The 57,298-nt window shown below is 73.1% G+C and carries 46 protein-coding genes, 6 tRNA genes, 1 pseudogene and 1 riboswitch (2 of these 54 cut by a window edge); of the genes and pseudogenes, 31 read left to right on the forward strand and 22 right to left on the reverse strand.

Annotated elements, in window-relative coordinates:
* Positions 1-753, forward strand: the 3' portion of a protein-coding gene (locus ACFXMG_RS35310; RefSeq protein ID WP_383813996.1) for a sterol carrier family protein. 36 nt of this gene lie to the left of the window's left edge; the window shows 753 of its 789 coding nt (coding positions 37-789); its start codon lies off the left edge, out of view; it ends in the stop codon at positions 751-753.
* Between the two features lie 63 nt (positions 754-816).
* Complete coding sequence (locus tag ACFXMG_RS35315) at positions 817-1,647, forward strand: META domain-containing protein (protein WP_383813995.1); 831 nt, start codon at positions 817-819, stop codon at positions 1,645-1,647.
* Here the strand turns inward: ACFXMG_RS35315 and ACFXMG_RS35320 are convergent.
* Both ACFXMG_RS35320 and ACFXMG_RS35325 read right to left on the reverse strand, forming a co-directional pair.
* Entirely contained in the window at positions 1,641-3,026 is a 1,386-nt protein-coding gene (locus ACFXMG_RS35320) for a sulfatase (protein WP_383813993.1), read from the reverse strand. The two genes, ACFXMG_RS35315 and ACFXMG_RS35320, sit on opposite strands and share 7 nt — an antisense overlap.
* Positions 3,027-3,096: 70 nt before the next feature.
* A complete protein-coding gene (locus ACFXMG_RS35325; protein WP_321193170.1) occupies positions 3,097-3,189 on the reverse strand; it encodes a putative leader peptide in 93 nt (30 codons plus the stop codon).
* Positions 3,190-3,494: 305 nt separating this feature from the next.
* Between ACFXMG_RS35325 and purF the strand changes: the two genes are divergently transcribed.
* On the forward strand, positions 3,495-5,021 hold the full coding sequence (gene purF, locus ACFXMG_RS35330; RefSeq protein ID WP_383813991.1) for an amidophosphoribosyltransferase: 1,527 nt from the start codon (positions 3,495-3,497) through the stop codon (positions 5,019-5,021).
* A gap of 45 nt (positions 5,022-5,066) precedes the next feature.
* Positions 5,067-6,161 carry a phosphoribosylformylglycinamidine cyclo-ligase gene (purM, locus tag ACFXMG_RS35335; protein ID WP_383813989.1) on the forward strand — a complete coding sequence of 365 codons (1,095 nt, stop codon included), beginning with the start codon at positions 5,067-5,069 and terminating at the stop codon, positions 6,159-6,161.
* 155 nt (positions 6,162-6,316) lie between these two features.
* On the opposite strand, the gene ACFXMG_RS35340 is transcribed toward purM, so the two are convergent.
* Complete coding sequence (locus ACFXMG_RS35340; RefSeq protein WP_043224752.1) at positions 6,317-6,571, reverse strand: DUF3073 domain-containing protein; 255 nt, start codon at positions 6,569-6,571, stop codon at positions 6,317-6,319.
* Positions 6,572-6,859: 288 nt separating this feature from the next.
* The gene (locus ACFXMG_RS35345) at positions 6,860-7,963 is read right to left on the reverse strand and encodes a Leu/Phe/Val dehydrogenase (protein ID WP_383813987.1); all 1,104 of its coding nucleotides are present in this window, start codon (positions 7,961-7,963) and stop codon (positions 6,860-6,862) included.
* Positions 7,964-8,100: 137 nt separating this feature from the next.
* On the opposite strand from ACFXMG_RS35345, the gene ACFXMG_RS35350 reads away from it, so the two are divergent.
* A complete protein-coding gene (locus ACFXMG_RS35350) occupies positions 8,101-8,955 on the forward strand; it encodes a hypothetical protein (RefSeq protein WP_383813985.1) in 855 nt (284 codons plus the stop codon).
* 546 nt (positions 8,956-9,501) lie between these two features.
* The gene (gene bldC / locus ACFXMG_RS35355; protein WP_003949541.1) at positions 9,502-9,708 is read left to right on the forward strand and encodes a developmental transcriptional regulator BldC; all 207 of its coding nucleotides are present in this window, start codon (positions 9,502-9,504) and stop codon (positions 9,706-9,708) included.
* Positions 9,709-10,195: 487 nt separating this feature from the next.
* Here bldC and ACFXMG_RS35360 read toward each other — a convergent pair.
* Positions 10,196-10,269 (reverse strand) — tRNA-Asp (locus tag ACFXMG_RS35360).
* Positions 10,270-10,354: 85 nt separating this feature from the next.
* Positions 10,355-14,341 carry an ATP-dependent RNA helicase HrpA gene (hrpA, locus tag ACFXMG_RS35365; protein WP_383813983.1) on the reverse strand — a complete coding sequence of 1,329 codons (3,987 nt, stop codon included), beginning with the start codon at positions 14,339-14,341 and terminating at the stop codon, positions 10,355-10,357.
* Between the two features lie 148 nt (positions 14,342-14,489).
* On the opposite strand from hrpA, the gene ACFXMG_RS35370 reads away from it, so the two are divergent.
* Positions 14,490-15,260, forward strand: a complete 771-nt coding sequence (locus tag ACFXMG_RS35370) for a DsbA family protein (RefSeq protein ID WP_383813982.1) — start codon at positions 14,490-14,492, stop codon at positions 15,258-15,260.
* Positions 15,257-16,102, forward strand: coding sequence for a cytochrome c biogenesis CcdA family protein (locus ACFXMG_RS35375; protein ID WP_383813980.1), 846 nt, complete (start codon positions 15,257-15,259; stop codon positions 16,100-16,102). The genes ACFXMG_RS35370 and ACFXMG_RS35375 overlap by 4 nt, the downstream gene beginning before the upstream one ends.
* A 41-nt stretch (positions 16,103-16,143) precedes the next feature.
* Here the strand turns inward: ACFXMG_RS35375 and ACFXMG_RS35380 are convergent.
* The 3 genes from ACFXMG_RS35380 to ACFXMG_RS35390 form a co-directional block, all read right to left on the reverse strand.
* A tRNA-Phe gene (locus ACFXMG_RS35380) sits at positions 16,144-16,217 on the reverse strand.
* Between the two features lie 22 nt (positions 16,218-16,239).
* A tRNA-Asp gene (locus ACFXMG_RS35385) sits at positions 16,240-16,313 on the reverse strand.
* Positions 16,314-16,353: 40 nt separating this feature from the next.
* Positions 16,354-16,426: transfer RNA gene (locus ACFXMG_RS35390), tRNA-Glu, on the reverse strand.
* Between the two features lie 105 nt (positions 16,427-16,531).
* On the opposite strand from ACFXMG_RS35390, the gene ACFXMG_RS35395 reads away from it, so the two are divergent.
* The 5 genes from ACFXMG_RS35395 to ACFXMG_RS35415 all read left to right on the forward strand — a co-directional run bounded on the left by ACFXMG_RS35395 (position 16,532) and on the right by ACFXMG_RS35415 (position 23,945).
* On the forward strand, positions 16,532-16,882 hold the full coding sequence (locus ACFXMG_RS35395; protein ID WP_383813978.1) for a metallopeptidase family protein: 351 nt from the start codon (positions 16,532-16,534) through the stop codon (positions 16,880-16,882).
* 153 nt (positions 16,883-17,035) lie between these two features.
* Entirely contained in the window at positions 17,036-17,809 is a 774-nt protein-coding gene (locus tag ACFXMG_RS35400) for a hypothetical protein (RefSeq protein WP_384119624.1), read from the forward strand.
* 233 nt (positions 17,810-18,042) lie between these two features.
* On the forward strand, positions 18,043-20,427 hold the full coding sequence (locus ACFXMG_RS35405; protein WP_384338768.1) for a DEAD/DEAH box helicase: 2,385 nt from the start codon (positions 18,043-18,045) through the stop codon (positions 20,425-20,427).
* Between the two features lie 199 nt (positions 20,428-20,626).
* Positions 20,627-23,791 (forward strand): FG-GAP-like repeat-containing protein, encoded by a 3,165-nt coding sequence (locus ACFXMG_RS35410; protein ID WP_383826325.1) that lies wholly within the window; start codon positions 20,627-20,629, stop codon positions 23,789-23,791.
* 81 nt (positions 23,792-23,872) lie between these two features.
* Positions 23,873-23,945, forward strand: a tRNA-Lys gene (locus ACFXMG_RS35415).
* Positions 23,946-24,031: 86 nt separating this feature from the next.
* Here ACFXMG_RS35415 and ACFXMG_RS35420 read toward each other — a convergent pair.
* The 8 genes and pseudogenes from ACFXMG_RS35420 to ACFXMG_RS35455 form a co-directional block, all read right to left on the reverse strand.
* A pseudogene (locus tag ACFXMG_RS35420) lies at positions 24,032-24,701 on the reverse strand (site-specific integrase); the annotation flags it as partial.
* Positions 24,668-24,925: a helix-turn-helix domain-containing protein gene (locus ACFXMG_RS35425; RefSeq protein WP_383826327.1), complete on the reverse strand. Its 258-nt coding sequence runs from the start codon at positions 24,923-24,925 to the stop codon at positions 24,668-24,670. The pseudogene ACFXMG_RS35420 and the gene ACFXMG_RS35425, both read right to left, overlap by 34 nt.
* A 71-nt stretch (positions 24,926-24,996) precedes the next feature.
* Complete coding sequence (locus ACFXMG_RS35430) at positions 24,997-25,614, reverse strand: HAD-IA family hydrolase (protein ID WP_383826408.1); 618 nt, start codon at positions 25,612-25,614, stop codon at positions 24,997-24,999.
* Positions 25,615-26,247: 633 nt separating this feature from the next.
* On the reverse strand, positions 26,248-26,859 hold the full coding sequence (locus ACFXMG_RS35435) for a hypothetical protein (RefSeq protein ID WP_383826330.1): 612 nt from the start codon (positions 26,857-26,859) through the stop codon (positions 26,248-26,250).
* Positions 26,856-28,154 carry a hypothetical protein gene (locus ACFXMG_RS35440; RefSeq protein ID WP_383826332.1) on the reverse strand — a complete coding sequence of 433 codons (1,299 nt, stop codon included), beginning with the start codon at positions 28,152-28,154 and terminating at the stop codon, positions 26,856-26,858. The genes ACFXMG_RS35435 and ACFXMG_RS35440 overlap by 4 nt, the downstream gene beginning before the upstream one ends.
* Positions 28,151-28,948: an ATP-binding cassette domain-containing protein gene (locus ACFXMG_RS35445; protein WP_384338766.1), complete on the reverse strand. Its 798-nt coding sequence runs from the start codon at positions 28,946-28,948 to the stop codon at positions 28,151-28,153. The genes ACFXMG_RS35440 and ACFXMG_RS35445 overlap by 4 nt, the downstream gene beginning before the upstream one ends.
* A 10-nt stretch (positions 28,949-28,958) precedes the next feature.
* Positions 28,959-29,456, reverse strand: a complete 498-nt coding sequence (locus tag ACFXMG_RS35450) for a hypothetical protein (protein WP_383826337.1) — start codon at positions 29,454-29,456, stop codon at positions 28,959-28,961.
* A gap of 141 nt (positions 29,457-29,597) precedes the next feature.
* Positions 29,598-29,885, reverse strand: coding sequence for a hypothetical protein (locus tag ACFXMG_RS35455; protein WP_383826339.1), 288 nt, complete (start codon positions 29,883-29,885; stop codon positions 29,598-29,600).
* Between the two features lie 1,248 nt (positions 29,886-31,133).
* On the opposite strand from ACFXMG_RS35455, the gene ACFXMG_RS35460 reads away from it, so the two are divergent.
* The 6 genes from ACFXMG_RS35460 (at position 31,134) to ACFXMG_RS35485 (ending at position 37,411) form a co-directional block, all read left to right on the forward strand.
* Positions 31,134-31,598: a hypothetical protein gene (locus tag ACFXMG_RS35460; protein WP_383826342.1), complete on the forward strand. Its 465-nt coding sequence runs from the start codon at positions 31,134-31,136 to the stop codon at positions 31,596-31,598.
* Between the two features lie 208 nt (positions 31,599-31,806).
* A complete protein-coding gene (locus ACFXMG_RS35465) occupies positions 31,807-33,219 on the forward strand; it encodes a hypothetical protein (RefSeq protein WP_383826345.1) in 1,413 nt (470 codons plus the stop codon).
* 101 nt (positions 33,220-33,320) lie between these two features.
* The gene (locus ACFXMG_RS35470) at positions 33,321-34,004 is read left to right on the forward strand and encodes an ABC transporter ATP-binding protein (protein WP_383826348.1); all 684 of its coding nucleotides are present in this window, start codon (positions 33,321-33,323) and stop codon (positions 34,002-34,004) included.
* Positions 34,001-35,197 carry an FtsX-like permease family protein gene (locus tag ACFXMG_RS35475; protein ID WP_383826351.1) on the forward strand — a complete coding sequence of 399 codons (1,197 nt, stop codon included), beginning with the start codon at positions 34,001-34,003 and terminating at the stop codon, positions 35,195-35,197. Before ACFXMG_RS35470 ends, ACFXMG_RS35475 begins: the two co-directional genes overlap by 4 nt.
* Positions 35,198-35,298: 101 nt before the next feature.
* Positions 35,299-36,726, forward strand: a complete 1,428-nt coding sequence (locus tag ACFXMG_RS35480) for a diacylglycerol/lipid kinase family protein (RefSeq protein ID WP_383826353.1) — start codon at positions 35,299-35,301, stop codon at positions 36,724-36,726.
* Positions 36,719-37,411: a phosphatase PAP2 family protein gene (locus tag ACFXMG_RS35485; RefSeq protein WP_383826355.1), complete on the forward strand. Its 693-nt coding sequence runs from the start codon at positions 36,719-36,721 to the stop codon at positions 37,409-37,411. The genes ACFXMG_RS35480 and ACFXMG_RS35485 overlap by 8 nt, the downstream gene beginning before the upstream one ends.
* A 71-nt stretch (positions 37,412-37,482) precedes the next feature.
* Here the strand turns inward: ACFXMG_RS35485 and ACFXMG_RS35490 are convergent, their stop codons facing one another.
* Entirely contained in the window at positions 37,483-38,421 is a 939-nt protein-coding gene (locus tag ACFXMG_RS35490; protein ID WP_383826358.1) for a sigma-70 family RNA polymerase sigma factor, read from the reverse strand.
* A gap of 192 nt (positions 38,422-38,613) precedes the next feature.
* On the opposite strand from ACFXMG_RS35490, the gene ACFXMG_RS35495 reads away from it, so the two are divergent.
* The 9 genes from ACFXMG_RS35495 to ACFXMG_RS35535 all read left to right on the forward strand — a co-directional run bounded on the left by ACFXMG_RS35495 (position 38,614) and on the right by ACFXMG_RS35535 (position 47,484).
* Positions 38,614-39,108: a rhodanese-like domain-containing protein gene (locus ACFXMG_RS35495; protein ID WP_383826360.1), complete on the forward strand. Its 495-nt coding sequence runs from the start codon at positions 38,614-38,616 to the stop codon at positions 39,106-39,108.
* A gap of 51 nt (positions 39,109-39,159) precedes the next feature.
* Positions 39,160-39,233: transfer RNA gene (locus tag ACFXMG_RS35500), tRNA-Met, on the forward strand.
* Between the two features lie 146 nt (positions 39,234-39,379).
* Positions 39,380-40,120 (forward strand): MerR family transcriptional regulator, encoded by a 741-nt coding sequence (locus tag ACFXMG_RS35505; RefSeq protein ID WP_383826363.1) that lies wholly within the window; start codon positions 39,380-39,382, stop codon positions 40,118-40,120.
* A 161-nt stretch (positions 40,121-40,281) separates the two neighbouring features.
* Positions 40,282-40,704 carry a hypothetical protein gene (locus ACFXMG_RS35510; protein ID WP_383826365.1) on the forward strand — a complete coding sequence of 141 codons (423 nt, stop codon included), beginning with the start codon at positions 40,282-40,284 and terminating at the stop codon, positions 40,702-40,704.
* Positions 40,705-40,793: 89 nt separating this feature from the next.
* Entirely contained in the window at positions 40,794-41,858 is a 1,065-nt protein-coding gene (locus ACFXMG_RS35515) for a PLP-dependent cysteine synthase family protein (RefSeq protein WP_383826367.1), read from the forward strand.
* Positions 41,859-41,869: 11 nt separating this feature from the next.
* Positions 41,870-43,087, forward strand: coding sequence for an MFS transporter (locus ACFXMG_RS35520; protein ID WP_383826410.1), 1,218 nt, complete (start codon positions 41,870-41,872; stop codon positions 43,085-43,087).
* A gap of 345 nt (positions 43,088-43,432) precedes the next feature.
* Entirely contained in the window at positions 43,433-44,764 is a 1,332-nt protein-coding gene (locus tag ACFXMG_RS35525) for a PP2C family protein-serine/threonine phosphatase (protein WP_383826370.1), read from the forward strand.
* Positions 44,765-45,018: 254 nt separating this feature from the next.
* Positions 45,019-45,170, forward strand: a riboswitch (cyclic di-AMP (ydaO/yuaA leader).
* 11 nt (positions 45,171-45,181) lie between these two features.
* Positions 45,182-46,435, forward strand: a complete 1,254-nt coding sequence (locus tag ACFXMG_RS35530) for a M23 family metallopeptidase (protein WP_383826373.1) — start codon at positions 45,182-45,184, stop codon at positions 46,433-46,435.
* An 80-nt stretch (positions 46,436-46,515) separates the two neighbouring features.
* Entirely contained in the window at positions 46,516-47,484 is a 969-nt protein-coding gene (locus tag ACFXMG_RS35535; RefSeq protein WP_383826375.1) for an aldo/keto reductase, read from the forward strand.
* Here ACFXMG_RS35535 and ACFXMG_RS35540 read toward each other — a convergent pair.
* From ACFXMG_RS35540 to ACFXMG_RS35555, 4 genes are all read right to left on the reverse strand, one after another.
* The gene (locus ACFXMG_RS35540; protein WP_383826413.1) at positions 47,481-48,737 is read right to left on the reverse strand and encodes a PrsW family intramembrane metalloprotease; all 1,257 of its coding nucleotides are present in this window, start codon (positions 48,735-48,737) and stop codon (positions 47,481-47,483) included. The genes ACFXMG_RS35535 and ACFXMG_RS35540 overlap by 4 nt on opposite strands.
* A 223-nt stretch (positions 48,738-48,960) precedes the next feature.
* Positions 48,961-49,680: a tRNA (guanosine(46)-N7)-methyltransferase TrmB gene (gene trmB / locus ACFXMG_RS35545; RefSeq protein ID WP_383826416.1), complete on the reverse strand. Its 720-nt coding sequence runs from the start codon at positions 49,678-49,680 to the stop codon at positions 48,961-48,963.
* Positions 49,681-50,139: 459 nt separating this feature from the next.
* On the reverse strand, positions 50,140-51,324 hold the full coding sequence (lhgO, locus tag ACFXMG_RS35550; protein WP_383826378.1) for an L-2-hydroxyglutarate oxidase: 1,185 nt from the start codon (positions 51,322-51,324) through the stop codon (positions 50,140-50,142).
* A gap of 96 nt (positions 51,325-51,420) precedes the next feature.
* Complete coding sequence (locus tag ACFXMG_RS35555) at positions 51,421-52,872, reverse strand: MFS transporter (protein ID WP_383826381.1); 1,452 nt, start codon at positions 52,870-52,872, stop codon at positions 51,421-51,423.
* Positions 52,873-53,591: 719 nt separating this feature from the next.
* Between ACFXMG_RS35555 and ACFXMG_RS35560 the strand changes: the two genes are divergently transcribed.
* From ACFXMG_RS35560 to ACFXMG_RS35570, 3 genes are all read left to right on the forward strand, one after another.
* The gene (locus ACFXMG_RS35560; RefSeq protein WP_383826384.1) at positions 53,592-55,787 is read left to right on the forward strand and encodes an asparagine synthase-related protein; all 2,196 of its coding nucleotides are present in this window, start codon (positions 53,592-53,594) and stop codon (positions 55,785-55,787) included.
* A gap of 78 nt (positions 55,788-55,865) precedes the next feature.
* Positions 55,866-56,288 (forward strand): Uma2 family endonuclease, encoded by a 423-nt coding sequence (locus ACFXMG_RS35565; RefSeq protein ID WP_383826387.1) that lies wholly within the window; start codon positions 55,866-55,868, stop codon positions 56,286-56,288.
* A gap of 73 nt (positions 56,289-56,361) precedes the next feature.
* Positions 56,362-57,298 carry the beginning of an ATP-binding protein gene (locus tag ACFXMG_RS35570; RefSeq protein ID WP_383826389.1) on the forward strand. The gene runs 2,387 nt beyond the window's last position, so 937 of the gene's 3,324 nt are visible here — the first part of the coding sequence; its start codon is at positions 56,362-56,364; the stop codon falls past the right edge of the window.

Consider the following 57,298-nt stretch of genomic DNA (forward strand, 5'->3'; position numbering starts at 1 on the left):
CCCGCCAAGACCCGCACCGCCGTCTCCGCCCAGTTCGGGCACGTACGGGACGCGGTGCTCGCCCTGCCGCCGGAGGCGCTCGACCGGCCCACCCGGCTCGGCACATGGACGGTGCGGGAGCTGGCCGCGCACCTGACGATGGCGCTCGGCGCGGTCGTGCGCGGGCTCGAAGCGCCCGAGCCCGCCCGCCGCGAACTCGCCCTGCTGGACTGGCCGTCCGCCACCGCGAGCGGCGCCGGGCGGATCGACGAGGACGTCCGGGCGCTCGACGCCGCCGACCTGCCCGGTCTGTACGCGCGCACGGAGCGCCGGTACGAGGAGCTGGTCGCCGTCGCGGACGGGGAGCGGCTCGTGCCGACCCGTTTCGGCGCCATGACGCTGGCCGAATACCTCGTCACCCGCACCGTCGAACTGGTCGTCCACACCGACGACCTCGCCGCCGCGACCGGCACGGAGATCCCGTACGACCGGCAGGCGCTCGCCGCCTGCACCCGGCTGCTCGCCGACGCCCTCGCCGCGAAGGCCCCCGGCGGCGCGGTGGAGCTCAGGATCCCGCCGTACGCGGTCGTGCAGTGCGTGGAGGGCCCCCGGCACACCCGCGGCACCCCGCCGAACGTCGTCGAGACGGACCCGCTCACCTGGATCCGCCTGGCCACCGGGCGTACCCGCTGGGCGGACGAGCTCGACGCGGCCCGGATCGCCGCCAGCGGCGAGCGCGCCGACCTGACCGGGCTGCTCCCCCTGATGGGCTGAGCTCCGGGAACCCCAACGGCTTGAGCCCGGGAACCCGTCGCGGCCCGGCCGCGTCCCATCGCCATGCCGAAGCCGCGCAGCACCCTCGCCGCCGCCGTCCTGCTCGCCGCCCTCGCCTCCCTCACCGCCTGTGGACAGGGCGGGTCCGGGGCCGGTTCCGGGGGCGGCGGCGCGGGCGATCCCGACCTCCCCCTCTCCGGCACCCACTGGACGGTCGGCGCGGTCACCGTCGACGGCAGCCGCTCGGCGGCCCCGGCCGGAGCCCGCGTCGACTTCACCGGCGAGGGGCGCGCCCAGGGCAGTACCGGCTGCAACCGCTTCGGCGCGACCGCCGAGGTGGCGGCCACCACCGTCACGGTCACGCGGAACGAGGTGACCGAGATGGCCTGCCCCGGCGACCGGCAGCGCTTCGAGACCGCCTTCCTCGCCGCCTTCACCGGCCCCCTGAAGGGCACGCTGGACGGCGGGGCGCTCACGCTCGCCTCCTCCGACGGCACCAAGAAGGTGGAGCTGACCGCCGAACCGTCCGTCCCGTTGCGCGGCACCACCTGGAAGGTCGACGGCCTGGTCTCCGGCGACACCGCCGCCTCCCTCCCGGCCGGCGCGGAGGGCAAGGCCCGGCTGGTGATCGGCGCCGACGGGCGGGTCAGCGGCAACCTCGGCTGCAACGACTTCTCCGCGACGGCGAAGGTCGACGAGGGGGCCCGCACCCTCACCGTCGAGGGCCCGGCCGCCACCACGCGGATGATGTGCTCCGGGCCGCAGATGACCCTGGAGACCCGGCTCTACGACCTCCTCGACGGGCCCCTCACCTTCCGCCTCGACCACCGGACCCTCACCCTCACCGACGGCTCGGGCCAGGGCCTGACGGCGGTCGCCGCCGAGGCTCAGTAGCGCAGCAGCCCCGCGTCCACGCGCTCCCAGGCCGCCCGCAGCTCGGCCAGCCGCGCCTGCTCGAAGGGCGCCCGGTCGGCCTGCTCGCGGGCGTCCTCGGTGAGGTGGAAGAGCTGGTCGCGGCCGTTCCTGCCCCGGTAGTACTTCCACGCGCCGCGCCGCAGCGCCCGCTCGCCGCGGACCCGCCAGAAGAGGTCCCGCTCGGGCACGTCCTCGCCGCGCAGCAGGTGCCCGGCGAGGCTGGTGCCGTCGAGGGGGTACGCGGGGTGAGGGCGGGCCCCCGCCAGTTCGAGGAGGGTCGCCGTCCAGTCGGGCGTGAACACGGGCACGTCGCTGACCTGGCCGCCGTCGATCCGGGCGGGCCAGCGCAGGACGGAGGGGACGCGGATGCCGCCCTCCTGGAGGGAGCCCTTGTTGCCGGCGAGGGGCCAGTTGTAGGAGAAGCGCTCGCCGCCGTTGTCGCTGGCGAAGAAGACGAGGGTGTCCTGCTCCTGGCCGGAGCGCCGCAGCGCCTTCAGGACCTGCCCGATCGAGCGGTCGAGGTCCTCGACCATCTCCTTGTACTTCCCGATCGAGCCGCCGTCCTGGTGCCAGAGGGCGGAGCGGTCGCCGGCCTCGATCCGGCGGACGATCTCGGCGCTCGCCTCCTCGTCGCCGTCGGCTATCCACGGCCAGTGCGGGGTGGTGAAGTTCAGGTTCAGCAGCCAGGGCTTCTCGTGCTCGCGGCTCACGTACTCGCTCGCCCGCTCGGTGAGGATCCGCGTGTAGTAGCGCAGGTCCTTGTACGCGGCGTCGCCCTCGTAGAGGTCGTACTCGCCGCCGAGCCCGAGCTTGGAGTAGTACTCCAAAGCGCCGCCGAAGTTGCCGAAGAACTCGTCCCAGCCGGACTTGGTGGGGGAGTAGTCGGGGAGGTAGCCGCAGTGCCACTTGCCGATCAGGGCGGTGGCGTAGCCGGACTCCCGGAGCCGCGAGGCGAGCGTGGGGTGGGTGGGGTCCAGGCCGACGGACTTGTCGGCGATCGGCTCGGCGAGCCCGCCCCTCGTACGCCCCGGGTAGCGGCCGGTGTAGAGGCTGAAGCGGGTCGGGGAGCAGGTGGCGGAGCCCGAGTAGGCGTCGGTGAAGCGGACCCCCTCGCGCGCGAGCCGGTCGAGGTGCGGGGTCCGGATGTGCGGGGAGCCGTACGAGGAGAGGTCGGCCCAGCCGAGGTCGTCGCCCAGGATGAAGAGGATGTTCGGCCGCCGGGAGTGACGGCGCGGCCGCGCGGCGCGGAACGGCCGCTCCTCGGCGGCGGCCGCGGCGGGCGCGGTTCCCAGGGCGGCCGCAGCGGCGGCACCGGCGGCGGCCCCGCCGAGAGCACGACGGGACAGGGGCGTGGGCATACGGAACTCCAGCGGGAGCGAAGAAGAAAAGGGGAGGGAGAAGAGAAAGAAAAGAAAGAAGGTGCGGCGCTCAGGCGCGGCGACAGCCGGCGCTCGCGACACGGACGAGGTCCACGTGTCGGCGCTGGACGAGGGTGACCGAGCGGTCACGCGAGGGCTGCATGAGCCAGGAGCCTCGTCGAGAGGCGGGGGTGCGTCAACGCCCCGAAGCCCGGTCCACGCGCGTAGTTCGCGTGATCGAAACGCTGCGGAAATCCCCGGGGACTGCGTTCTGCGTCACATCGCGGGGCGGATCGGGGGGTGGTACGAGCGTCCGCCCGAAGGGGCCGGGCCGGGCGGAACCCTTCCGGCGCCTGCCTTGTAGGGCCCTCCAAGTACATGACGATCTTTTGGTGTGATCGTACGAGTGCCGTCCGGGCCGCATTCCCCAATTCGGACCAGTGGTCGAGGTCCCCTAGACTCGAAGACGTGCCACGTGGTGACGGTCGACTCAATCACGACCTGCTTCCCGGTGAGAAGGGCCCCCAGGACGCTTGTGGCGTCTTCGGTGTCTGGGCTCCGGGTGAAGAGGTCGCAAAGCTCACGTACTTCGGGCTCTACGCCCTCCAGCATCGGGGCCAGGAATCCGCGGGAATCGCGGTCAGCAACGGCTCCCAGATCCTCGTCTTCAAGGACATGGGCCTCGTGTCCCAGGTCTTCGACGAGACCTCTCTCGGTTCCCTCCAGGGTCATATCGCGGTCGGTCACGCCCGCTACTCGACCACCGGTGCCTCCGTGTGGGAGAACGCCCAGCCGACCTTCCGGGCCACCGCCCACGGGTCGCTGGCGCTCGGTCACAACGGCAATCTGGTGAACACGGCGCAGCTGGCCGAGATGGTCGCCGACCTTCCCAAGAAGGACGGGCGCGCCACCCAGGTCGCCGCCACCAACGACACCGACCTGGTCACGGCGCTCCTCGCCGGCCAGGTGGACGAGGACGGCAAGCCGCTCACCGTCGAGCAGGCCGCCGCGAAGGTCCTCCCCGAGGTCCGGGGCGCCTTCTCCCTCGTCTTCATGGACGAGCACACGCTCTACGCGGCCCGTGACCCGCAGGGCATCCGCCCGCTGGTCCTCGGCCGTCTGGAGCGCGGCTGGGTAGTCGCCTCGGAGTCCGCCGCCCTCGACATCTGCGGCGCCAGCTTCGTCCGCGAGGTCGAGCCGGGCGAGCTGATCGCGATCGACGAGAACGGCATCCGTACCTCGCACTTCGCGGAAGCGAAGCCGAAGGGCTGTGTCTTCGAGTACGTGTACCTGGCCCGTCCCGACACGGACATCGCCGGCCGGAACGTGTACCTCTCCCGCGTCGAGATGGGCCGCCGCCTCGCCAAGGAGGCCCCCGTCGAGGCCGACCTGGTCATAGCGACGCCCGAGTCCGGCACCCCCGCCGCCATCGGCTACGCGGAGGCGTCCGGCATCCCCTTCGGCGCCGGTCTGGTGAAGAACGCCTACGTCGGGCGCACCTTCATCCAGCCCTCGCAGACCATCCGCCAGCTCGGCATCCGGCTCAAGCTCAACCCCCTCAAGGAAGTCATCAAGGGGAAGCGGCTGGTCGTCGTCGACGACTCGATCGTCCGCGGCAACACCCAGCGGGCCCTGGTCCGGATGCTCCGCGAGGCCGGCGCGGCCGAGATCCACATCCGGATCTCCTCCCCGCCGGTGAAGTGGCCGTGCTTCTTCGGCATCGACTTCGCCACCCGCGCGGAGCTGATCGCCAACGGCATGTCGATCGACGAGATCGGCAAGTCGCTCGGCGCGGACTCGCTCTCGTACATCTCCCTCGACGGGATGATCGAGGCGACCACCATCGACAAGCCGAACCTCTGCCGTGCCTGCTTCGACGGCGAGTACCCGATGGAGCTGCCGGACCCCGAGCTGCTCGGCAAGCAGCTCCTGGAGACGGAGCTGGCCGCCGGCCCCGCCGCCACCGCGGCCGCCGACGCCCTGCGCCGTCCGTGAGACCCCGCTGCACACCCGCAGTACACGACACGAAAGTTCTCCAGCATGCCTGCTGAATCTTCTGAGCGTGCTCCGCACGCGGGCACCGGTGCCAGCTACGCCTCTGCGGGCGTCGACATCGAGGCGGGCGACCGCGCCGTCGAGCTGATGAAGGAGTGGGTGAAGAAGACGCAGCGCCCCGAGGTCCTCGGTGGCCTGGGCGGCTTCGCCGGCCTCTTCGACGCCTCCGCCCTCAAGCGCTACGAGCGTCCGCTGCTCGCCTCGGCCACCGACGGCGTCGGCACGAAGGTCGACATCGCCCGCCAGATGGGCGTGTACGACACGATCGGCCACGACCTGGTCGCCATGGTCATGGACGACATCGTCGTCTGCGGCGCCGAGCCGCTCTTCATGACCGACTACATCTGCGTGGGCAAGGTCCACCCCGAGCGGGTCGCCGCCATCGTGAAGGGCATCGCCGAGGGCTGTGTCCTCGCCGGCTGCGCCCTGGTCGGCGGCGAGACGGCGGAGCACCCGGGCCTCCTCGGCCCGGACGACTTCGACGTGGCCGGCGCGGGCACGGGCGTCGTCGAGCACGACCGCCTGCTCGGCGCCGATCGCATCCGTACGGGGGACGCGGTCATCGCCATGGCCTCCTCCGGGCTTCACTCCAACGGGTACTCGCTCGTCCGCCACGTGGTCTTCGACCGCGCCGGCATGCGTCTCGACCAGCGGGTCGAGGAGCTGGGCCGGACGCTGGGCGAGGAGCTCCTGGAGCCCACCCGGATCTACTCGCTGGACTGCCTGGCACTCACCCGGACCACCGAGGTGCACGCCTTCAGCCACATCACCGGCGGCGGTCTCGCGGCCAACCTCGCCCGGGTGATCCCGGACGGCCTGCACGCCACCGTGGACCGCTCCACGTGGGCCCCGGGCGCGATCTTCGACCTCGTCGGCACCGCCGGCCAGGTGGAGCGCCTGGAGCTGGAGAAGACCCTCAACATGGGCGTCGGCATGATGGCCGTCGTCCCCGCCGAGTCGGTCGACGCCGCCCTCACCACGCTGGCCGACCGCGGGCTCGACGCCTGGGTCGCCGGCGAGATCACCGAGCGCGGCGCCAAGGACTCCGGCGCGGAGCTGGTCGGCGACTACGCGAAGTAGTCACCGGAGAGACGAAGAAAGGGGCACTCCGCCGGGCGGGGTGCCCCTTCCTCGTGTCCGTGACCCTGAACCGTCCCTGAACCGCCCAGACGGCCCCTGAGCAGCACGAAAACTCGGTCCGGGTTGTCCTGGACCGAGTTCCGGCTTTCAGAAGGTCAAGCGCGACGCTGCGACGACTGCGGACCGGACTCGTCGTCCTCGTCCTCGTCGTCCGTGTTGTAGAGATCCGCGTACTGCGCGTACGGGTCGTCTTCCTCGTCGTCGTCCTCGAACGGCTCGCCATTCGGCGGCTGGCTCGAAGTCGAAGCGCCCAGCTCATTGGCCAGACGCGACAGGTCAGTCCCGCCGCTGCTGTACTTCAGCTGGCGGGCGACCTTGGTCTGCTTGGCCTTTGCCCGGCCGCGCCCCATGGCTCGACCCCCTCGGTGACGGGGCTCGCTGGCCCCAGAGTCTTGACACGCGTTCATGATGCGAAACGGGCTCTCGGTGGAGAGACCGGTCCGTAGGGCTTCAACGGTACCTGTTTCCTCGGGTCTACGGTACGCCGCGCGCATCACATACCCCGGTACAGAACCATCGAGGTGCCCTTTCCTCGCTGGTCAATCGCGATTTTAACCTCTTCTTGAGGGCCGACCCGCCGACCGGCGTGAGCGAAGTCTCGCGGACGGCGGGCCGGTCACTCCCCGTGAGCGGCCTGCTCAGCCGCGCCGGGCCTCCGCCATCCGCTGCTCGGCGATGCGGTCGGCGGCCGCGGCCGGCGGAATGCCGTCCGCCTTCGCACGTGCGAAGATCTCCAGGGTGGTGTCGAAGATCTTCGTGGCCTTCGCCTTGCAGCGGTCGAAGTCGAAGCCGTGCAGCTCGTCGGCGACCTGGATCACGCCACCGGCGTTCACCACGTAGTCGGGCGCGTAGAGGATGCCGCGCTCCACGAGGTCCTTCTCGATGCCCGGGTGCGCGAGCTGGTTGTTGGCCGCGCCGCACACGATGCCCGCCGTGAGGAACGGGACCGTCTCCTCGCTGAGCGCGCCGCCCAGCGCACACGGCGCGTAGATGTCCAGGCCCTCGACGCGGATCATCGCCTCGGTGTCCGCGACCACGGTCACCTGGGGGAACTTCTCGGTGATCCGGCGGACCGACTCCTCGCGGACGTCGGTGATGACGACCTCGGCGCCGTCCTCCAGGAGGTGCTCGACGAGGTAGTGGCCGACCTTGCCGACGCCGGCGACGCCGACCTTCCGGCCGCGCAGGGTGGGGTCGCCCCACAGGTGCTGGGCGGAGGCGCGCATGCCCTGGAAGACGCCGAAGGCGGTCAGGACGGAGGAGTCGCCGGCGCCGCCGTTCTCGGGGGAGCGGCCGGTGGTCCACCGGTTCGTGCGCGCCACGACGTCCATGTCGGCGACGTAGGTGCCGACGTCGCAGGCGGTGACGTAGCGCCCGCCGAGGGAGGCGACGAAGCGGCCGTACGCGAGGAGGAGCTCCTCGCTCTTGATCTGCTCGGGGTCGCCGATGATCACGGCCTTGCCGCCGCCGTGGTCGAGCCCGGCCATGGCGTTCTTGTAGGACATGCCGCGCGCGAGGTTGAGGGCGTCGGCGACGGCCTCGGCCTCGGTGGCGTACGGGTAGAAGCGGGTGCCGCCGAGGGCGGGCCCGAGGGCGGTGTTGTGGAGGGCGATGACGGCCTTGAGGCCGGTGGCGCGGTCCTGGCAGAGCACGACTTGCTCGTGGCCGCCCTGCTCGGAGTGGAACAGGGTGTGCAGAACGTCAACGGGGGCGCCAGTTGCGGTCACTGTGGTGACTCCCAAATCGGTGCGGCGGAGAGGCCCCCCTGCGGGTGGGGGAGGACTCATTGCGCCATGAGATTAAGTCCTACCTGGGCGTAGGTAGGGCGGAGTGGGCCGGATCACCCCCTCGCGGAGTACCCGCGTGGAAGGATCGCGACATGTCGGTCGACTCCACCGTGCTCGTCCCGTACGCCTCGTACCTGCGGGTGTACGAGCCGCTGGCCGCGTTCCCCGAGCCGGAGCGGACCCACTGGTCGCGGTACGCCCGCCGGCCGCGCACTCCGGGGGCCCAGGACGAGCTGCGGCGCTCGCTGGCGGACCTGGTGCCGGTGCCGCCGGTCCCGGTGCCGGTGCACGAGAGCGGCGAGGCGTTCGTGGCGCACCTGGACGGGGTCGTGGTCGTCTGCCCGTGGCGGACCCGGCTGCGGGGCTGGCTGGCGCTGCGGGACCTGGTGGCGGGCGGGGGGCTGCCGGGGCCGGTCCTGGACGCGATGCTGCCGCCGGTGGTGCGGGAGCAGGTGGAGGCGGACCACGAGCGGTGGCGGGAGCGGAACCCGGACGCGCGGCCGTGGATCCGGACGGCGGTGTGGCAGGTCCCGCTGCGCTGGTTCGCGCTCTTCGGGGACGAGGAGCGGGTGTACGAGCCGGGGGACCGGGCGGCGGGGCGGGCGCCGGTGCTGCGCTACCGGACGACGATGGCGCAGGCGCGGCGGCGGCTGGCGCGGGCGCTGCGCGCGCTGCGGGACTCGGTGGACGAGGGGTCGATGACGCAGGGGCTCACGGACGTGGGCCGCTGGCTGGAGGAGTTCCATCCGCGGGCGCTGGTGGAGCTGGACTACGGCGGGCTCGTGCACGCGGTGGCGGAGGAGCGGCTGGCGGCGGACCGGTCGGCGGCGGACGTGGCGGAGGGGCTCGCGGCGCTGCGCTCGGGGGACGACGAGACGGCCGGTGAGGTGTACGCCCGGCTGGCGGAGCGCTGGCGGGCCGTCAGGGACCTGCGCCACGCGAATTGACATAGGTCGGGCAACTTCGTCAGGTCTGCATGGACAAGTCAGGTCCCGGCGGGGTAAATGATCTTCATGGTGTCTGGCCGGATCGGTCTGGCCGGATCCGTCGGGACGTTGGTCCTGAACCGGGCCTTTGGCTCAAGGGTGACGGACAGCACTAAACGCACCCTTGCGTCGATCGCCCACCCTCGTGCCAAAATAGGACAAGGAGTCCGGGGAGGGTTCCTTCCGTCCAACTTTGGGCGGAACGCTCAGCATTGCACTCTATGGGGGGTCTGAGGACTCCTGATCGCTCTGTGACTGATCGTCACAGCGGCGTGACTGTCCGTTATGGCATGGTCAGTCGACTTCCGCCACTGATGAACACCTGCGAGGGCAATTCCATCGGTTTGGCCGACGTGGCTGGACGGATGGTGTAGTTGTAGTGCCGAGGACAAGCCGTTCGTCCTATAACCGACTCGACCCGCTTCTGCCATTTCGGGCAAGGCGGGTCAAGGTGCAGAATTTAGAGGAAAGAACCGAGAAGGTTCGGTTCTCCCGAGGAGGCCGCTCATGACCGCTCGCACCCCTGATGCCGAGCCGCTGCTGACCCCTGCCGAGGTCGCCACGATGTTCCGCGTGGACCCGAAGACGGTGACCCGCTGGGCCAAGGCCGGCAAGCTCACGTCCATCCGCACCCTGGGTGGGCACCGCCGGTACCGCGAGGCCGAGGTTCGCGCTCTGCTGGCGGGCATTCCGCAGCAGCGCAGCGAAGCCTGAGGCTTCGGAGACGCACGCAACACCCGCAACACCCCGCAACACCGGGCCCGTCCGGATCCCCCAATCCGGTCGCCCATCCCACAGCTCTGCCGGCGGTTCCTGCCCCAACAGGCCACCGTCACCGATCGCGCTGGACTCCGCCGGGTCCGGCGCGTTCGGCGTTTCCGGACACCCCGGCCGCCGCTCCCGCCCCCGGTGGCACCCCGGGCGGTGGTGCAATTGCACATATTAAATTGAGCCGTTGTAGGAGTGGTGTAAACGAGGGGGTTTCTGAAGGACTTTCAGTGACTCCCGTCACACTGCCGAAGGCTTGCCACTGAACAGCCTGCCACTCCGGGATCGTCCCCCAACCCGCCGTTGGTCACCGGACCGTGGGACTAAGGTCCCCCGTTCGAGTGGAACTGAACCCGCGCCGGCGCACGACGAACCCGTGCCCAGGCATGACGAAGAAGGCCCGCATCGAGACGATGCGGGCCTTCTTTCAAAGCGACTCTGACGGGACTTGAACCCGCGACCTCCACCTTGACAGGGTGGCGAGCTAACCAACTGCTCCACAGAGCCCTCGCAGCCGGTCTTCCGTGGCTGCGAGAAGAACTGTACAGCAGGTCAGCGGTCTGGTCGAACCCACCGCCCGCTCGCCTCCGGCCTACCGCGCCGGCCCCGGAACCGCCGCGTCGATGGCCTTCACGATCCGCTTGTCCGACACCGGATGGGCCGTGCCCAGCGCGTGCGCGAAGTAGCTCACCCGCAGCTCCTCGATCATCCAGCGGATGTCCGTGACCTCGGACGGCACCGGCCGCCCCTTCGGCAGCTGCTCCAGGAGCCACGCGTACTCGTCGAGCATCTCGTGGACCTTCTCCATGCGGGTGGTGTCCCGCTGGACCCCGGTCGGCATCTGCTGGAGCCGCCGGTCCACGGCCACCAGATAGCGCATCAGGTCCGGCAGCCGCTTCAGGCCTGTACGGGTCACGAAACCGGCCGGCATGAGCCACGAGAGCTGCGTCCGCACGTCCTGGAGGTTCGGCAGCAGCGCGGGGCTCGTGGTGGCCTTCAGGCGCCGCTCGCACGCCTGCCAGGCCGCCAGGACCTGCTGGACCTGGCCCACCGTGCGGATGGTCAGCTCCACCAGGTCGGCGCGGACCTTGTCGTACAGCTTCCGGAAGGACTCCTCGTCCCACACCGGGCCGCCGTGGTCGGCGATCAGCCGGTCGGCGGCGGCGGTGGCGCAGTCGTCGAAGAGCGCCTGGATCGAGCCGTGCGGGTTGGCCGACAGGGCCAGCTTCTGCTGGTTGGTGAGCTTGTCGGAGGCGAACTTCGCCGGGTTCACCGGGATGTTCAGCATGATCAGCTTCCGGGTGCCCCGCCACATCGCCCGCGCCTGCTCGGCCTCCGAGTCGAAGAGCCGTACGGCGACGGTGTCGCCCTCGTCGACCAGCGCCGGATACGCCTTCACCGGCTGGCCGCCCCGCTTGGTCTCGAAGACCCTCGTGAGCGTCCCGATCGTCCAGTCCTTCAGCCCCGAGCGCTCCAGGGAGGGACCGGAGCCGTCCGGGCCCGCCGTCGCCGCCTGGGCGGCCTTGGAGAGCGCCTGACGGGCCTTGGGGCGCAGCGTGAGGCGCAGCGTCTCCAGGTCCTTGTCCTCGGCCAGCTTCCGGCGCCGCTCGTCGACGATCCGGAAGGTGATCTTGAGGTGCTCGGGGACCTTCGCCCAGTCGAAGTCCTCGGGGGTCAGCGGGACGCCGACCATCCGCTGGAGCTCGCGCGCCAGCGCCGTCGTCAGCGGCTCCTGGACCGGCACGACCGCGTCCAGGAACCGGCCGGCGTAGTTCGGCGCGGGCACGTAGTGGCGGCGGATCGGCTTGGGGAGGGACCGGATCAGCTCGGTGACGACCTCTTCCCGCAGACCCGGGATCTGCCAGTCGAAGCCCTCGTCCGTCACCTGGTTCAGCACCTGGAGCGGCACGTGGACGGTCACGCCGTCCGCGTCCGCGCCCGGCTCGAACTGGTACGTCACCCGGAACTTGAGCGCGCCCTGCCGCCACGAGTCCGGGTAGTCGTCCTTGGTGACGGCCCCGGCCTTCTCGTTGATGAGCATCTCGCGCTCGAAGTCGAGGAACTCCGGTTCCTCGTGCCGCTTGTGCTTCCACCACGAGTCGAAGTGGGCGCCGGACACGACGTGTTCGGGGACCCGCTTGTCGTAGAAGTCGAAGAGCGTCTCGTCGTCGACGAGGATGTCCCGGCGGCGGGCCCGGTGCTCCAGCTCCTCGACCTCGGTGAGCAGCTTGCGGTTGTCGGCGAAGAACTTGTGGTGGGTGCGCCAGTCGCCCTCCACCAGGGCGTTGCGGATGAACAGCTCGCGGGAGACCTCGGGGTCGATCCGCCCGTAGTTCACCTTGCGGTCGGCGACGATCGGGACGCCGTACAGCGTCACCTTCTCGTACGCCATGACCGCCGCCTGGTCCTTCTCCCAGTGCGGCTCGCTGTACGTCTTCTTCACCAGGTGCTGGGCGAGCGGCTCGACCCACTCGGGCTCGATCCGGGCGTTCACCCGGGCCCAGAGGCGGGAGGTCTCCACCAGCTCGGCGGACATCACCATCCGCGGGGCCTTCTTGAAGAGCGCCGAGCCGGGGAAGATCGCGAACTTGGCGTTCCGCGCGCCCAGGTACTCGTTCCGGGTGCCCTCGCGCTTGCCGTCCTTCGCGCCGCCGTCCTTGTTCTCCTTCACGTCCTTCAGGCCGATGTGGCTGAGGAGACCGGAGAGGAGGGAGACGTGGACCGAGTGCTCAGGGGCGTCCTCCTCGTTGAGGTGGATCCCCATCTGCTTGGCGACCGTACGCAGCTGGGCGTAGATGTCCTGCCACTCGCGGATGCGCAGGAAGTTCAGGTACTCCTGCTTGCACATCCGGCGGAAGGACGAGGAGCCGCGCTCCTTCTGCTGCTCGCGGACGTACCGCCACAGGTTGAGGAAGGCGAGGAAGTCGCTGGTCTCGTCCTTGAAGCGGGCGTGCTGCTGGTCGGCCTGCGCCTGCTTCTCGGAGGGCCGCTCGCGCGGGTCCTGGATGGAGAGCGCGGCCGCGATCACCATGACCTCGCGGACGCAGCCGTTCTTGTCGGCCTCCAGGACCATCCGGGCGAGCCGGGGGTCGACGGGCAGCTGGGAGAGCTTCCGGCCCTGCTCGGTGAGGCGCTTCTTCGGATCCTTCTCGGCCGGGTTCAGCGCGCCGAGCTCCTGGAGGAGCTGCACGCCGTCCCGGATGTTGCGGTGGTCCGGCGGGTCGATGAAGGGGAACTTCTCGATGTCGCCGAGGCCGGCCGCGGTCATCTGGAGGATGACGGAGGCCAGGTTCGTACGGAGGATCTCGGCGTCCGTGAACTCCGGACGGGTCAGGAAGTCGTCCTCCGAGTACAGCCGGATGCAGATGCCGTCGCTCGTACGGCCGCAGCGGCCCTTGCGCTGGTTGGCGCTGGCCTGCGAGACCGCCTCGATCGGCAGCCGCTGCACCTTGGTGCGGTGCGAGTAGCGCGAGATGCGGGCGGTGCCCGGGTCGATCACGTACTTGATGCCGGGGACGGTCAGCGAGGTCTCGGCGACGTTCGTCGCGAGGACGATCCGGCGGCCCGAGTGCGCCTGGAAGACCCGGTGCTGCTCGGCGTGCGAGAGCCGGGCGTAGAGCGGCAGGATCTCCGTGTTGCGCAGGTTCCGCTTGAGGAGCGCGTCCGCCGTGTCGCGGATCTCGCGCTCACCGGAGAGGAAGACCAGGACGTCACCGGGGCCCTCCGCCTGGAGCTCGTCCACGGCGTCGCAGATCGCGGTGATCTGGTCCCGGTCGGACTCCTCGGAGTCCTCCTCCAGGAGGGGCCGGTAGCGGACCTCGACCGGATACGTACGGCCCGAGACCTCGACGATCGGGGCGTCGCCGAAGTGGCGGGAGAAGCGCTCCGGGTCGATGGTCGCGGAGGTGATCACGACCTTGAGGTCGGGGCGCCGGGGGAGCAGCTGGGCCAGATAGCCGAGCAGGAAGTCGATGTTGAGGGACCGCTCGTGGGCCTCGTCGATGATGATCGTGTCGTACGCGCGCAGCTCGCGGTCCGTCTGGATCTCGGCGAGCAGGATGCCGTCGGTCATCAGCTTCACGAAGGTCGCGTCGGGGTTCACCTGGTCCGTGAACCGGACCTTCCAGCCGACGGCCTCCCCGAGCGGGGTCCTCAGCTCCTCGGCCACGCGCTCGGCGACCGTGCGGGCGGCGATCCGGCGGGGCTGGGTGTGCCCGATCATGCCCCGGACGCCCCGGCCCAGCTCCAGACAGATCTTCGGGATCTGGGTGGTCTTTCCGGAGCCGGTCTCACCGGCGACGATCACGACCTGGTGGTCGCGTATCGCCTCCAGGATCTCGTCCTTCTTCTGGGAGACCGGGAGCTGTTCGGGATAGGTGACGGCGGGCACGCGGGCGGCGCGCCCGTCGACGCGCTCCTTGGCCTTGGCCGCCTCTGCGGCGATCTCGTCCAGGACGGCCTCGCGGGCCTCGGGCTTGCGGATGCGGCGGGCGCCTTCGAGACGACGACCGAGCCGGTGGGAGTCCCGCAGCGAGACCCCGGCCAGGACGGACTGGAGGGCGGCGAAGGAAGTAGACATACGGAATCCAGGATCGCACCTGCGGCCGAGAAGCGGCGAACCGATTTACGGGCCTTCCGGCGCCTTGCGGCCCTCGCGGCGGCCGGATTGTGACGGCTTGAACCCCTTGCTCACGGAGTGTTCCGGGTCCGTGTCTAGAGTGCACCTCATGTCCAGCCCCCAGTCCTCCTCCAAGACCCGTCCCGTGCTGATCGTCGCCGGCGTGGCCGTCGCCGCCGCGCTGCTCGGCCTCGTCTCCTACACCGCGACCAAGCCGGCCGCGCCCTCCGCCTCCGATTCCTCCGCCTCCTCGTCCGTGGCCGACGTCACCGCCGATCCGGCCGCCGGGGTCTACCCGGAGCTGGAGAAGTACGCCCGCAGGGACGCGTCCGACCGGCTCGCCCTGGGCCGCGCCGACGCGCCCGTCGTACTGATCGAGTACGCCGACTTCAAGTGCGGCTACTGCGGGAAGTTCGCCCGGGACACCGAGCCCCTCCTGGTGAAGAAGTACGTCGAGAACGGCACCCTGCGCATCGAGTGGCGGAACTTCCCGATCTTCGGCGAGGAGTCCGAGGCCGTGGCCCGCGCCTCCTGGGCCGCCGGGCAGCAGGGCCGCTTCTGGCAGTTCCACAAGGCGGCGTACGCGGACGGGGCCAAGGAGAAGGGCTTCGGCGAGGCGCGGCTGCGCGCCCTCGCGGCGGAGGCCGGCGTGCCCGACCTCGCCCGCTTCGCCAAGGACAGCGACGGCGAGGCGGCCCGCGAGGCCGTACGGAAGGACCAGGAGCAGGGGTACGAGCTCGGCGCCTCCTCCACCCCGTCCTTCCTGGTCAACGGCCGTCCGATCGCCGGCGCCCAGTCCCTGGAGACCTTCACGGAGGCGATCGAGGCGGCGGCCGAGAGGGCGAAGACGACGTCCGGGCAGGCGGGGGCCTCGCGGTGACGGCCGGGATCGGCTACTTCGCCGCCTTCCTCGGCGGTCTCCTCGCCCTGCTCAGCCCGTGCAGCGCCCTGCTGCTGCCGGCCTTCTTCGCGTACTCGATCGAGAACCGGGCGAAGCTGGTGGCGCGGACCGCGATCCTCTACGCGGGCCTCGCCACCACCCTCGTACCGCTGGGCGCGGCGGGTTCGCTGGCGGGCCGCTTCTTCTACGGCCACCGGGACCTGCTGGTGGCCGCCGGCGGCTGGCTGATCATCGGGCTCGGCGTCCTCCAGATCCTGGGCCTGGGCTTCGCGTCCCGCCGGATGTCGGAGGCGAGCGGCCGCATCCGGCCCACCTCGGCGCTCTCGGTCTACGCCCTCGGCCTGGTCTACGGCCTGGCCGGCTTCTGCGCGGGCCCGATCCTCGGCAGCGTCCTGACGGTGGCGGCGCTGAGCGGCAGCCCGGCGTACGGCGGCCTGCTCCTCGCGGTGTACGCGCTCGGCATGGCGGTGCCGCTGTTCGCGCTCGCGCTGCTGTGGGAGCGGTACGACCTGGGGCGGCGGCGCTGGCTGCGCGGCCGGCCGCTGCGGATCGGGCGGTTCGAGGTCCACTCGACCTCGCTGGCCTCGGGCCTCTTCTTCGTGGCGCTCGGGACGCTGTTCCTGGTCTTCGACGGGACGACGGCGCTGCCGGGGCTGCTCTCGGTGGACGACTCCTTCGCCGTGGAGCAGCGGGTGGCGGAGTGGGGCCGCGCGGTGCCGGACTGGGCGCTGCTCGTCGGGGTCGTGGCGGTGGTGGGTCTGGTGCTCGCGCTGCGGGGCCGGGGCCGGAGCCGTACGCGGGGGGCGGAGCAGCCGGAATAGAGGAAGGGCCCCGTTCTCACGAACGGGGCCCTTCTCATTTGTGGCTGGGGCCGGGGTCGAACCGGCGACCTATCGCTTTTCAGGCGATCGCTCGTACCAACTGAGCTACCCAGCCACGAAGCTGTCTCCAGCTTCAGCGACTCTGACGGGACTTGAACCCGCGACCTCCACCTTGACAGGGTGGCGAGCTAACCAACTGCTCCACAGAGCCTTGTTTGTGTACGAGCACTAGTCTCGCACACGGTTGTGCGTGCCCCCAACGGGATTCGAACCCGTGCTACCGCCTTGAAAGGGCGGCGTCCTGGGCCACTAGACGATGAGGGCTAACGGCCCCACCTGGGCGCTTGTCGGCGCCTCGGGGACGTGAGAAGCATATGGGATCCCGGGCGGTATCGCCAAAACGGTTTCCGGGAGGGGGAGAATGGGCCTGTGCTGGAGATGACGCGCGAGGAGTTCGAGGAGCTTGTCGCCGAGGCCCTGGACCGGATCCCGCCGGAGCTGACGCGGCTGATGGACAACGTGGCGGTGTTCGTGGAGGACGAGCCCTCTCCGGACGATCCCGAGCTGCTCGGGCTCTACGAGGGGACGCCGCTGACCGAGCGGGGCGAGTGGTACGCGGGCGTGCTGCCCGACCGGATCACGATCTACCGGGGGCCGACGCTGCGGATGTGCGAGGACCGCGAGGACGTCGTGGCCGAGACCGAGATCACCGTGGTCCACGAGATCGCCCACCACTTCGGCATCGACGACGAGCGGCTGCACGCGCTCGGCTACGGCTGAGCCGGCCGGCCCGCCGGTCGGAGGGCCGGGGGTCGGAGGGCGGCGGGGGCGAAGTCGAACAGGGGGGCGCCGCGCCGTGTCCCTTGTGGCGCCTGGGGAGTTGGGCAGGGGGACGCGTTCCTTCCCCGCCCTTTGTGTCCTGGAGGTGCCTCCGTGCGCCATTTCCCCACCCGCGTTCGATGGGCCGCCGCCGCCGCCCTCGCGGTCGCCGCGTGTGCCGGTCTGAGCGGCTGTATGAGTGTGAGCGACGAGAGCGCGCGGCCCGCGCCGGGCGCGACCGGGGGGAAGCCGGGCGCGTCGGCGGAGCCCGACGGCGGCTCCGGAGCGCCGGACGGCGGCGGGGGCGCGTACGGCGGCGGGGGCGGTGACCGGCCCGGCGGCCCCGACGTGGCCGGCGAGGGCGGGAAGTCGCCCGTGCCGAGCGGTTCGCCCTCCGCCTCCGCCTCGGCCTCCCCGGGCGGGCAGACCCCGGGCCCGGGGAAGCCCGGCAGCTCCCCGCCCGCGAAGACGGACCCCACGGGCGGCGGTGCCACGGGCGGCCACGGCGCGACGGGCGGCGCGTCCGGGAGCGCCGGGGGCGGCGGGGACGCGGGCGGTGACAGCGGCGGCGGCGCGGCGAGCGGCGGCACCGCAGGCGGTGGCGGGGACGGCGGCGCCACGGGCGGGACCGGCGGCGAGGCCGGAGGCGCGCCGGGCGGCGGCGGGGGCACCCCCTCGCCGGAGCCCACCCCGGAGCCGACCCCCACGCCCGAGCCGACCCCGGAGCCGACGCCGGAGCCCACGCCCGAGCCGACCTCCCACCCGACCGATCCGCCGAGCGAGGGCCCCTCGACCCAGCTGGGCGGCCTGCGGGCCGCGGGGACGGTCGATCCGGCCACCGGTCCTGCCACGGAGCCGGTGGCATCGCCGCAGGTGAGCCCGGTGTGAGCCCTGGCCGCGCCCCGGAGTGAGACGGGTGTCACTTCGATCCGTTTGCCATCGGTGGGGGGGAGTGCGTATGGTGGTAGATCGTTTGATCCCATTTGCCCGGCGCCGAACCGAAGAGCGCCGTGACTGGCGCGTACTCTCCCTTGCCGTGGCTGACCGCATTGAGGCGGTCGTTTGCGAAATCACGGAGTTGACGGGCGCGTGCCGAGACTCCGGAAGGTTTCGCATTTCGCATGTCCATTTTCAGTTCTGACCACACCGTCATGCCCGAGAACGACGAGATCGTCGAGGCCGTAGAGGCCACCGAGATCGCCGCCTTCGAGGCCGACATCGAGGCCGACACCACCGACGCCGACACCGAGGCGGCCGACGAGCTCCTCGACGCGGACGCCGACGCCTCCGACGCCTCCGACGCTGCTGACGACTCCGACGAGGAGTCGGACGACGAGTCCGACGAGCCCACCATCACCTTCGGCGACCTCGGTCTGCCCGAGGGCGTCGTGCGCAAGCTCGCCCAGAACGGCGTCACCACCCCCTTCCCGATCCAGGCCGCGACCATCCCGGACGCCCTGGCCGGCAAGGACATCCTCGGCCGTGGCCGCACCGGCTCCGGCAAGACCCTCTCCTTCGGTCTGCCGCTGCTCGCCACCCTGGCCGGCGGCCACACCGACAAGAAGAAGCCCCGCGGGGTCATCCTCACCCCGACCCGTGAGCTCGCGATGCAGGTCGCGGACGCCCTCCAGCCGTACGGCGACGTGCTCGGCCTCAAGATGAAGGTCGTCTGCGGCGGTACGTCGATGGGCAACCAGATCTACGCCCTGGAGCGCGGCGTCGACATCCTCGTCGCCACCCCGGGCCGCCTCCGCGACATCATCAACCGCGGCGCCTGCTCCCTGGAGAACGTCCAGATCGCCGTCCTCGACGAGGCCGACCAGATGGCCGACCTGGGCTTCCTGCCCGAGGTCACCGAGCTGCTCGACCAGGTTCCGGTCGGCGGCCAGCGCCTCCTCTTCTCCGCCACCCTGGAGAACGAGATCGACAGCCTGGTCAAGCGCTACCTGGTGGGCCCGATCACGCACGAGGTCGACCCGTCCGCCGGTGCCGTCACGACCATGACCCACCACGTCCTCGTCGTGAAGCCGAAGGACAAGGCCCCGGTGACCGCCGCGATCGCCGCCCGCAAGGGCCGCACGATCATCTTCGTCCGCACCCAGCTCGGTGCCGACCGCATCGCCGAGCAGCTCCGCGACGCCGGTGTGAAGGCCGACGCCCTGCACGGCGGCATGACCCAGGGCGCCCGTACGCGCACCCTGGCCGACTTCAAGGACGGCTACGTCAACGCGCTCGTCGCGACCGACGTCGCCGCCCGAGGCATCCACGTCGACGGCATCGACCTGGTCCTCAACGTGGACCCGGCCGGCGACCACAAGGACTACCTGCACCGCTCGGGCCGCACCGCCCGCGCCGGCCGCTCCGGTGTCGTGGTCTCCCTGGCCCTGCCGCACCAGCGCCGCCAGATCTTCCGCCTCATGGAGGACGCGGGCGTCGACGCCTCGCGCCACATCGTCGGCGGCGCCGGCGCCTTCGACCCCGAGGTCGCCGAGATCACCGGCGCCCGTTCGCTGACCGAGGTCCAGGCCGACTCCGCGAACAACTCGGCCAAGCAGGCCGAGCGCGAGGTCGTCGACCTGACCAAGCAGCTGGAGCGCCTCCAGCGCCGCGCCGTCGAGCTCCGCGAGGAGGCCGACCGCCTCGTCGCGCAGGCCGCCCGCGAGCGCGGCGAGGACCCGGAGACGGCGATCGCCGAGGTCACCGAGGCCGCCGAGGCCGAGGTCGCCGCGGCCGCCGCCGAGGCCGAGCGCGCCGCCCGCGAGGAGCAGCGCCGCGAGGAGCGCCCGGCCCGCGACGAGCGGGGCAACTACGAGCGCCGTGACCGCGGTGGCTTCAACCGCGACCGTGACGACCGCGGTGACCGCGGCGGCTTCCGCGGTGGCGACCGCGGCGGCGACCGCGGTGGCTTCCGTCGGGACAACGACCGTCCGTCCGGTGGCTTCCGCCGCGACGACCGTCCGTCGGGCGGCTTCAACCGCGACGACCGCGGTGGCCGTTCCTTCGACCGTCGCGACAACGACCGTCCGTCCGGCGGCTTCCGCCGCGACAACGACCGTCCGTCCGGTGGCTTCCGTGACCGTGACGACCGTGGCGGCGACCGTGGCGGCTTCCGTCGCGACGACCGTCCGTCCGGTGGTTTCCGCCGCGACAACGACCGCCCGTCCGGTGGCTTCCGTGACCGTGACGACCGTGGCGGCGACCGCGGTGGCGACCGTGGCGGCTTCCGTCGGGACAACGACCGTCCGTCCGGTGGTTTCCGCCGCGACAACGACCGTCCGTCGGGCGGCTTCCGCCGCGACGACCGTCCCTCCGGTGGCTTCCGCCGCGACAACGACCGTCCGTTCAACCGCGACCGTCGTGACGACCGTCCGTCGGGCGGCTTCCGCCGCGACGACCGCCCGTCCGGTGGCTTCCGCCGCGACGACCACCGTCCGTCCGGTTCCTCTTCCTCCTCCTTCGGAGGCGGCCGCCGCGACGACAAGCCCCGCTGGAAGCGCAACGGCTGATCCCGCGTGATCCTCTGAAGGCTTCCGCGCAGGCCCGCCCCCGGACGTACAACCGTCACGGGGGCGGGCCTGTCTCCGTATCCGGACGCGGGATACGCTCGCGCGTCCGGTGCCCGTGTTCTGTCGTACAGCCGTATCGCCGTACCGTCGCGTCGCCGTGTCGCCGTACCGCGGGATCATCCCGGGGAGGGGCCTCCTCTTGCTGTCGTCTCGCACCGCATCCGCGCGGCGCTCCCGTGCGCGCGTCGTCCTGCTCGCCGCCGTGCTGGTGGCCACCGGCGCCGGTCTCGCGCCCGTCACCGCGCCCACCGCCGTCGCCGCTCCCGGCGCGCCGGTGGTCGGGATCGACCAGCTGGACATCGACCCGGACTGGCGGGCCCTGCCCCGGGGAGAGGTCGTCACCTCCGTGTCGGCGTCCGGGTACGCGCACGCGACCGAGGACGGCGACGCCCTCACCGGCGACCCGCTGGTGTGGACGGACCTCGCGAGCGGCACGAGCACGCCGCTCGGGTACGGGGCGCGGGGCCGGTTCGGCGAGGCGGGGATCGGGGGCCGGTACGCGTACCTGGAGCCGGCCCCGGGCACGTACGCCGTCCGCGATCTCACCACGGGCGCCCAGCGCGCCCTCACGCTTCCGGCGGGCACGGCGTACGAGGGTCTCCTCGGCGAGACCGTGATCCTCCGGAAGGGCGCGGGCTACCGGCTGGTGCCCGCCGCCGCGCCGTCCGGCGCCGGGACCGCCGTCACCGGCTGGCCCGTCGACGCGGACCTGTCCACCGCGCGGCTCGTCGCGGGCGACGAGACCACCGCCGTGATCCGGTTCGCGCGCGTCGGGGAGCCGGGCACCTTCACCCGCCTGGGCCTCGTCGACCTGCGGACCGGGCAGGTCGGAGTCGTACCGGCGACCACACCCACCGGCAGCGACGGCGGCGGTGGCGGTGAGGGTGGCGGTGATGGTGACGGCCTCGCGCCCGTCGTCCTCGGCGCGGACCGGCTCGCCTGGGTGGATGCCGCCCGCACCGTGCACGTCCTCCCGCGCGCCGACCTGGCGGGCACCGAGCGGACCTTCCCACTGCCGGACGGCCTCGACGGCGAGGGCGGGATCGGGCTCGTGGGCGAATGGGTGCTCGCCACCGGCCAGGCCCAGGGCGCGGACGCGGCCCTGCGGCGGCGGGTCGTCGCCCTCCACCCCGACCGGCCCGAGGTGACCCTGCTCCAGCGGGCCCAGGCCGAGATCAACCAGTTCGGCGCGGACGGCGCCGCGATCGTCGGCGGCACCGGCGCGACCGACTGGTCGCTGCTCAAGGCGGTGCCCGGCAAGGACGGCACCCCCGTCCTGGAGAAGCTCGCCGCGCCCGTGCCGCCCGTGCCCGCCGCCGTGGAGTCGCTCGCGGTCGGCGCCGGCCGGCTCTCCACCCTGGAGAGCGGCGGGACGGCCGGCCGCGGCTTCAGCGCGCGGACCCTGCCCGTCGGGCCGCTGCACACCGGCCAGTCGAAGCCGGTCCCGCTCGGCGCCGGGGCGGAGGGCGTGGACCCGGACGCCCCGCCCCCGCTGCACGACAGCGGCGACGGCCGGACCGTGCACCTCGCGCGGGACGCCGGTACGTGGGAGGTCGTCGCGCGGACGGCCTCGGGCCAGGTGACCCGCGTGCCGACCGGCGAGCCCCGCGGGCAGATCGCCGACGCCTTCGGGCGGTGGGTGGTCTTCCAGGGCGACACCCGGACCCTCGTCGTCGACCTCGACGCGCCGGCCGGCGCCCCGCGGATCACGCCCCGCCCGACGCGTACGGCCGCCGCCGTCTGGGGCGACACCCTCTACACTCCGGCGCCGGTGACCGGCGAGCTCGCCCGCACCGACCTCGCCACCGGCAGGGACCTCGGGAAGCTCACCGGCGTCACGCCGTGCCGGGCGGCCGAGGTGACCGAGTATCAGGTGGCGGCCGGACGCTGGCTGTACTGGGCGTGCGCGGACGGCCGGCAGGGCGTCCGCGAGCTGCGGACCGGGGCGAAGACCGCCCTCGGGGCCAAGGCGCCGAGCGGGGTCCTGCTCGGGGACGGCTACTTCGTGGACCGCGAGCCCGGCGGGACCCGGCTCCGCGTCACCGCCTTCCACACCGGCCAGGCCCGTACCGGCTTCCTCGACGCCACGGCGTCCGTCACCGGCGAACGCCGCGTCACCTGGGCCGTCGACCGCTTCGGCGGGGCCGTGGCCTATCGCGGGGCGGACCGGCGGGTGCACGTCGTCTGGACCGACGTGCCGACCTCCGACCTGACCGTCGCGTCCTCCTCCACCCCGGCCGGCCTCAGGCTGGGGGGCCTCTGGAAGGCGTCCTGGACGCTGTCCAAGCCCGCCGCCTTCTACGAGGTGCGCGTGGCCGACGCGTACGGCTGGAAGGCCGTACGCACCTTCCGGGGGAAGGAGACGCGCGGCCGGATCGACGTCACCTGGGACGGCCGGAACGCGGCGGGCGTGCCCGCGCCGAACGGGCCGTACGTGTGGGAGCTGCGCGCCGACACCGCCGACGGCAGGGGCCGCGACCTGATCGCCTCCGGCGGGTTCACCGTCTCCGGCAGCCGACCGGCCTTCCGGGACCTCGCCGGGAACGACGCCCTGGGCGACCTGCTCGCCATGGACACCGCCGGAGCCGTCTCCCTCTACCGCGGCAACGGCTGGGGCGGCCTCTCGGCCCGTATCGCGGGCTCCGGCGCCGCCTTCCCCGCCGGCACCCTCCTCGTGCCCTTCGGCGATGTCGACGCCAACAGCTGCGCCGACGTCCTCGGCCGCGTCGGGAGCCAGCTGCGCGCCTACCGCCCCGGCTGCGGCAAGGTCGTCACGGCCTCCTCGCCGTACACCGTCATCGGTTCCGGCTGGAGCCAGTACGACGTCCTGACCTCGCCAGGTGACATCAACGGCGACGGCCACGCCGACCTGATCGCGCGCCAGACCACGACCGGCGACATGTACTTCTACGCCGGCACCGCCGACCACCGCCTGAAGGCCCGGGTCCGGATCGGCACCAACTGGAAGCTCTACCACCGGATCACCGGCGCCGGCGACCTCGACGGCGACGGCCGCGGCGACCTCCTCGCCGTCGACGCCTCCGGCACCCTCTGGGTCTACTTCGGCACCCCGCCCGGCGGCGTCACCGCGCGCGTGCGCGTAGGCGGCGGCTGGCAGATCTACACCGCCCTCCAAGGCACCGGCGACCTCAACGCCGACGGCGAGAGCGACCTCGTCGCCCGCGACACGAACGGCCGCCTCTACGCCTACTACAGCCACGGCCGCGGCCGCACCGGCGCCCGCTACGGCTACCGCGAGCTCATCGGCTCCGGCGGCTGGAACACCTTCCGTACCCTCTCCTGACCCCACCGCGACGCGGCGGGATCCGATACCCGATCGGTTCCCCGGGCCCGTCGGGCTATGCTGCACGGAGTGCTCGCACACGGGCCGTTAGCTCAATTGGCAGAGCAGTGGACTTTTAATCCATTGGTTGTGGGTTCGAGTCCCACACGGCCTACATGTGGCGGGGGAGGGAAGCCCCTCCGACCTGCTGTGGAGCGCCCCGACCGGTTTCGGCTGGTCGGGGCGCTTCGTCGTTCTGGGGGTCTCCCGCCAGCGGCGGACGCGTTCGTCGGTCGGCCGGGTTGAAGGTGACGAGCTGCTGGGCGATGGCGGAGTTCAGGGCTGCGCGGAGGGTGCGGCGTACGGCCTGCTGGGTCGCCGGGCCGGTGATCTTCCGGAACGGCTTCATCTCCGCCAGCTTCGCCCGCTCGGCGGCGAGCCGGACACGTTCGGCGGCGACGGGGCGGCCGGGCCTGTGCGGCTTGCAACGGGCGACCTGCTCGCGGCGGGCGTGGTTCTCGGCGGCGGTCACCTCGTTGTCGTCGGCGATCCCGTCGAACATCTCCGCCAGGTGACCGACGTTGAGCCGGTCCAGGCGTATATGCCCGATACGGGGCTGCAAATGGACGCGGATGTGTGAGGCGTAGCCGTTGAGGGTGGTCTTGCGACGCTTCTTCGACGCGAACCAGGAGTCCAGCCACTCGCCGACCGTGAGGCTGCCCCGCAGCCCGAGTCCGGCCCGCAGGCGCCGCCGGGTCTCTTCGACCTCGGGCAGTGGGGCCTTGTCGTCCGCGACCTCCTCCAGGAGTCCGACGAGACGCTGGAGGCTGTCGGGGTCGTCGGCGTCCGCCAGGGCGAGAAGCGAGCGCACGTGGTCGAGGTCGGCCTGGGCGGCCTTCAGGGTCTCGTAGCCGGCGGCGTCGGCTCGACGGACGACGGCGCGGAGCTCCTCACAACGATGTCCGTACCGAGCGCGTCGGCAATGGAGAGCAGGGACGGCAGGGAAGCCGACCCGCCACGTTCGAGCTTGCGGACCACGCCGACGGACACGCCGGACGCCTCCGCCAGCTGCTCCTGCGTCATACCGCCGCGCATCGCCTTCAGGCGCTCAGAGGTGGTGCACTCCGACCACTGCATGATCCAGAACCTCCGCATGAGGGGCCCCACACGGACAGTACTGGCGGAAGCGGCAGCGCCGACGGCCTTTACCCAGACTTCAGTTGGCCTCAGCCGGCGAGCACTGCCGTCACGCCGAGAAGGGTCTCCAGTTCGGCCACGGCCGCGTCCTCGTCCGTGACATGGACGGTGGTGATGCCCAGATCGGTGGCCGGCGGAAGGTTCACCGCGTGATCGTCGACGAAAACGCACTGCTCGGCGGGCAACCCGATGTGCTCCAGCGCGAGTTCGTAGATCGCCGGATCGGGCTTGGCTATTCCGACGAGCTCGGAGACGACGTGCACGTCGAACAGGTCCCAGATACCGACATGCTCGTACGGGTTGAATGGGTCGAGCCCGAAACTGTTGGACAGCAGGGCGAGCCGGTGCCCGGCAGCCCGAGCGGCCCGCGCGAGAGCAACCATCCGCCGAGCCGTCGGCACCCCGGCCCAGGCCCGCCCCATCAGGTTCATTGGATCCACGTGCGGGCCCAGCAGGGCCGCCGTTCCCTCGTTCCACTCGGCCTGCCCGATCTCCCCGATCTCCAGGGCCTTGTACAGGCGTCGGCCTTCGGGATGATCGTTGAGGGTGGCCCGCCACGCACCCGGTTCCAATCCCTCGGACTCGCACCAGGCACGGTGGACCGTGATCGGGCTGGCGGTGAGCACTCCGGCGAAGTCGAGGATCAGGCCGCGCTGTTCATTCCCGAAACCGTGCGGCCCCCGTGCCCCAGGGCCGAAACTTGAGACTCGCCCAAGCGTCGCCGCGACCGAGGTGACTCGCCGCGCTAGAAGAACAGGAGTAGGGGCCGCATGAGAGGTAGGGAGCTTCCCACGGCAGAGGCGAATGGACAGGCGGATGCCCAGTCGTACATGCATGACTGCTATCTGGAGGAGGGAGAGGACCGACGGAACGAGCCGGCTGTCCTGGTACGCGCGAGTGCCCCTGACAACCGGAACGTCTTCCACAGCGACGATGGCTGTGGGTTGGTCGCTGGAGAAGGTCGGCACCCAGAGCAGGCGAGCTGGATGCTGCTCGGTGACGCGCAAGCCGTCGACTACGCGCCTTGCGCTCGGTGCGGGACATCTGTCTGACGGCCGACCCCGAGCGCGGCTCCAGCGATTCCTGGGCGGGAACGTCAATGCGCCGTGAGTCCCACGCTCCCTGGTCTCAGTCCTGGTCTCATTCGCCTTGTCCGGGCCCGTCCGGGCAGGGTCACTATGGTCCCCGCCGGACCCTCGTACGAACATGTGCAACGCGTGTAGGGGGCACCCCCTCACGCGTTCGAATCTCGTGCCCTGAGCCGGCCCTTCGGCGTTCTGCTACGACTCCGCCCGGTCATCGGCGCTGGGTGGCGCTCCGGGCAGGAGGAGAGCGGCGAGCCACAAGAGGGCTGCGATGGCCAGGGCGCCGGGAGACGTCGCGGGATGGATGGACCAGGCCCACCCTTCCGGGGTGTTGTCCGCTCCCACGCCGAGCAGGAGGGTCGGGCCGAAGGTGCCCAGGGGCAGGAGCCAGGCCAGGCCGCTGCCGAAGAGGCGTGCGCTGATCACCGCGAGTCCCAGGTAGCCGACCGCGTTGCGGACCGAGGTGGCGAAGACCTCGACGGGCAGGCCGAACACCAAGGGCAGGGCCGACAGGACGGTGGCGAACAGGGTGAGCGCGACGAGCTGAAGGCGCCGGTAGAGGGAGACAGGGCGGGCCGACACATGCTCCAAGTCGGCCATGGAGGTATGGAGGGTGGTTCCCAGGATGACGGCGTACGCGACGGGAACGACCGCCGCCACGGGTACGGCGTAGTCGACCAGGTGGCGGAAGTCGGGGATGTCCACCCGCTCCCGAGTGAACACGGCCGTGGCCACGGCCACCACGGCCGCCGCGGCGGCCGCCCGCGGCAGGTTACGGCTGCGGGCGTGAGCGAGGGCGGGGTTCACCGGGGCAGCGCGGGGACGGGGCGGCAAGCGCCGATCTCGCGGGCGGCGGCGGTGAGCCACTGGTCCCGGGCGCCGGCGGGTGCCTTGAGGACGCCTTCGAGGGCGGTGGAGAACTCCTCGCCGTAATAGGGGGCGGCGAACTCGGTACGCGAATAGACCACGGCCTGGAACAGAAACGTGTCGGGGTACCCGCCGGCCACCTTGAGCAGGTGCGGTTCGCAGCCGCTGGGCGGCTGGGGCAGGGACGCGTCGAGCATCGCCCCGGTGAGGGAGCGGGAGTCCATGACCGGCCGGTAGACCGGCAGCTCCGCGCTGCCGGGACCCTCGGGCCGCAGCCCGGTTTCGTAGAAGCTGCGGTTGAACCCGGAGAGGGAACCTAGCGCGCCATCCACGGTCCGGACCGCCGCTCGTGCCTGAGGGAGCAGATGGCTGTCGGCCGGCCACAGGCACGCCTTCGTACGCCCCTGGGTGACACAGAGAGGTTCGGCGGGCTGCTCGGCACGTACGGCCCAGAACGGGTCGGGTACCGGAGCCCGGAAGGTCAGCAGGGCGCCTCCGGCCACCGCCGCGACGATGGCCGGCACGATCAGGAGCGGGCTGGGAGAAGGCACCGCACGGCGCACGAGAGCGGGCAGTGCCAGCAGGGCGAGGGCCGCAGCCGCGCACCAGACGGTCGCGATCAACAGGCGGGTGGTGTGTGGCCGGAAGGCGGCGTCCCAGTGTTCGTCTATCGCCGGGAACAGGGCGGCGAGCGGGAGTTCCGGGACGAAGGCGAAGAGCACGAACACCAGGTACCAGAGCACTCCCATGGCCGGAGCCGTTATCCGGGACGGGACGAGGGTGCCGGCAGCCACGCCCGCGGCGATCTGGAGCGCGGTCATCGCCACGGCCAGCAGCAGCGGGGGCCATACGGGTTCGGTCACGTCGCTGATGCCGGCCGTGCGCTGGAAGGCCACGACGACCATCAGGGCGTAGACCGCCAACGACCAGAGCCAGGCCGCACCCCACAGGAGCAGCGCCTGTGACCAGCCTCCGCGTGGCGTGGTGTCGGACCAGGCACTCGTGCGAGTGCGCCGGGCCCGGCCGGCGGTCCACGCGGCGGCGGCACTCATCAAGGAGCCCATGACGATCACGCCGAAGACCTGGACCTTGATGCTGGTCTGGCTCCACCAGCCGACCCAGTCGCTCGTCGCGGCATCCGCCGAGACCAGGTACCAGACCCCGGCCACCGCCGACAGAAGGGCCACCTTGCCCGCCTCGCCGCGCCGCATCTCGTGAAGCAGCACGCGGATCATGTCCGTACCCCGTTCGCCTGCACCACGGCCAGGTAGCCGGATTCCACCGCGGGGCCGTCGGGTGCGCTGCCATCGTGGTCGGGGTTCTGGGCACACAGGTCGGCCGCGGTCCCAGTGAAACGCATCCGGCCCTCCAGGAGCACGTGGACACGGTCGCAGACGTGGGCCACGTCCTCGGCGAGGTGGGTACTCATCACCACCGCCGAGCGTTCCCCGAGGTCACGGATGAGGGACCGGAACCCCACCCGCTGCGCGGGGTCCAGGCCGACCGTCGGCTCGTCCAGGAGCACCAGGGCGGGGCGGTTCACCACAGCCTGCGCGATTCCGGCCCGGCGGAGCATGCCGCCGGACAGCGCGCCCATGCGTCGGTCCGCGTAATTCTCGAGCTCCACCAGGCACAGGGCCTCGCGCACGCGCTCCTGCCGCTGCCCGCCCGGCACCTTGCGCAGCCAGGCCGCGTACTCCACGAACTCCCGTACCGTGAAACGTGGGTAATAGCCGAAGGACTGCGGCAGCACACCGATGCGCTCCCGGACCTTACGCAGTCCGGCCCGGCCGCGCACAGGCTCGCCGAGCAGGGACACCGTCCCCTCGTGCGGTCGCCTGGCGGTGCTCAGCAAGGAGAGCAGGGTGGTCTTGCCCGCGCCGTTGGGGCCGAGCAGGGCGGTGGTACCGGAGTGGAACTCCGCGCGCACGCCGTCGAGGGCGACCACGGTCTTGTAACGGACCGTGGCGCCCTCGACGACCGCGACCGGCGAGGCGCCGGTCGCGGCGATGTCACTGTCGACAGACACAGTTTCCCGATTAGTTCTCTGCGGCCACGTAGCCGTAGGCACGGCTGCCCGAAACACCGGCCCACGAGGCCTTCGTGTAGTACTTGCCGCCCGTGGTGGTGCCCCCGTAGGAACCGCACCCGTAGCCCGAAGAGTAGCCCCGGGAGGTGGAAGCGATCTGCGGGTCGGGCATGAACGACTTGTCCTGGTACACGTAGCCGCTGAACGTCTTCAGGTCGGACGTGGGGACATCGCCACACGCCCTGGCGTGACCGGAGCTCGGGCCGTTCCAGCGCTCGCCGTCCTCCTTGGAGCCGGCGGTCGCGATCGAAAACGTCAGTCGGCTGCCGCTGATCTCACCGGCAACGGCGATACCGGCCGGAAGGGCCAGAGCAGCGGCGATTCCGACGACTGCTAAGCGCTTACGTATGAGCATCTTGTTGTTCCCCCCTCGTTTGATCTTCGCGAACGTGAGGGACAGTAACCCGAGCCCGATCGCCGTCGGCGTGACGCTGTTCACATTGCGCACGGGATGACCGAAAGCCGTAAGAGCAGAGCCTCCTGACCAGGGCAGACGGCTTCCGTGGCGATCGATTGACGCAAAAGGTCATCGGGGCATCCACAGATCCCCGGTCTCAGTTCGGGAGAACACGGAATGAGCCGCCCGAACTCACAGCTCTTCGTCGTGCAGGTACAACTCGGCATCGTCGAGTCGGATGAGCCAACTGCGTGCCGATGTGCGATGCGCCGTGGCTCCTTCGACGCCGGCCGCGGGGTGGGTGAGAGCCGCGATGAGGTCAGCAGGGAAGGGGTAGCCCCGCCATTCGAGGTCCCATCGTCCCTCGTGTCCCCAAAGGCGGCTTGTGGGCGCCCAGCGGGCTCGTTCGGTGGTGCGGTCGAGCGGATCGATGAACCAGCCCCCCAGGTCGAAGGAGCCGTCCGGATCCCGCAGGGACATGCTTCGGCAGGCGCCGTGCGCGACCCCGACCTGCGGAGAGGGTGCCTCGCTCGGAGACGTACATCTGAGCACCGCTGGGCAGGTGCCGCAGGCTCCACAGGTAGTAGCCCAGGCGCTCCTCGACCCGCATCCCGGGGATGTGCGGGTCGGTCGCGCTGCCGACGAGGCGGAGGGCGACGTTGTCGCAGGCGTTGACGATCAGCACGAGGTGATCGAATCGGGGGGAGACGACCGGGCAGTACGCGCCGATCTGTCCCACCCGCCAGCGCAGTCGCGGTGCGGTCAGCGTTCCGTGGTTGAAGCAGGCGAGGGCCAACAGGGCGCGTAGTTCGGTCTGCTCCGGGGTGCAGCGGTCCAGACCCAGCCCGCCGGATCGATCGATTCCCGGGAGGGCGGTTGCAGGAAACTCTCCCGTGTAGCCGGCGCGGATCAGTGAGGCGGCCTTGGCTGTGGTGTGTGGCATGGCGCGATGTCCTTCGTCGCTGCCGGGTCAGCGGTGGGTCGCGTCCGTGTTCGCACATCGGGAGACATCTCAGGGGAGTCGCGGAGTGGGCGCGCCGCACCCTGGACGAGCCAGGAAACCCGGGCGACCCGCTACGTCCTCCGGGCCTCCGCGGACCGGTTGCCGTCGACGGTACCGGCGTGATCGGTGGAGTGGTCGGGCTCCACACGCTGGATTCATCCGATGGGGTGCCTCGGGGGATCGACGTCGACGGTGGGCCGCAGCGCCGTCCATGCGTGAGCGATGCGTGAGCGGACGTTCCGGCACAGCCCGGTTCCGGACGGATCGCGTGACACCGTGCACCCCGTCCGACCAGGCAACCCCGGACGGAGCGGCACCGTCCGGCATCACCCACTCAGCCCCGGCCAGGACTTTTGATCCATTGGTTGTGGGTTCGAGTCCCACACGGCCTACCGACACCCGAAGCGCCCCGACCGGTCCCCGACCGAGCGGGGCGCTCCGTCGTTCCCCGGCCCTCGCGAGGGGCGGCCATGTCCCGCCCGAGGGTGAACTCACGCGGTACGTGGCTGGCCGGAAACGGTTCTGAGCCTCCCGCGTCATGGCGTCCGTCCTGCCGCCCTTCACGCGCCATACCCGCTCCTGGCAGGGGGTTTTCCGCTTTTCTCGGGGACGTTTCTTCGCTTGCTTCCGGCCAGGTGTCGGAAGGGGGGTGATCCCTACACTCCGGTCCATTGCCGGAGGAAGCGGACCGTGCTCCGGCTCCTGGGACCCACGGGGAGAGACACATGATGAGGACCGCACAGGTCATCGGGCTGGCCGGGATTCTTGTCGCCGCCGCGACCGTACCCACGCTGGCGGTCTCCGACAGCGCGTCGGCCGCGTTGCCCGGGACGGGCGCGCGGGTCGAGGTGAACGCCTGGCACTGCAACGTTTATGCCGACAAGTGCTCCTTCAAGACCTCGACGAAGGCGCTGAAGGGATCCGCCCGGTACACGGTCAGCAAGATCACAAACGTGGCGACCGTCAAGGCCAACGGCTGGCAGGCCACGCTCTCCCTGAGCCCGAGCGGTACGCCCGTGAGCGAGAACACCCGTCAGGTCACGTGGACGAACCAGAACTCCTGGATCGCGGACATCAGCGGGATCGCCGATCCGGGGGGCTCCCTCAACTCGAGCATCACGACCTGTTCGGACGGCAGCGTCTTCAAGTCCGGGGTGAAGGCGTTCGCTTCGGCCTGCGCGAACGACTGAGCCGTTGCGTCGGGAGAGTCGGGCGAGTCGGGTGGAGGACGGGCTGCTGCCGGTGGACGAGGGGGCGTTCGGGCGGCGTAAGCGGTGGGTGTGGGGCGCGGCGGCCTTCGTGGCCGCCGGGGCGCTCGGAACGGCCTTGTACGGGGGCGGGGGAGAGGTGCGGCGACCCGGTCCGGAAGGGGGCGGGCTGGGTGCGCAGCTCAGCGGCTTGCGCGGTGCCAACGACCTGGTGCGGGCCGGGCGGGCGCAGGTCGGGCGGGAACCCGCCCTGTACCCGACCGCGTACGGGCGGCTGGAGGCCGGGGTCGGCGGGTCGGCGCCGCCGGTGCGGAGCGACGCGCTCGCCAGGCTCGCCCGCGAGGACGTCATGGACACACCCGCCTGGCAGTCCTCCTACGTGTGCCTGGCGTTGGACGGCGACGAGCGCACCGCCGTCTCCGTGGTGGACCGGGCGGGGCTCCGCCGATCGGCGGAGCGCGAGGCGCTCGCCTATCTCCGCGCGCCCGACCGGGCCGACGACGCCCCCACCTCGCTCACCACTCGCGCCGCCTTCCTGAGGACCCTCGACTGTCTGGGGCGGAGCGGGGACGTGCCGCGGGCGGCGCTGGAACGGCTGGCCGCCGACACGGCGCGCGCCGACCAGCCCGCACCCGCCCTCTACGCGGTGGAGGCACTGCGCGCCGTCGGCGTCGACGCCTCGCCCACCCGGATCCTCCGGGAAGCCGCGTCCCGCCCGTCGGCCGGCTGCGGCGGGCTCGAACCCGTCCAGAGCGCCGCGCTGACGCTCCTCGGCGGGCGGCTGGACGGGTCCACGCGCGCGTGCCTGGAGCCGGCGCTGCGGGACCCCGACCCGCAGACGCGCTGGCTCGTCCGGCGGGCACTCACCCGGGACGCTCCCCGGGCCGGGGCCGCGCTTCCCCCGCCGGCCGGTCAGGTCGGGGCGGACGGACTCGTCGCCAAGACCCCGGCTCAGATGGGGACGCTCAGTGCCACGTACGACGCCGCCCGCGCCCTCGCCGCCAGCGGGCGGGCGGGGGAGGCGCCCGGGTGGCTGGTCGCGGGCCTGCGGGAGCTCGGTTCGGCGGACGGGCTCGACCCGGCGGACCGGGTGCTGCTCGCCATGACGTGCCATCGGCTGTCCCTGGAGTGCGGTCCTCAGGCCCGGAAGGGCGCGGAGGAGGCGGCCGCGCTGGAGGTGCCGGGGAGGCTCACGTCGGCGAACCGGCGGAGCTGGTACGGGGCGATGAGCGCCCGTGCCGAGTTCGGGCTCGGGTGCCGGCCGACCGAGGTGGACCTGCCCGCCGGTGACGCCGACCTGTACCGCGTCGCCGCCGTCCTCGGCGAGGCCGGTTGTACGGAGCGGGCGGCGGAGCTGGCCGGGGGCACCGACCTCGTCGGCCGGGCCCGGCGGGCCCTGCGGGACGGGGACCTCGTGGGCGCCTCGGACGCCGTGCAGGCGGCGCTCGCCGCCGGGGTGACGGTTCCCCAGGGGTTCTGGGACGGGCTGCCCGCGCTGCTGAAGCGTCACCGGGACGCCCGGTACCCCGATCTGTACGCCGAGGCCCCGGGCGGCACCGCCTCCGCGGACGCCACCCGGGCCGCGTACCACCTCCTCGCCTGAGCGCGCCCCGCAGCGCACCGCTGCGTCGCGCGCCCGGTCAGGCCCTTCACGCCTCTGCCCGTCACCGACCGACCCGGTCCCTGCTCCCCTGAGGACGTCGAATGAAATCTGCCGCACCGCCCGTCGTCGAGGCCGAGGGGCTGGCCTTCGGGTACGCGTCCGGAGGGGGGCTCGTGCGGGCCGGGATCCGGCTGGAGGCGGGCGAGGTGGTGGCCGTCGAGGGGACGTCAGGGTCCGGGAAGAGCACGCTGATCGCGTTGCTCGGGCTGATCCTGGAGCCGTCCGGGGGGACGCTGCGCATCGCGGGCACGGAGGTGGGCGGGCTGTCGGAGGGCGAGCGGGACCTGATGCGGCGGCGGTCGATCGGGATCGTGCTCCAGGACCTCGGGCTGCTGTCGTTCCTCAACGCCTGGGAGAACGTCGCGGCCGCCTTCGGGCCCCGGTTCGCCCGGCACCAGGAGGAGTCCCGGGCGCTGTTGCGGGAGCTGGGGATGGAAGGGCTGGCCCACGCGCGCGTGGGGGAGCTCTCCGGGGGGCAGCGGCAGCGGGTCGCGGTGGCCCGGGCGGCGGTGAAGCGGCCGGTGCTCGTGCTCGCCGACGAGCCGACGTCGGGGCTCGACCCCGTGAACGCCGCGGGGGTGATGGGCGCGTTGCGTTCCTGCGCGGGACGGGGCTCCGCCGTGCTGCTCGTCACCCACGACCAGGCTGTCGCGGCCGCCTGCGACCGGCGGTACGCGCTGGAGGACGGGGTCCTCGACGGCGTGTGCGAAGGGGGGCTCGTGTGAGCCGGTGGAGTCCGTACACCTGGTGGCGGGACGGGCGGTCGCTGCGCCGTTCGCTGCCGACGCTCGCGCTGCTCGCGACGGCGGTGGGGCTCTGCGCCGGGGTGGCCGGCGGGGCCGCCGGGGCGGTCGAGCGGGACGTGCTGGGGTCCGGCGGGCTGACCCAGGTCGAGCTGGACTCCTTCGAGGGGGACGCCTCCGTCCGGCCGCTGACCGGCCCGGCGCTGCGCGAGGCCGCGCGCGTCCCCGGGGTCGAGCGGGTCGTCGCCGACCACCCGGCCACCCTGTACGCGGCGGAGGACGGCACGTACGACCTGACGAGCCGTACGCTCACGCCGGCCGACGACCTGCCCGTGGTGGCCGGCCGGATCCCCGGCGCGCTCGGCGCCCAGGACGTGGTGCTGCCCGCACGCGCGCAGGGCACCGATTTCGGGCCGCTGCTCGGGCGGACCGTCGCCTTCGGCCACACCCGCGCCATCGGTGTCTCCTCCGGGACGACGGACATCGTCCGGCTGCGGGTCGTCGCCCTGTACGACCCCGCCTGGCAGAGCGACGGGCGGGACGTGGCCTATCTCGCCGAGTCGACCGCCGCCGGGCTCGCGGCGGCGCGCGCCGGGCAGGAGACGGGGGTGTTCCGCGATCGGGAGGGCGCCGAGTCCGCCGTCGTGGTGGTCGCGCACCAGAGCCGCGTGGCGGGCGTGACCCGGGTGCTCCAGGAGAAGGGTTTCTCCGCCGCCCCCGTCTCCGACCGGGTCCGCCATCTGCCCGGCCTGTTCGGGCTCGCCTCGCTCGGGGTGCGGGCCGGTGTGCTGGTGCTCGCCGCCGGGGCGGTCGTTCTCGGAGCCGTACGGGCGGCGGACAGCGCGCGGGCGCGGCTCGGGCAGTTCGCCGTGCTGCGGGTCCTCGGAGTGGGGCGCGGCGAACTGCGGCGGATCCTGCTCGGCGAGGCGCTGCTGACGGGCGGGGTGGCGGGTGTGGTCGGCGCCGGCGCCGGGGCCCTCGGCTCGGTGCTGCTGGCCGGGCCGCTCAGCGGGCCGCTCGGGCTGCCGATCGCCCGGGCGGACGCCCTGCCCGGCCCGCACTGGGCGCTCGCCGTGCTGCTCCTGCCGGCGGCGGGGCTCGCCGTCGGGGCGCTGCTCGGCAGTCGAGAGGCGCTGCGCCGCGATCCGTACCTCACGGTGAGGGCACACACCTGAACGTCCGCACCGGCCCGGCATGATGGGCTTCCTTCGAACGGGTGCTGTCGCGGGGTGGTCCGGGGGAGCCTGGGGGAATCTGGAAGGTGGAGGTGGGGTCGGTGGACGGGGACGGTCGGTGGTGGGACGACGGCTCGGGTGCGAGTACGGCGCGGGATCTGGCGCGTTGGGCGCTGGCGGCGGCCGGGGCGGCGGTGGTGGTGTTGCTGCTGGCGCTGAGCGGTGGCGGGTTGCTCGTGCTGCTCAGTGGGCTGGTGGGGCTGGCGCTGGGGGCCGTGGGTCTGTGGTGGTTCGTGGCGCACCGGGGGGCGTTGCGGGTCGCGGGGGCGGTGTTGCTGGTGGGGGCGCCGGTCGGCGTGGTCGTGCTGTACGTGGTCGGGGGGTTGTGGCTGTTCGCGCTGACCGCGGTCGCGCTGTGGGCGGTCGCGCTCGGGTGCGCGCGGGAGGCGCTGGCGCTGCGGAAGCACGGCGCGGTCGTCGACGCGCCCGCGCCGGCCGTGGCCGCCGTCCGGCCCCGGAGGGCCGTACTGATCATGAATCCGAAGTCCGGCGGCGGGAAGGTGGAGCGGTTCGGGCTCGTGGGGAAGGCGGAACGGCTCGGTGCGCGGGTCGTGCTGCTCGATCCGTCCGAGCCCGCCGACGTCACCGCGCTCGCCCGGAAGGCCGTCGCGGACGGCGCCGACCTGCTCGGCGTCGCGGGCGGCGACGGCACCCAGGCGCTGGTCGCGGCGGTCGCCGCCGAGCACGATCTGCCCTTCCTGGTGGTCTCCGCCGGCACCCGCAACCACTTCGCCATGGACCTCGGGCTCGACCGGAACGATCCCGCGGCCTGCCTGGACGCGCTCACCGACGGCGAGGAGCTCCGCGTCGACCTCGGCACGGTCGCCGGCCGGCCCTTCGTCAACACCGTCTCGTTCGGGGTGTACGCGGACGTGGTGCAGCGGCCGGAGTACCGCGACGCCAAGGCGGAGACCGCGTTCGACGCGCTGCCCGACCTGCTCCAGGGCGGACTCGGCGACCGGCTCGACGCGACCGCCGACGCCACCGCGCTGCCGGGCCAGCAGGCGATCCTGGTCAGCAACAACCCGTACGCCGCGCCCGATCCGTTCAGCGCGGGCGCCGGGCACCGCACCCGCCTGGACAGCGGCCGGCTCGGCGTCATCGGCATCCGGGTCGACGGCGCGGCGCACGCCGCGGAACTGGCCGTGCTGGGCACCCAGTCCGCCGCGCTCAACGTCCTGACCGCGCACCGCGTCGAAGTCCATGGAGCGGTCACCAACGACGGGGTGCCCACGGCGGAGGAGACCGTACCGGTGGCCGTGGACGGGGAGGCGCTCGTCCTGCCCACCCCGGTCGTCTGCGAACTGCGGCCCCGCGCGCTGCGCGTGCTGGTGCCGCGCGCCCGGCCGGGAGTGGTTCCGCCGCCCCCGCCGTTGGACTGGCGGCGGATCATCCGGATCGCCTTCCCGGACCAGCGGTCCGGCCCTTCGAACCGTCCGAGGACCCCTACAGGAGCGGCGCATGAGTGACGAGAGCACGTACGAGGCCGGGTTCGGGCCCGGCGAGGGGTCCGGGGACGCCTCCGCGGCCGGGACCCGCACGGCGGACCCGGTGCGGCTGCGGGACCGGCCCCGGGCCGCGGTCCTCACCGCCCGGGCCGTGCTGCACGACCTGCGGGCCGTGGACGGCGCGCTGTACGGGGCGGTGGCCGCCACGCCCACGCCCGCCTTGGACCTGGGGCTGCGCCGGCTGTCGCACGCCGCCGACCACTCCAAGATCTCCTTCGCCGTCGCGGCCGGTCTCGCCCTCTTCCCGGGCCGCCCGCGCCGCGCTGCGGTCGCGGGCGTCGGCGCGATCGCGATCGCCTCGGCCACGGCCAACCTCCTCGGCAAGCGGCTGGTCCGCAGGCCGCGTCCGGACCGGGAGGCGGCCCGGGTGGTGGTCGGCCGGCACGTCCCGATGCCGGAGTCGGCCTCGTTCCCGTCCGGCCACACCGCCTCCGCGGTCGCCTTCGCCACCGCCGCGGGCGTGGCGCTGCCGCCCGCCGCGGTGCCGCTGGGGCTGCTCGCCTCCGCGGTCGGCTACTCCCGCGTCCACACCGGGGTCCACTACCCCGGCGACGTGGCCGCCGGAGCCGTCCTCGGCCTCGCCAGCGGCGCCGCCTCCCTGGCCGTCGGCGCCTCTCTGTTGCGGGCGCGTCGGGCGGCTGGCTGAGGCGAGGAGGCCGCCTGAGCGTCCGGCGTTACGTCCGGTGCCGGTTGCGCCGCTCTGGCCGGGAGGTGGGCTCAGTCCGGGTAGACGGCGCGGGCCAGGGCCTCCTCCGGGATGTCCAGGGCGGCGATGCGCTCCGGGTCGGCCAGGACGTGCAGCTGGACGATGCGGTCGCCGACGATCGTGAAGGCCATGAGCGCGGTCGGCTTGCCGTCGACGACCGACAGGACGGCCGGCTGGCCGTTGACGACGATCGACAGCGACGCCTTGCGGAAGCTCGCGTACATGACGGCCTGCCGCATGATCGACTCTGCGCCGCGCACCAGCTTGGAGGTGCCGGGGAGGAGCACCCCGCCGTCGGCGCGCAGCACCGCGTCCGGGTCGAGGACGGCGAGCAGCCCCTCGAAGTCGCCGCCCTGGGAGGCGGCGAGGAAGGCGTCGGCGATCTCCCGCTGGCGGCGCGCGTCGGGGCCGGGCCCCGGGGTGGCGTCCTGGACGCGCCGCCGCGCCCGGCTGGCCAGCTGCCGGGTCGCCGCCGGCGTACGGTCCACGATCCGCGCGATCTCGTCGAAGGAGACGGCGAACATGTCGTGCAGCACGAAGGCGAGCCGCTCGGCCGGGGCCAGCGTCTCCAGGACGATGAGCAGCGCGAGGCCGACGGACTCGGTCAGTTCGGCCGCGTGCTCGGGGTCGCCGACGCCGGGGACGTGCACGATCGGGTCCGGGACGAAGTGGTCGAGCGGGTCCTCGCGCCGGGAGCCGCGCGAGCGCAGCATGTCCAGGCAGACCCGGCCGATGACCGTGGTGAGCCAGCCGGTGAGGTTGGCGACCCCGCTCACATCGGTGCGGCTGAGCTTGAACCATGTCTCCTGGACCGCGTCCTCCGCCTCGCTGAGCGAGCCGAGCATGCGGTAGGCGACGGCCCGCAGATGCCCGCGGTCGGCGTCGAAGCGGCGCGCCAGCGCCTCCGCGTCGGCCCCGCCGCCGGTCTTCTCCACCGTGCTCTCGTCCATCCGTCGATCTCCCCCTTCGCGTCCCGTCATGCCTCCATGACGGATCAGATTCCACGGATGTGACGGCCCGCGGTCTCGTCCCGTGAGATCCACGCCGCCCGGGGGCTATCGCCCGGATTTCCCCGGCCGGAGCCCGTGACCGCCGTGGAACGCCACTTCAGGGCGATGATCATCATCCGTAGATTGATCACCATGACGACGACAGAGACCCGGGTCAACCCCGTACTGCGCACCCCGCCCGCCTCGCCCGCCGCCGCTGCCGCGTACTTCTCCGCCAGCCTGGCCTTCCACGCGGACGTCTCCGACGTGGCCTCCGTCCTGGCCGACGCCCGCGCCACCGGCACCGACCCCGGCTTCGTGGTGATCGACACCCGCTCGACCGCCTCCTGGGACCAGGGACACATCCCCGGCGCCGTCCACCTCCCCACCGCTCTCATCCCCGAGCAGGCGGACCAGCTCCTCGACCGGTCCGTCCCGGTCGTCACCTACTGCTGGGGCCCCGGCTGCAACGGCGCCACGCGCGCGGCGCTCGCCCTCGCCGAGCTGGGCTTCCAGGTGAAGGAGATGCTCGGAGGCTTCGAGTACTGGGCGCGCGAGGGCTTCGCGTACGAGACCTGGGAGGGCCCCGCGCAGCAGGCCGCGGACCCGCTGACGGCGCCGGTCGACGCCGAGGACTGCGGCTGCTGAGGAATCGATTTCGGGTTTCCGCCCTCCATGCCGTAGAGTCGTGTTTACCGACGCGGGGTGGAGCAGCTCGGTAGCTCGCTGGGCTCATAACCCAGAGGTCGCAGGTTCAAATCCTGTCCCCGCTACTCAGTAGCACGAAGGCCCGGATCGTATCCATACGATCCGGGCCTTCGGCGTTTCCCGGCCTGGCCCCGCCCGGATCGTGTCGTGCCCCGTGGATTCCGGACGACGGTTTGACCTTTACGCAGCGTCAAGTTCTACCGTTCTGGACATGGAGTGGTCGATCCAGGAGATCGCCAGGAAGGCCGGCACCACCAGCCGCACGCTCCGCCACTACGGCGAGCTGGGGCTGCTGGAGCCGAGCCGGATCGGCGCGAACGGTTACCGGTACTACGACCAGGCGGCGCTCGTCCGGCTGCAACGGATCCTGTTGCTGCGCGAGCTCGGGCTCTCGCTGCCCGCCATCGCCGAGGTCCTCGAAGGCCAGCGGGACACCTCGGCCGCCCTGCGCACGCATCTGGCCCTCCTCCAGCAGGAGCGCGAGCGCATCGGGCGGCAGATCGAGGCCGTACGGACCACTCTCCACAAGACCGAGAGAGGAGAACAGCTCATGGCCGAGGAAGTCTTCGACGGCTTCGATCACACGGAGTACGAGGCGGAGGTCACCGAACGGTGGGGCCGCGCGGCGTACGAGCAGGGCGACCGCTGGTGGCGTTCGCTCGGCGAGGCCGAGAAGAAGGAGTTCATGGAGACGCAGGCCGCCATAGCCCGCGACTTCGGCGCCGCCGCGGCGGCCGGGCTCGCGGCGGACAGCGACGAGGTCCAGGCGCTGGCCCGCCGGCAGTACGAGTGGCTGTCGATCACCACCAGGCCGACGAAGGAGTACCTGATCGGGCTCGGCCAGATGTACGTCGACGACCCCAGGTTCACCAAGAACTACGACCGGCACGGCGAGGGCACCGCCGTCCTGGTGCGCGACGCCCTGACGGTGTGGGCCGAGCGGAACCTGTGAGGTCCGAGGCGGAGCGGCGGTTGCGGCTGCACGCGCGCGTGCGACCGCGTGATCGCCTGCACCCGCGCCCGCGCCCGAAGTAAACGCTGGCCGAAACCGTGCCGCTCCGCCGCGCTTCCCTTTGCGCGGGGGTGAAAGCGGAACGTAACGTCGTGAGCGCTATGCGTGACACGCGTGTGACGGACGGGCGAGGAGCAGCAGGAGGACGGGCGCCCGTCCTCCTGCTGCTCCTCGCGCTCGTCGCGCTCTTCGCGGGGCTCTGCCACGGAATCCCGGGCCACATGGAGCCCGCCGCGCCGGGCCACGCGGCCACCGGCGCGACCGTCGCCGTCGTCGGCCCCGTCCACGGGCCCTCCGCGCACGGCTGCGGGGAGGGCGGCGAGGGCCATGTCGTCGAGCTGCCGGTCTCCGCGCAGACGGCCACAGCCCCGCAGCTCGATCCGCCGGGGCCCGGCGAGGTCGTCACCCTCGCCCGCACCACCCCGCTGCCGCCCGCGGCGGACCTGCGGCACGCCCGCACCCGGGCGGGGCCCTGCCCCGCGCCCGGACTGCTGCTCATCGCCCTCGGAGTGGACCGGAACTGAGTGCACCGGAAGTGAACGCCGCCCGTCGTCGCCCGTGACGGCCGGGCCACCCTCCCTTCCGGCGCACCACCCACTCCGAGGACATCTCCATGCCTGTGCCTGTGCCCCTGTACGCCCCCACGCCTCCGCGCCCGCATCCGACCGTCGGCAACACGCCCGTCCTGTGGACCGACGACGGCTACTGGGCCAAGCTCGAAGGCTTCAACGCCGGCGGCATCAAGGACCGCCCCGCGCTCCACATGGTCGAGGAGGCCCGCCGCCGGGGCGACCTGCGGCCCGGCGCCCCCGTCGTCGAGTCGACCTCCGGCACCCTCGGGCTCGGACTCGCCCTCGCCGGGGTGCTCCACGGGCACCCCGTGCACGTCGTCACCGACCCCGGCCTGGAGCCGATCGTCGAGCGGATGCTCGTCGCCCACGGCGCCACCGTGCACGTCGTCACCGAGCCCTGCCCGCGCGGCGGCTGGCAGCAGGCCCGCAAGGACCGGGTCGCCGAACTCCTCGCCCTCCTCGACGGGGCCTGGTGGCCCGACCAGTACGGGAACCCCGACAACCCCGCCGCCTACGCCGGGCTCGCCGCCGAACTCTCCGCGCAGCTCGACCGGATCGACGTGCTCGTCTGCGCGGTCGGCACCGGCGGCCACTCGGCCGGCATCGCCCGCGCGCTGCGCGCCACCAGCAGCCCCGCCCTGGAGCTGGTCGGCGTCGACTCCATCCGCTCCACCGTCTTCGGCCTGCCCGCCGGGGAGCGGCTGATGCGCGGGCTCGGCTCCTCCATCCACCCGGCCAACGTCGACCACGCGGCCTTCGACGAGGTCCACTGGGTGGCCCCGGCCGAGGCGGTCCGCTCGGCCCGGCGGCTCGCCGCCCGCCAGTACGCCACCGGCGGCTGGAGCGTCGGCGCGGTCGCGCTCGTGGCCGGCTGGCTGGCCCGCACGCGCCCGCGTGGAACCCGTATCGCCGCCGTCTTCCCCGACGGCCCGCAGCGCTACTTCGACACCGTCTTCAACGACGCCTACTGCGCCGCCCATGGCCTCCTCGACGGACCCGTACGCGACGAACCGGCCGTGTACGAGGGCCCGGAGGGGGTCGACGGGTGGACCCGACGGGTCCTGGACCGGCGGGCCCTGGACCGGCGGACGGGGTCGGGGCGTTGAGCACCAAGGGCATGGCCGCTCTTTCGCCACCTCCCCGTGGCGGGGTCTGGAAGCGGAGCCGTACCTTCGATCCGGCCGTCCGGCTGCTCTTCCTCAACCAGCTCACCATCAACCTCGGCTTCTACATGCTGATGCCCTATCTGGCCGCGCATCTGGCCGGCGGGCTCGGGATGGCGGCCTGGGCGGTCGGGCTCGTCCTCGGGGTCCGGAACCTCTCCCAGCAGGGGATGTTCCTCGTCGGCGGGGCGCTCGCGGACCGGCTCGGCTTCAAGCCGCTCATCGTGGCGGGGTGCGCGCTGCGGACCGTCGGCTTCGGGGCGCTCGCGTTCGCCCAGTCGCTGCCCGTCCTGATCGCCGCCTCGCTCGCCACCGGCCTCGCGGGCGCGCTCTTCAACCCGGCCGTGCGCGCGTGCCTGGCGGCGGAGGCGGGGGAGGAGCGCCGGGTGGAGGCGTTCGCGCTGTTCAACGCGTACTACCAGGCGGGCATCCTGCTCGGCCCGCTCGTCGGGGTGGCGCTCACCGGGGTCTCGTTCCGGCTGACGTGCGTGGCCGCGGCCCTGCTCTTCCTCGGGCTGACCCTGGTCCAGCTGCGGCACCTGCCCGTCTCGGCGGGCGGCGGGCGGCCGGAGCCGGAGGAGGGCGGGGCCCGGGGCCAGTTCCGTACCGTCCTCGGCAACCGCGTCTTCTGGCTCTTCTCGCTCGCCATGACCGGCTCGTACGTGCTCTCCTTCCAGGTCTATCTGGCGCTGCCGCTCGCGGCGGGCGGCACGGGCGTGACGACCGCGCTCTTCGTCGTCTCCGCGCTCGTCGCGCTCGCCGGGCAGCTGCGGATCACCGCCTGGTGCGCGGCCCGGCTCTCCCGCGAGCGGAGCCTCGTCCTCGGCCTCGCGCTGATGGGCGGCGCCTTCCTGCTCCCGGCGGTCCTCGGCCGGGGCGCCCCGGCGCTGCTGCTGTGCGCGGCGGTCCTCGCGGTGGCGAACGCGGTGCTCTACCCGTACGAGATGGACACCGTCGTCGCCCTCTCCCGGGGCCGCTGGGTGGCCACCCACTACGGGCTCTACAACACCGTCTGCGGAATCGGCATCACGCTCGGAAACCTCGGCACGGGCGCCCTGCTCGACGTCACGGGCTGGACGGCCGCCCCCTGGCTGGCCCTCTGCGCGGTCGGCCTGACCTGCGCGGCGGCGGTCGCGTGGCTGGGGAGGGGCGGGCGCCTGCGGACGGAGTAGCCGGACGGAGTGGGCGGACGGAGTAGGGGACCTGTCCGGGTACGCCGTACGGGGGCCTGGCCGGGTATGTCGTACGGGGGTCTGGCCGGGTATGTCGTACGGGGGTCTGGCCGGGTACGCCGTACGGGGGCCTGGCCGGGTATGTCGTACGGGGCCTGCCCCGGTACGCCGTACGGGACCTGGCCCAGTCCGCCGTACGGCCCCGGGCACGCGCGCGTACGCCGGTCGGACGCCCGCCGGTCGCCGGGCGGCGTTCGGGCGGGGAACCTGGAGGATGTGCGGTCGCGGGTCCCGGCCCGGGGCGCACGGCCCGGTGGCGGGCCCCGACCGGTCAGGAGTACTCAGGTGGCGCAGCCTCGGGGAGCGGCGGGCGGTGGGCGGCGGGGCGAGGACACCCGCGGTCGTATCGCCCGCTCCGCCGCGCCCAAGGGGCCGGGTCTCAACGGGGCCAAGGGATCAGGTCCCAGGAGACCGGGTCCCAAGGGGGCAAAGGGATCAGGTCCCAAGGGGCCGTACGGGCGCGAGCCGCTGCCGGTCCTGCCCGTCCCCTACGGGGGCACCCGCAGGTTCCTGCGGGCGCTGCCGCCGCTGATCATCGTGGGCGGGGCGGTCTTCGACCTGTCCACCCCGCCCTCGTACACCGCCGCGCCGCTCTTCTCCGCCGCCCCGCTGGTCGCCGCCCCGTTCTTCTCCCGGCTCACGACCCTGCTGACCGGGCTGGCGGCGATCCTCGCCTCGGTCGGGCTGCACGCGTACAACGACACGCTCTCCGACGTGCCCTCGCTCACCGAGACCCTGACGGTGGTGACCGTCTCGGCGCTCGCGATGCTGATCAACCTGGTGGTGCGGCGCAGCGGCGAGCGGCTCGCCTCGGCGCGGGTGATCGCGGAGGCCGCGCAGCGGGCGGTGCTCCCGATGCCGGCGGAGCGGATCGCGGGGCTCCAGTGCGCGGCCCGGTACGAGGCGGCGCAGGCGGACGCGTTCATCGGCGGCGACCTGTTCGCGGTGCAGGACACCCCCTACGGGGTGCGGCTGGTGGTCGGGGACGTACGGGGCAAGGGGATGGACGCGGTGGAGGCGGTCGCCGTCGTCATCGGCGCGTTCCGGGAGGCGGCCGAGCAGGAGGCGACCCTGGAGGGGGTGGCGGCGCGGCTCGAACGGGCCCTCACGCGCGAGGGGACCCGGCGCGAGGGTCTGGACGCCTTCGAGGGGTTCACGACGGCGGTGATCGCCGAGATCCCGCGCGAGGGCGGGGTCGTACGGATCGTGAACCGGGGGCATCCGCCGCCGCTCCTGCTGCACGGGGACGGGCACCTGGAGCCGGCCGAGCCGGCGGAACCGGCGCTGCCGCTCGGGATGGGGGAGCTGTCGGTCTGGCCGGACCGGGCCGACGAGCGGCCGTACCCGCCGGGCGCGACGCTGCTGTTCTACACGGACGGCCTGTCGGAGGCGCGGGACGCGGACGGCGTCTTCTACGACCCGGCGGCCCGGCTCGCCGGGGCGGTCTTCCCCGGGCCCGAGGAGCTGCTCGACGCGCTCGTGGACGACGTGCGGCGGCACACGGGCGGCGGTTCGACGGACGACATGGCGCTGCTCGCGGTGAGCCGCCCGGCGACCGGGGCGCCGGAGCGGCGCCGGACGATGCCGGTGGTTCCACCCGGCCCGTCGTACCGCTGAGACCCCTGAGAGGCCCTGAGAGGCCCCCGAGAGGCGGTACTCACCGTCCGTGGTCGGGGGGTGTCACAGCGATAACAATTGACACAACATCAGATTCCGAGGGTTTGACGGTCCTTCACTGAAGGGGGGTCAACTCGGGCGAATCCCTGTCAATTCAATGAATGATCAAGGGGAACGGCTTGGAATCGGACCGCCGTGTCTATTAACGTTCGATAACGCAGCGCGGTCGTCCCAGCCGTCGCAAGAGACGGCTCCGTGCGCACGCGCCGAATCCCGTAAGGGAACCGGGGAACCAACCCTTGGGGTGAATCGGGCCCCTCGCACATCCCCCGTGCGAACACGCCCGTAGGAGACCTTCCTGCTCCGAACCCGTCAGCTAACCCGGTAGGCGAGAAGGAAGGAAAGGAGCGCGCCTCCGTGGCGTCCAACACCCCCGTACCCGGAGCCCCCTTCGAACCCTTCGGCGGCCCGGGTGCCGTCGGAGCGGACGACCCGGCGGGCTCCGCGCCGGTCGCGTACGACACCGCCTCCTTCACCCCGGCGCCCGGGGAATGGAACCCGACCGAGGGCTCCCTGCGCGCCGAGAGCCGCGCCGGCGGCCGCCACCGGGTCGTGAAGCAGCGCTCCAACTTCGCCCGCTCCTCCACCGTCCTCGGCGTCGGCGTCATCGCCGCCGTCGGCGCGGGCGGCCTCGCCACCGCGCAGGAGAAGCCCCCGGTCGCGATATCGCTCCCGGACCTGCCCGACCTGCCCGACCTGGGTCTGCCGGACGCCCACGACCTTCCGGGCGTCGGCGACCTCCTCCCGGGCGGCGACGAGGAGACCTCCCAGGTACGGGACTCCGCGCCGGTCGCCGCGGGCGGCGCCGCCGCGAAGCCGCTGACCTCGATCACGTACAACGCCCCGGCCGACACCGCGACCACCGCCGGTTTCGGCACGGGGACCGGCGCCGGGACGGGCGGCGGCACCGGCACCGCCACCGTGGAGCGCACCGCCTCCACCGCCGACGCCGGCGAGGCCCTGCGCGCCCGCATCCTCCAGCAGGCCGAACAGCAGCAGCAGGCCGCCGTCGACGCTGAGAAGCAGGCCGCCGAGAAGGCCGCCGCCGAGAAGGCCGCGGCGGACGCCAAGGCCAAGGCGGACGCCGCCGCGAAGGCCGAGGCCGAGGCGAAGGCCAAGGCGGAGGCGGAGCGGATCGCTGCCGAGAAGGCCGAGGCCGAGCGCATCGCCGCCGAGAAGGCGGAGGCCGAGCGGCTCGCCAAGCTGGCCGCCAGCTACTCCATGCCGCTCTCGTCGTACACGCTCACCTCCACCTACATGCAGTCCGGCTCGATGTGGTCCTCCGGCTACCACACCGGCCTCGACTTCGCCGCGCCCACCGGCACCCCGCTGAAGGCGGTGCACGGCGGCACGATCAAGTCGGCCGGCTGGTCCGGCTCGTACGGCTACCGGATCGTCCTGGAGCTGGAGGACGGCACCGAGGTCTGGTACTGCCACCTCTCCTCGATGACCGTCGGCGCGGGCCAGACCGTCACCACGGGCGAGACCATCGGCCGCGTCGGCGCCACCGGCAACGTGACCGGCCCCCACCTCCACCTGGAGGTCCACACCCCCGACGGCTCGGGCATCGACCCGGCGGAGTGGCTGCGCTCCAAGGGCCTGTCGATCTGAGGGACGGCCATGAGCCTTCCGGTCGGGGATCAGGCTCCCCGATCGGAATATGCCCGGCGGCGCACGGAGTTGAGTTCTGCATGACCTCACCTCTGCGCCCGCTGGGCACCTCCGACCTGCACGTCTTCCCGCTCGCCCTCGGCGGCAACGTCTTCGGCTGGAGTGCCGACGAGGCGCAGTCCTTCGCCGTCCTCGACGCCTACGCGGCCGCGGGCGGCAATTTCGTGGATACCGCCGATGCCTATTCCGAGTGGGTCGAGGGCAACGAGGGCGGGGAGTCCGAGACGATCATCGGCCGCTGGCTGACCGCCCGGGGCAACCGCTCCGACCTCGTCGTCGCCACCAAGGTCGGCGCCCATTCCCGCCTCAAGGGCCTGAGCGCCACCACCATCAAGGCCGGCGCGGAGGAGTCCCTGCGCCGCCTCGGCACCGACTACATCGATCTGTACTACACGCACTTCGACGACGAGTCCGTGCCGGTGGAGGAGATCGTCACCGCCCTCGACCAGCTCGTGAGGGACGGCAAGGTGCGTGCCGTCGCCGCGTCCAACATCTCCCCCGAGCGGCTGCGGGCCTCCCTCGACTTCGCCGAGGCCGAGGGGCTCGCCCGGTACGTGGCGCTCCAGCCCGAGTACAACCTCGTGTCCCGCGAGAAGTACGAAGGCGCGCTCCTCGACACGGCCGCCGACACGGGTCTCGCCGCCGTCCCGTACTACGGTCTCGCCGCCGGGTTCCTCACCGGCAAGTACCGGCCGGGCCGGACCGTCGAGAGCGTCCGCGCCTACCGCGCCTCCGAGCTCGCCGAGACCGCGCGCGGTCAGGCCGTGCTCGCCGCCCTCGACGAGGTCGCCGAGGCCCACGGCGCCGAGCCCGCGACCGTCGCCCTCGCCTGGCTCGCCTCCCGCCCCACGGTCGCCGCGCCGATCGCCTCGGCCCGCACGGTCGAGCAGCTCCCCGCCCTGGTCGCGGTGGCGGACCTGACGCTGACGGAGGCCGAACTGGCCCGTCTGACGGCCGCGTCCGAGACAGTGGAGACGCCGGAGGGCTAACCCTTGTAGGGGTTGTAGCCGCCGTAGTCGAGGTACTGCGGCGGCACCCACACCCGGCCGGTGGCCCGCGCCGCGTACGAGAGCGCGGGCGAGGCCGTGGCCCGGCGCTCCCACAGGTGGTGCAGCAGCTCCTGCTCGCGCGCGGCGAAGTCCGGCACCGGGACCGTGCCCCGGCGGGCCCGCTCGCGCAGGAAGGCGAGGGTCGTGGCGAAGGACTCGTACTCGCCGACCGCCCGCGCCCCCGCCTTGCCGTACGTACGGGACGCCACCGCCCGCGCGGTGCGGCGGGCCCGCATCGAGGAGAGCGCCAGCGGCTCCTCCGGGGAGAGCCAGCCCGCCGCCGCGTAGGCCGGGAGCACCCCGGCTATCGTGCGCAGCTCCTTCTGCCGGCTCCACACCGCGAGCCAGGTGAGCAGCCCGAAGGCCGGGACCATGAAGACCGCGTACACGGCGTAGAAGGCGAGCGCGCCGCCGAAGGTCGCCGAGCCGTTCCACAGCGCGTGCACGCCCATCGAGAGCAGCAGCCCGGAGAGCGGCAGCAGCACGCGGCGCAGCCGCCTGCCGCGCGGGGCGAGCGCGGCCAGGCCGAAGCCGATGCCGGTGAGCACGGTGAAGAGCGGGTGCGCGAAGGGCGACATCACGACGCGGACGAAGAAGGTGCCCGCGGTGACGGCGCCGATGCCGCCGTCGCCGAGGTCCTGGTCCTCCCCGAAGGCGTTGCCGAGGTAGAGGATGTTCTCGGTGAACGCGAAGCCGGTCGAGGTGAAGCCGGCGATCACCACCCCGTCGACCAGGCTCCGGAAGTCCCGCCGCCGGAAGAGGAAGAGCAGCAGGATCGCGGCGGCCTTCGCGGTCTCCTCCACCACCGGGGCGATCACGGTCGCGCCCAGGTCGTCGGCCGAGCCCGGATCGGCGGTCGCGGTGGCGATCCAGCGGACGGCGAAGGAGTTCGCGAGGATCGCGACCAGGGCGGCGGCGAACGCGCCCCACGCGAAGGCGAACAGCAGGTTCTTCCACGGAGCCGGCTCGACCCGGTCGAGCCAGCGGAACGCCGCCATGAGCAGCGGTACGGGAAGGATCGCGAGCCCCAGCCCGACGAGGAACCCCTCCGTGCCGGTCTGCTCGCGCACCAGCGCCAGGATCACCAGGGCGCAGAGCGTGAGGAGCGTGATCAGCGCGACGGCCCGGACGACCCGGCTCCGCCAGAAGGCCCGCCGGGGCCGGTACCGCCACTGGCTCCGGTCGGCGGCCACGGCGAACGACGGCTCGTCCCCGTCACGGACGGGGACATGGCTCTCGACCGCCGGGGGTCCGGCCTGCGACGGCAGGAGGGAGCCGACCGGCAGCTCTGGCGGTGTGGGTGGTGTGGGCGACTCGGAGGACGGCAGGGGTTGCGACACGCCTCGACCCTAGCGACCGTCACCGACAGGGGCGATGGACTTGTGGACTTGTGGACGGCGGTCGCCGCCGCCGGTGCTACTTCCTGCGGAAGAGCAGGTCGTGGACGACGTGGCCCTTGTCCAGGCCCTGGCCCTCGAAGCGGGTGAGCGGGCGGAAGTCGGGGCGGGGGGCGTAGCCGCCGTCCGCGGCGGTGTTCTCGAAGTCGGGGTGCCCGGACAGCACCTCCAGCATCTGCTCCGCGTACGGCTCCCAGTCCGTGGCGCAGTGCAGTACGCCGCCGGGCTTCAGCCGGGTCGCCAGGAGGGTCAGGAACTCGGGCTGGATGAGGCGCCGCTTGTGGTGCCGCTTCTTGGGCCACGGGTCCGGGAAGTAGACGCGGCAGCCGTCGAGGGAGGCGGGGTCGAGCATCTCGCGCAGGAGGATGATCGCGTCGCCGTTGGCGACCCGGACGTTGGTCAGTCCGTTGCGGTCGGCGAGTCCGAGGAGGTTGCCCTGGCCGGGGGTGTGCACGTCGATGGCGAGGATGCCGGTGCCGGGGTCGGCGGCGGCCATCTGCGCGGTCGCCTCGCCCATTCCGAAGCCGATCTCCAGGACGACGGGCAGTCCGCCGAACATCTCGCGGAGGTCCAGGACCCGCTTGCCGTCGATGTCCAGGCCCCAGTCGGGCCACCGCTTCAGCATCGCCTCGGCCTGCCCGGCGGTCACGCGGCTGCGCCGCGGCTGGAAACTGCGGATCCGCCGCTCGAAGTGCGCGCCCGCGGGGTCGGGGGAGGGGCCTTCGCCGGGTGCGAACATGCGGCTGCCGAGGCGGGGCCCCGGCTCGATGCGATTCTCCTGCTGCTCAAACACAATGCCCCCACTTTACGACCCCAAGCCCACGCAGCCGCCGCGCCCAGCCGCCCAGCCGGGGCGGTACCCACGGCGCGCCGGGCGGCCGCCGTCGTTTCGTTGTGGGCATACGTTCCGCTAGGGCGGAACGGGTGGGCACAACGGAACGGCACCCTTCGCGGGTGCCTCCGCACACGTTCCTGACCCGCACCACTTGTGCACCGCGCTACGGGTGCGGGTTCAGGCGCGGAAAGCCTTGGCCCGGCAGGGGGCGCCGTCCCGTGTGCCCACCCGTCCCGCCCTGCGGGACGCCTGCCCACACGGGGGGTGGGTGCAGCGGGGGTGCCGCCCGCACTGGTGCCTGGCGCGTGGCCGGACCCGACGGGTGGGCACCGCCCTTGCGGGACGCCTGCCGACACGGGGGGCTTAGAGGTGCGGCAGGGTTCGGGTGGCGATTTCTTGGCCTATGGGGAGGGAGGCTGTCGCGGCGGGGGAGGGGGCGTTCAGGACGTGCACCGTGCGCGGCCCCTCCCGGATGAGGAAGTCGTCCACCAGCGTCCCGTCCCGCAACACCGCCTGCGCCCGCACCCCCGCCGCCGCCGGCCGCAGGTCGGACTCCTCGACGCCGGGCAGCAGCCGCCGCACCGCCTCGGTGAAGGCCCGCTTCGACAGGGAGCGGCGCAGCTCGCCCGCACCGTACCGCCAGTGGCGCCGCGCGATGGCCCAGGAGCCGGGCCACGCGAGCGTGCCGGTGAGCTCGCCGGGGCGGACGACCCCCCAGTCGTACCCCTCGCGCGCGAGCGCCGGTACCGCGTTCGGCCCGATGTGGACGCCGCCGTCGATGCCGCGCGTGAGGTGCACGCCGAGGAACGGGAAGGCGGGGTCCGGCACCGGATAGACCAGGCCCCGCACCAGCGAGGGATCGGCCAGCTCGTAGTACTCGCCGCGGAAGGGGACGATCCGCATGCCCGGGTCGTCCCCGGCGAGCCGCGCGATCCGGTCGCAGTGCAGCCCCGCGCAGTTCACCAGGACCTTGCCGCGCAGGATCCGCTGGTCGGCGGTGCGCACGGCGACGCCCCACGGGCGCCGGTCGATCGCGGTGACCTCCGCGCCGTACAGGATCTCCGCGCCGGAGGACTCGGCGAGCCGCTGGGCGACCGCCTTGTAGTCGACGATGCCGGTGGTGCCGACGTGGATGGCGGCGAGCCCTCGCACCCGGGGCTCGTACTCGGCGATCTGCGCCGCGCCGAGCTCGCGTACCGGAATGCCGTTCTCCCGCCCGCGCTGGACCAGCGCGTGCAGCCGGGGCAGCTCCTCGCGCGCGGTGGCGACGACGAGCTTGCCGGTCACCTGGTGCGGGATGCCCCACTCCGCGCAGAACTTGACCATCTCGGCCGCGCCCTCGACGGCGAACCGCGCCTTCAGGGAGCCGGGCCGGTAGTAGATGCCACTGTGGATGACCCCGCTGTTGCGCCCGGTCTGGTGGCGCGCGGGGCCCTCCTCCTTCTCCAGGACGGCGACGCGGGTGCCGGGGGCGGCGCGCTGGAGCGCGTACGCCGTCGACAGACCGACGATCCCGCCGCCGATCACCAGCACGTCACAGTCAAACACCAGCGCCACCTCCCACCCCTGATAGTGCACTGGCCCACTGACAATCCCGCTAAACGCCCACCTCGTGGGATGCGCGTCACGCTTTCGAGCACCACGTCACGCCGGGGCGACCAGGAGGGGGCGGGCCCGCTCCCTCAGTTCCCTGACCCGGGGCTCGTGCCCGTACGGCTCCAGGCGGTGCAGCAGGTCCCGTACGTACTCCGTGGTCCGCGCGGAGGAGATCCGGCCGGCCACCTCCACCGCGCGCGTGCCCGCCGCACAGGCCGCGTCGAGGTTGCCGGACTCCAGCTCGGCGACGGCCGAGACGACGAGCCGCAGCCCGTGCGAGCGGACGAACTCCTCCGTCGGCCGGGACAGCGCCTGCTCGGTGAAGCGCCGCACCTCGCGCGGCATCCGCAGGTCCCGGTAGCACTCGGCGGCGTCCGCGCAGAACCGGTCGTACGAGTAGAAGCCGAGCCACGTCGGGTCGGCGTCGCCGTCCCGGGACCGCTCCAGCCACCCCTCGGCGGACTTCAGCGCCGCCGCCGCGGCGGGCCCGTCGCCCGCCTTCGCGTGCGCGCGTGCCTCGACGAGCCGGAAGAAGGACATGGTGCGGGCGGTGGCGAGCCCCCGGTTCCGTTCGAGCGCGGCCTGCGCGAGGTCCACCCCCTCGTCGGCGAAGCCCCGGTAGGTGGCCTGGAGCGACATCGAGGCCAGGACGTAGCCGCCGAGCGGCACGTCGGCCGCGGCACGCGCGAGCCGCAGCGCCTGGATGTAGTACCGCTGGGCCGCCTCCTGCTGTCCGGTGTCGAAGGCCATCCACCCGGCGAGCCGGGTCAGCTCGGAGGTCGCGCCGAAGAGGGCCCGGCCGACCTCGTCCGAGTACGAGCCGAGCAGCAGCGGCGCCGCGTCCACCCTTAAGCACTCGGGCACCATCGAGGAGCGCCAGTCCCCGCCGCCGTACTTGGAGTCCCACTTGCGCGCGTCCTCGGCGGCCTCGCGGAGCTTGGCGACATCGCTGTGCCCCACGCGCACGTGCTCCCCGATCTCGGCGGGACCCGGCCCCGGCCCGCCGCCGCCCGGACGTCCGGCCTCCCGCTCCACCGACGGGTCGGCGGGGGTGATCAGCCACCGGGAGGCCGGGGTCGCGTAGGCGCTGACCGAGAAGGAACCGGCCAGCGACTGCCAGATCCCGCCCCCGCCCGCCCGCCGCCCGGCGAGGTCCAGCCGGTAGAGGTCGGTGGCGGCGCGGACCGCCTCGCCGACGTCCCGGGGGAAGGCGAGGCCCACCTCGGGCGCCGGGTCGGCGTCCGCGAGCCCGATCTCGTGCAGCGGCACGGGCCGGCCCAGCTTCTGCCCGATCGCGGCGGCGATCAGGTGCGGCGCGGCGCCCTGCGGCACCATCCCCTTGGAGACCCAGCGGGCCACCGAGGTCTTGTCGTACCGAAGCGTCAGCCCCCGCTGCGCACCGAGGTCGTTGACCCGCCGGGCGAGGCCGGCGTTGCTGATTCCCGCGAGGGCGAGAACGGCGCCGAGCTTCTCGTTCGGCCCGCGTTGCTCCCTGGACATGACGCCACCCCTCGACATCCAGACGGCCGCCGCGACGCCGGGCATAGGCAGGCGGCATTCGTAAACACAGCGTAGTTCGCCGCATCCCCACCGTTAAGGGGCGGAGTTCCGTATGGCGAGATTGTTGTGTGAACAGCCCACCGGAGGCGCCCGTCGGCCGGTCCGTGCTCCGCCCGTGTGGCCGTGCGCCCGGCCGTGCGCTCTCGTCGCTCCGGGCCGGGGACGCTTCGATGAGTCCTGCGTGGGTCGGCCCGTCCGGCCGGGAGACGGAGCCCTTTCGGCTTCGGGTCCCGTACCGGTGGGCTGGGGGACACCGCCGCCCCATTCCCCGCGGGCGGCGGACGGCGCCGGGAGGCGGGTCGCCTCCCGGACTGCCGAGAACCGGGCCGCCGGCGGGCGCGGGCAGCCGTGGGCGGCCGCGCGGACGGCCGTCGTCTTCTTGATCCCTTCAGTGCCCGACGGCAGGTCAAACCTCCGGACAGGGACGAGAACCGGCCGAATCCTCCCGGCACCTGGACCGGACCCGGACCGGACCCGAGCCGGACCCGAGCCGCACCCGATCCGTACGGCGCGCCGCGCGGGAGCCCGCCGGGCATTCCCGCCCGCCAACTGGCGCATGCCAGGGGCGCATTCGGCTTTCGCGCGCGTGCACCCGGACTCCGCCCCGTGCGCCGTTGTCATGGCAGCATGGCCCCACCGAAACGGACGTGGAGGCGCCGATGCGATGGCTGGTGGGCTGGAGCAGTGGCACCGCGGGGTACGCCACGGCCGCGGGAGCGCGCACCGGAGCGGCGAACGGCGCGCACGGCGCGTACGGCGCGTACGGCTCCGGAGTCCCGCCCCAGGCGCCCCCGTACGCCGAGAGCGGCGGGCACGTCGGGGGGCGCACGGTGCAGCCGGTGGGCGCACAGCTCCTCTGGGGCGACCCCGACCCGCTGTGGGCGGTCGGCGACTGGCGCCCCGACGAGGTGCGGGTGATCGGCCTCGACGACGGCACCCGGCTCGCCGTGCTCGGCTGCTGCGCCGCCGGGGACGACGAACTCCGCCGCGGCCTCGTCACCGCGCGCGGCGGCGCCCTGCGCCACCTCACCGCCTGGCCCGGCAGCTACACGGCCGTCGTGAAGGCCGGCCGCCGGGTCACCGTCACCGGCGACCTCGCGGGCGCCCGGCCCGTCTTCCACACCCCCTGGGAGGGCGGCACCGCCTACGCCACCGCCGCCCTCCCGCTCGCCGACCTCGTCGAGGCCCAGCTCGACATCGGCCACCTCGCCGCACTGCTCGCCTGCCCCGAGTCCCCGGAGGCGCTGCGCGACTCGACGCCGTACGAGGGCGTCCGCCGCGTCCCGCCGGGCCACGCGCTGATCCTGCGCGAGGGCTCCCGGGAGATCGCCGGGTACGAGACGGTCGCCTCGCTCGCCGTCGCCGCCCCGCAGGCCGAGCCCCGGCAGGCCGTCGAGGCGGTCAGGGACGCGCTCGTGGAGTCCGTACGCGCCCGGCTCACCGCCCCCCGGCACGCGCCCGAGGCACCCGCGCCGGACCCCGGACCCGTCCCCGGGATGGGGCCCGCCGACCGGCGGGCCGCCCGCGGCGCGGGCCCCGCGCCCGGCATCGGCGCCGACCTGTCCGGCGGCAGCGCCTCCGCCACGCTCGCCCTGCTCGCCGCGGGACTGCCCGGCGTGCCCGGCACGATCCTCGGGCACGCGGGCGCGGGGGAGCGGCTGCTCGCGGTCACCTTCAACGACCTGGCCACCAAACCCGGTCCCGGCCGGGCCGCCGAACTGGAGCGCGCCCGGGAGCTGGCGGCGGACCCCCGGCTGCGCCACGTCGTCGTCACGGCGGGCGAGGAGGCCCTCCCGTACGCCACCCTGGACGGGCCGCTCACCGACGAGCCCGGGCCCGCCCTGGTCACCGCCGAACGGCACCGCAGGCGGCTCGCCGGAGGCAGCGCCGACCACTTCACCGGACTGGGCGCCAAGCAGGTCCTGGACGCCCACCCGGCGCGCCTCGCCGACCTGCTGATGGACCGCAGGCGCCGCTCCCTGGTCCGCCCGGTCACGGCCCTCGCCAAGGCGACCGGACCGTCGGCGGGCGCCTTCCTGGTGCCGGTCACCGTCTACCGCGCGGCGCGCAGGCTCGCCCGTACGCCCTACCGGGCCGGACTGGAGTCCGCCGCGCGGCACGTCCTCGACGCCAACCGGGACCCCGCCGACACCCACGGCCCGCTGGCCGCCTCGCTCTCCGCCCTCGCCTGGTCCCGGCCCGGCCCCGCGGCCCGCTGGCTGACCGGGGAGGCGCTGGCCGAGGTGTCGGCCCGGCTGAACCGGGCGGCCACCCTGCCGCAGACCGTCCAGCGCCCCGGCGAGGCACGCGCGCGTGCGGCCCTCGCGCGGGCCGCGGCCGACCACCGGGTCCTGGAACAGGCCGCCGAGATCCGAGGCCAGCGGCTGCACGCCCCCTTCCTCGACAACCAGGTCGTCCGCGCCTGCCGGGACCTCCCCGAAGCGCTCCGGGTCCAGCCCGACGCGCGTGCGGGCGTGCTGCGCACGGTCCTCGCCGACACCGGCATCCGCGACCTGCCGCCCGGCTGGGGCGCCCCCTACCCGGCGGTCCCCGCCGGCACCGCCCGCGCGGGCCTGCGGGCCGCCCTCCCGACCCTCCTGGCCCTCTTCGAGGCCCCGCTCCTCGCCGACGCGGGGCTCATCGAGGCGGGCACCGTCCGCGAGGCCCTCCGCGCCGCGGCCGACGGCGCCCGCGTCCCCCTCGACGGCCTCGCCGACCTCGTCTCCACCGAACTCTGGCTCCACCGCCTCCTCGCCCGCCGGGGCTCCTGCTGGACCGACACGGCCACCCCCCGCGCCCCCCGCGCGGTCCAGGGACCCCTGATCCCGGCGTCACGCTCGCTGCCGGCGCGGTGAGACATGCGCGGATACGCGCGCGGACACGTGTCGGGATACGCCAGAATCTCCCTGTCCGTACCCGGGAGGAGACCGCCGATGACCCCCGACACCGTCGCCGCAGTGGAGCGGCTCTTCGCGCTGCGGTGTGCCGAGGCACCCGAGGGGAGCCGGGTGGAGCTGCTGGACGGGGAGATCCATGTGACCCCGCTCGGGACCGGCCTGCACGCGTCGACCGTCTCGGAACTCGTCGAGCACTCCTGGCAGTGCCCCGACCCCGTCCTCCTCGTCGCGGAGGTCACCTCCGCCGCGACCGCGAGCCGTGACCGGGGCCTCAAGAACCGGGTGTACGCGCGCGGAGGGATCCCCCTCTACCTGGTCGTCGACAAAGAGGCCGACGAGGTCGTCGTCTGCTCCGAGCCCGAAGGCGACGACTACACCCACAAGTCCATCCACAAGCTGGGGGCCGAGGTCCCGCTCCCCGCCCCGCTCGGCTTCACTTTGGATACCGCCGAGTTCTGAACGCCGTACGCGTTCCGGACCCGCCCGGGGAAACCCCGAGGCGCCCCTCCCGCCCGAGGGCAAGAATGGGGCGGTGCGGTATCTCATCCTCGGCACCACGGAGGTCCTCGGACCCGACGGAGTCGCCCTGCCCCTCGGGGGCGCGCGGCTGCGCGCGCTGCTGGCCGCGCTCGCGCTGCGCGGGGGACGGGCCGCCCCGGTCCGGGAGCTCGTCGACGACGTGTACGGGGACGAGCCGCCGCTCGACGCGCCCGCCGCCCTCCAGGCCCTCGTCGCCCGGCTGCGCCGGATCCTCGGGCGGGAGGCCGTCGAGGCCACGCCGGGGCCCGGCTACCGGCTCGCCGCCGGACCGGAGGACATCGACCTGTACGTGTTCGAGCGCCGCGCCGCCGACGCCGGTGCCCTCCTCGACTCGGGCGACCCCGAGAAGGCCGCCGCCCTGCTGCGGGACGCCCTGGGGCTCTTCCGCGGCCCCGCCCTCGCCGACCTGCCCGGACCGGCGGGCGTCCGCCCCGAGGCGCAGCGCCTGGCCGCCCTGCGCCGGCGCGTCGAGGCCGACCTGCGGCGCGGCGCCGTCGACGGACTCGTACCGGAACTGACCGAGCTGACCACCACGTACCCGTACGACGAGGGCTTCCACGCGCAGCTCATCCACGCCCTGCGGGCCGAGGGCCGGCACGCGGACGCGCTCGCCGCGTACGAGACGGCCCGCCGCACCCTCGCGGACGCCCTCGGCGCCGACCCCGGCCCCGAACTGACCGCCCTCCACCGCGACCTCCTCGCCCCCGCCGACCCGGCTCCCCCGAGGCAGGCGGCACCGGCCCCGTACCGCACCCCCCTCCCCGCCCCCGAGACCGGCAACATCCGTCCCCGCCTCACCTCCTTCGTCGGCCGGGAGCCCGAACTCGCCGCGCTCCGGGCCGACCTCGGCCGCTTCCGGCTCGTCACGCTCACCGGGCCCGGCGGGTCGGGGAAGACGCGGCTCGCGGAGGAGGCCGCCCGGCAGGTCG

Origin of the sequence: Streptomyces sp. NPDC059201 (assembly GCF_042754585.1) — a bacterium.
Lineage (GTDB): Bacteria > Actinomycetota > Actinomycetes > Streptomycetales > Streptomycetaceae > Streptomyces.

What these genes read in the sequence shown, in the direction of transcription:
- ACFXMG_RS35565 (WP_383826387.1), top strand. Translation starts at nt 55,866, where the DNA reads ATGACCCCCGACACCGTCGCCGCAGTGGAGCGGCTCTTCGCGCTGCGG.
- ACFXMG_RS35560 (WP_383826384.1), top strand. Translation starts at nt 53,592, where the DNA reads ATGCGATGGCTGGTGGGCTGGAGCAGTGGCACCGCGGGGTACGCCACG.
- ACFXMG_RS35325 (WP_321193170.1), bottom strand. Translation starts at nt 3,189, where the DNA reads ATGCAGCCCTCGCGTGACCGCTCGGTCACCCTCGTCCAGCGCCGACAC.
- ACFXMG_RS35510 (WP_383826365.1), top strand. Translation starts at nt 40,282, where the DNA reads ATGCGTGACACGCGTGTGACGGACGGGCGAGGAGCAGCAGGAGGACGG.
- purM (WP_383813989.1), top strand. Translation starts at nt 5,067, where the DNA reads ATGCCTGCTGAATCTTCTGAGCGTGCTCCGCACGCGGGCACCGGTGCC.
- ACFXMG_RS35515 (WP_383826367.1), top strand. Translation starts at nt 40,794, where the DNA reads ATGCCTGTGCCTGTGCCCCTGTACGCCCCCACGCCTCCGCGCCCGCAT.
- ACFXMG_RS35485 (WP_383826355.1), top strand. Translation starts at nt 36,719, where the DNA reads ATGAGTGACGAGAGCACGTACGAGGCCGGGTTCGGGCCCGGCGAGGGG.
- ACFXMG_RS35555 (WP_383826381.1), bottom strand. Translation starts at nt 52,872, where the DNA reads ATGTCCAGGGAGCAACGCGGGCCGAACGAGAAGCTCGGCGCCGTTCTC.
- ACFXMG_RS35425 (WP_383826327.1), bottom strand. Translation starts at nt 24,925, where the DNA reads ATGCGGAGGTTCTGGATCATGCAGTGGTCGGAGTGCACCACCTCTGAG.
- ACFXMG_RS35535 (WP_383826375.1), top strand. Translation starts at nt 46,516, where the DNA reads ATGACCTCACCTCTGCGCCCGCTGGGCACCTCCGACCTGCACGTCTTC.
- ACFXMG_RS35460 (WP_383826342.1), top strand. Translation starts at nt 31,134, where the DNA reads ATGATGAGGACCGCACAGGTCATCGGGCTGGCCGGGATTCTTGTCGCC.
- ACFXMG_RS35370 (WP_383813982.1), top strand. Translation starts at nt 14,490, where the DNA reads ATGTCCAGCCCCCAGTCCTCCTCCAAGACCCGTCCCGTGCTGATCGTC.
- ACFXMG_RS35350 (WP_383813985.1), top strand. Translation starts at nt 8,101, where the DNA reads ATGTCGGTCGACTCCACCGTGCTCGTCCCGTACGCCTCGTACCTGCGG.
- ACFXMG_RS35440 (WP_383826332.1), bottom strand. Translation starts at nt 28,154, where the DNA reads ATGATCCGCGTGCTGCTTCACGAGATGCGGCGCGGCGAGGCGGGCAAG.
- ACFXMG_RS35520 (WP_383826410.1), top strand. Translation starts at nt 41,870, where the DNA reads ATGGCCGCTCTTTCGCCACCTCCCCGTGGCGGGGTCTGGAAGCGGAGC.
- hrpA (WP_383813983.1), bottom strand. Translation starts at nt 14,341, where the DNA reads ATGTCTACTTCCTTCGCCGCCCTCCAGTCCGTCCTGGCCGGGGTCTCG.
- ACFXMG_RS35495 (WP_383826360.1), top strand. Translation starts at nt 38,614, where the DNA reads ATGACGACGACAGAGACCCGGGTCAACCCCGTACTGCGCACCCCGCCC.
- bldC (WP_003949541.1), top strand. Translation starts at nt 9,502, where the DNA reads ATGACCGCTCGCACCCCTGATGCCGAGCCGCTGCTGACCCCTGCCGAG.
- ACFXMG_RS35490 (WP_383826358.1), bottom strand. Translation starts at nt 38,421, where the DNA reads ATGGACGAGAGCACGGTGGAGAAGACCGGCGGCGGGGCCGACGCGGAG.
- ACFXMG_RS35470 (WP_383826348.1), top strand. Translation starts at nt 33,321, where the DNA reads ATGAAATCTGCCGCACCGCCCGTCGTCGAGGCCGAGGGGCTGGCCTTC.
- ACFXMG_RS35340 (WP_043224752.1), bottom strand. Translation starts at nt 6,571, where the DNA reads ATGGGGCGCGGCCGGGCAAAGGCCAAGCAGACCAAGGTCGCCCGCCAG.
- ACFXMG_RS35320 (WP_383813993.1), bottom strand. Translation starts at nt 3,026, where the DNA reads ATGCCCACGCCCCTGTCCCGTCGTGCTCTCGGCGGGGCCGCCGCCGGT.
- ACFXMG_RS35455 (WP_383826339.1), bottom strand. Translation starts at nt 29,885, where the DNA reads ATGTCCCTGCGGGATCCGGACGGCTCCTTCGACCTGGGGGGCTGGTTC.
- ACFXMG_RS35405 (WP_384338768.1), top strand. Translation starts at nt 18,043, where the DNA reads ATGTCCATTTTCAGTTCTGACCACACCGTCATGCCCGAGAACGACGAG.
- ACFXMG_RS35315 (WP_383813995.1), top strand. Translation starts at nt 817, where the DNA reads ATGCCGAAGCCGCGCAGCACCCTCGCCGCCGCCGTCCTGCTCGCCGCC.
- ACFXMG_RS35505 (WP_383826363.1), top strand. Translation starts at nt 39,380, where the DNA reads ATGGAGTGGTCGATCCAGGAGATCGCCAGGAAGGCCGGCACCACCAGC.
- trmB (WP_383826416.1), bottom strand. Translation starts at nt 49,680, where the DNA reads ATGTTCGCACCCGGCGAAGGCCCCTCCCCCGACCCCGCGGGCGCGCAC.